At 34.1% G+C, this 57,671-nt stretch carries 48 protein-coding genes and 1 pseudogene (1 of these 49 running past the window's edge); 30 read left to right on the top strand and 19 right to left on the bottom strand.

Annotated elements, in window-relative coordinates; genetic code table 11:
- Positions 1-159: 159 nt before the first annotated feature.
- Positions 160-2,721: a zinc-dependent metalloprotease gene (locus BLS90_RS12275; RefSeq protein WP_175455481.1), complete on the bottom strand. Its 2,562-nt coding sequence runs from the start codon at positions 2,719-2,721 to the stop codon at positions 160-162.
- A gap of 338 nt (positions 2,722-3,059) precedes the next feature.
- On the opposite strand from BLS90_RS12275, the gene corA reads away from it, so the two are divergent.
- From corA to BLS90_RS12335, 12 genes are all read left to right on the top strand, one after another.
- Positions 3,060-4,130, top strand: coding sequence for a magnesium/cobalt transporter CorA (corA, locus tag BLS90_RS12280; RefSeq protein WP_091258133.1), 1,071 nt, complete (start codon positions 3,060-3,062; stop codon positions 4,128-4,130).
- Positions 4,131-4,181: 51 nt separating this feature from the next.
- Positions 4,182-6,275 carry a phosphate acetyltransferase gene (gene pta, locus BLS90_RS12285; RefSeq protein ID WP_091258135.1) on the top strand — a complete coding sequence of 698 codons (2,094 nt, stop codon included), beginning with the start codon at positions 4,182-4,184 and terminating at the stop codon, positions 6,273-6,275.
- 85 nt (positions 6,276-6,360) lie between these two features.
- Complete coding sequence (locus BLS90_RS12290; protein ID WP_091258137.1) at positions 6,361-7,560, top strand: acetate/propionate family kinase; 1,200 nt, start codon at positions 6,361-6,363, stop codon at positions 7,558-7,560.
- Positions 7,561-7,657: 97 nt separating this feature from the next.
- Complete coding sequence (locus BLS90_RS12295) at positions 7,658-10,402, top strand: helix-turn-helix and ligand-binding sensor domain-containing protein (protein WP_091258139.1); 2,745 nt, start codon at positions 7,658-7,660, stop codon at positions 10,400-10,402.
- A gap of 242 nt (positions 10,403-10,644) precedes the next feature.
- Positions 10,645-13,626 carry a SusC/RagA family TonB-linked outer membrane protein gene (locus BLS90_RS12300; RefSeq protein ID WP_091258141.1) on the top strand — a complete coding sequence of 994 codons (2,982 nt, stop codon included), beginning with the start codon at positions 10,645-10,647 and terminating at the stop codon, positions 13,624-13,626.
- 4 nt (positions 13,627-13,630) lie between these two features.
- Positions 13,631-15,100, top strand: coding sequence for a RagB/SusD family nutrient uptake outer membrane protein (locus BLS90_RS12305; RefSeq protein ID WP_091258143.1), 1,470 nt, complete (start codon positions 13,631-13,633; stop codon positions 15,098-15,100).
- An 85-nt stretch (positions 15,101-15,185) separates the two neighbouring features.
- Positions 15,186-16,568, top strand: coding sequence for a glucoamylase family protein (locus BLS90_RS12310; protein WP_091258145.1), 1,383 nt, complete (start codon positions 15,186-15,188; stop codon positions 16,566-16,568).
- Positions 16,569-16,623: 55 nt separating this feature from the next.
- Positions 16,624-17,610: a LamG domain-containing protein gene (locus BLS90_RS12315; RefSeq protein ID WP_139171420.1), complete on the top strand. Its 987-nt coding sequence runs from the start codon at positions 16,624-16,626 to the stop codon at positions 17,608-17,610.
- A 64-nt stretch (positions 17,611-17,674) separates the two neighbouring features.
- Positions 17,675-18,388: a carboxylesterase family protein gene (locus BLS90_RS12320; RefSeq protein WP_091258148.1), complete on the top strand. Its 714-nt coding sequence runs from the start codon at positions 17,675-17,677 to the stop codon at positions 18,386-18,388.
- Positions 18,378-20,678, top strand: coding sequence for a beta-glucosidase BglX (gene bglX, locus BLS90_RS12325; protein WP_091258150.1), 2,301 nt, complete (start codon positions 18,378-18,380; stop codon positions 20,676-20,678). The genes BLS90_RS12320 and bglX overlap by 11 nt, the downstream gene beginning before the upstream one ends.
- A gap of 144 nt (positions 20,679-20,822) precedes the next feature.
- The gene (locus tag BLS90_RS12330; protein WP_091258152.1) at positions 20,823-22,919 is read left to right on the top strand and encodes a glycoside hydrolase family 97 protein; all 2,097 of its coding nucleotides are present in this window, start codon (positions 20,823-20,825) and stop codon (positions 22,917-22,919) included.
- Between the two features lie 141 nt (positions 22,920-23,060).
- On the top strand, positions 23,061-24,440 hold the full coding sequence (locus tag BLS90_RS12335; protein ID WP_091258154.1) for a M28 family peptidase: 1,380 nt from the start codon (positions 23,061-23,063) through the stop codon (positions 24,438-24,440).
- 31 nt (positions 24,441-24,471) lie between these two features.
- Here the strand turns inward: BLS90_RS12335 and BLS90_RS12340 are convergent, their stop codons facing one another.
- The 4 genes from BLS90_RS12340 to BLS90_RS12355 form a co-directional block, all read right to left on the bottom strand.
- Positions 24,472-25,566, bottom strand: coding sequence for a PAS domain-containing sensor histidine kinase (locus BLS90_RS12340; RefSeq protein WP_091258155.1), 1,095 nt, complete (start codon positions 25,564-25,566; stop codon positions 24,472-24,474).
- Between the two features lie 213 nt (positions 25,567-25,779).
- Entirely contained in the window at positions 25,780-26,622 is an 843-nt protein-coding gene (locus BLS90_RS12345; protein ID WP_091258157.1) for a hypothetical protein, read from the bottom strand.
- Between the two features lie 18 nt (positions 26,623-26,640).
- The gene (kdsA, locus tag BLS90_RS12350; RefSeq protein WP_091258158.1) at positions 26,641-27,459 is read right to left on the bottom strand and encodes a 3-deoxy-8-phosphooctulonate synthase; all 819 of its coding nucleotides are present in this window, start codon (positions 27,457-27,459) and stop codon (positions 26,641-26,643) included.
- A gap of 199 nt (positions 27,460-27,658) precedes the next feature.
- Complete coding sequence (locus tag BLS90_RS12355; protein WP_091258160.1) at positions 27,659-28,108, bottom strand: 2-dehydro-3-deoxyphosphooctonate aldolase; 450 nt, start codon at positions 28,106-28,108, stop codon at positions 27,659-27,661.
- A gap of 445 nt (positions 28,109-28,553) precedes the next feature.
- Here BLS90_RS12355 and BLS90_RS12360 point away from each other — a divergent pair, with 445 nt between their 5' ends.
- Positions 28,554-29,114, top strand: a complete 561-nt coding sequence (locus tag BLS90_RS12360; RefSeq protein ID WP_091258259.1) for a YeeE/YedE family protein — start codon at positions 28,554-28,556, stop codon at positions 29,112-29,114.
- Positions 29,115-29,150: 36 nt separating this feature from the next.
- Positions 29,151-29,567, top strand: a complete 417-nt coding sequence (locus BLS90_RS12365) for a DUF6691 family protein (protein ID WP_091258162.1) — start codon at positions 29,151-29,153, stop codon at positions 29,565-29,567.
- Positions 29,568-29,611: 44 nt separating this feature from the next.
- On the opposite strand, the gene BLS90_RS12370 is transcribed toward BLS90_RS12365, so the two are convergent.
- The 4 genes from BLS90_RS12370 to prmA form a co-directional block, all read right to left on the bottom strand.
- Positions 29,612-30,283, bottom strand: coding sequence for a lysoplasmalogenase (locus BLS90_RS12370; protein ID WP_091258164.1), 672 nt, complete (start codon positions 30,281-30,283; stop codon positions 29,612-29,614).
- Positions 30,284-30,292: 9 nt separating this feature from the next.
- Positions 30,293-31,564 carry a sterol desaturase family protein gene (locus BLS90_RS12375; RefSeq protein ID WP_091258167.1) on the bottom strand — a complete coding sequence of 424 codons (1,272 nt, stop codon included), beginning with the start codon at positions 31,562-31,564 and terminating at the stop codon, positions 30,293-30,295.
- Between the two features lie 95 nt (positions 31,565-31,659).
- Positions 31,660-31,935, bottom strand: a complete 276-nt coding sequence (locus BLS90_RS12380) for an ATP-dependent Clp protease adaptor ClpS (protein WP_066077086.1) — start codon at positions 31,933-31,935, stop codon at positions 31,660-31,662.
- Between the two features lie 46 nt (positions 31,936-31,981).
- Positions 31,982-32,842, bottom strand: coding sequence for a 50S ribosomal protein L11 methyltransferase (gene prmA, locus BLS90_RS12385; RefSeq protein WP_091258169.1), 861 nt, complete (start codon positions 32,840-32,842; stop codon positions 31,982-31,984).
- A gap of 94 nt (positions 32,843-32,936) precedes the next feature.
- Here prmA and BLS90_RS12390 point away from each other — a divergent pair, with 94 nt between their 5' ends.
- Positions 32,937-34,160: a porin gene (locus BLS90_RS12390; RefSeq protein ID WP_091258171.1), complete on the top strand. Its 1,224-nt coding sequence runs from the start codon at positions 32,937-32,939 to the stop codon at positions 34,158-34,160.
- A gap of 50 nt (positions 34,161-34,210) precedes the next feature.
- Here BLS90_RS12390 and tpiA read toward each other — a convergent pair whose 3' ends face one another.
- The 4 genes from tpiA to BLS90_RS12410 all read right to left on the bottom strand — a co-directional run bounded on the left by tpiA (position 34,211) and on the right by BLS90_RS12410 (position 37,565).
- Positions 34,211-34,963 (bottom strand): triose-phosphate isomerase, encoded by a 753-nt coding sequence (gene tpiA / locus BLS90_RS12395; RefSeq protein WP_091258173.1) that lies wholly within the window; start codon positions 34,961-34,963, stop codon positions 34,211-34,213.
- 83 nt (positions 34,964-35,046) lie between these two features.
- The gene (locus BLS90_RS12400; protein ID WP_091258261.1) at positions 35,047-35,541 is read right to left on the bottom strand and encodes a TlpA family protein disulfide reductase; all 495 of its coding nucleotides are present in this window, start codon (positions 35,539-35,541) and stop codon (positions 35,047-35,049) included.
- Between the two features lie 358 nt (positions 35,542-35,899).
- Positions 35,900-37,000 carry a BT_3928 family protein gene (locus BLS90_RS12405; protein WP_091258263.1) on the bottom strand — a complete coding sequence of 367 codons (1,101 nt, stop codon included), beginning with the start codon at positions 36,998-37,000 and terminating at the stop codon, positions 35,900-35,902.
- A 19-nt stretch (positions 37,001-37,019) separates the two neighbouring features.
- Positions 37,020-37,565, bottom strand: coding sequence for a DUF1599 domain-containing protein (locus BLS90_RS12410; protein WP_091258175.1), 546 nt, complete (start codon positions 37,563-37,565; stop codon positions 37,020-37,022).
- A gap of 88 nt (positions 37,566-37,653) precedes the next feature.
- Between BLS90_RS12410 and folP the strand changes: the two genes are divergently transcribed.
- Both folP and BLS90_RS12420 read left to right on the top strand, forming a co-directional pair.
- A complete protein-coding gene (gene folP, locus BLS90_RS12415; RefSeq protein ID WP_091258177.1) occupies positions 37,654-38,478 on the top strand; it encodes a dihydropteroate synthase in 825 nt (274 codons plus the stop codon).
- A gap of 2 nt (positions 38,479-38,480) precedes the next feature.
- Positions 38,481-39,101, top strand: a complete 621-nt coding sequence (locus BLS90_RS12420; protein ID WP_091258179.1) for a hypothetical protein — start codon at positions 38,481-38,483, stop codon at positions 39,099-39,101.
- Between the two features lie 46 nt (positions 39,102-39,147).
- Here the strand turns inward: BLS90_RS12420 and rlmH are convergent, their stop codons facing one another.
- From rlmH to BLS90_RS12435, 3 genes are all read right to left on the bottom strand, one after another.
- Positions 39,148-39,621, bottom strand: a complete 474-nt coding sequence (gene rlmH, locus BLS90_RS12425; RefSeq protein WP_073353020.1) for a 23S rRNA (pseudouridine(1915)-N(3))-methyltransferase RlmH — start codon at positions 39,619-39,621, stop codon at positions 39,148-39,150.
- A gap of 83 nt (positions 39,622-39,704) precedes the next feature.
- A complete protein-coding gene (locus tag BLS90_RS12430) occupies positions 39,705-40,196 on the bottom strand; it encodes a CIA30 family protein (RefSeq protein ID WP_091258181.1) in 492 nt (163 codons plus the stop codon).
- A gap of 32 nt (positions 40,197-40,228) precedes the next feature.
- Entirely contained in the window at positions 40,229-40,666 is a 438-nt protein-coding gene (locus tag BLS90_RS12435) for a hypothetical protein (RefSeq protein WP_091258183.1), read from the bottom strand.
- A gap of 287 nt (positions 40,667-40,953) precedes the next feature.
- Here BLS90_RS12435 and nadC point away from each other — a divergent pair, with 287 nt between their 5' ends.
- The 4 genes from nadC to priA all read left to right on the top strand — a co-directional run bounded on the left by nadC (position 40,954) and on the right by priA (position 45,843).
- Complete coding sequence (gene nadC / locus BLS90_RS12440; protein ID WP_091258185.1) at positions 40,954-41,811, top strand: carboxylating nicotinate-nucleotide diphosphorylase; 858 nt, start codon at positions 40,954-40,956, stop codon at positions 41,809-41,811.
- On the top strand, positions 41,808-42,716 hold the full coding sequence (locus BLS90_RS12445) for a YihY/virulence factor BrkB family protein (protein ID WP_091258187.1): 909 nt from the start codon (positions 41,808-41,810) through the stop codon (positions 42,714-42,716). The genes nadC and BLS90_RS12445 overlap by 4 nt, the downstream gene beginning before the upstream one ends.
- A gap of 123 nt (positions 42,717-42,839) precedes the next feature.
- Positions 42,840-43,268, top strand: coding sequence for a DUF2147 domain-containing protein (locus BLS90_RS12450; protein ID WP_091258189.1), 429 nt, complete (start codon positions 42,840-42,842; stop codon positions 43,266-43,268).
- Between the two features lie 124 nt (positions 43,269-43,392).
- Positions 43,393-45,843: a replication restart helicase PriA gene (gene priA / locus BLS90_RS12455; RefSeq protein WP_091258191.1), complete on the top strand. Its 2,451-nt coding sequence runs from the start codon at positions 43,393-43,395 to the stop codon at positions 45,841-45,843.
- A 9-nt stretch (positions 45,844-45,852) separates the two neighbouring features.
- On the opposite strand, the pseudogene BLS90_RS12460 reads toward priA, so the two are convergent.
- Positions 45,853-46,549 (bottom strand): annotated as a pseudogene (locus BLS90_RS12460) (LytR/AlgR family response regulator transcription factor).
- 165 nt (positions 46,550-46,714) lie between these two features.
- On the opposite strand from BLS90_RS12460, the gene rpsF reads away from it, so the two are divergent.
- From rpsF to BLS90_RS12500, 7 genes are all read left to right on the top strand, one after another.
- Positions 46,715-47,056: a 30S ribosomal protein S6 gene (gene rpsF / locus BLS90_RS12465; RefSeq protein ID WP_066077033.1), complete on the top strand. Its 342-nt coding sequence runs from the start codon at positions 46,715-46,717 to the stop codon at positions 47,054-47,056.
- 2 nt (positions 47,057-47,058) lie between these two features.
- A complete protein-coding gene (rpsR, locus tag BLS90_RS12470) occupies positions 47,059-47,355 on the top strand; it encodes a 30S ribosomal protein S18 (protein WP_066077030.1) in 297 nt (98 codons plus the stop codon).
- A gap of 65 nt (positions 47,356-47,420) precedes the next feature.
- Positions 47,421-47,861, top strand: a complete 441-nt coding sequence (rplI, locus tag BLS90_RS12475) for a 50S ribosomal protein L9 (RefSeq protein ID WP_091258193.1) — start codon at positions 47,421-47,423, stop codon at positions 47,859-47,861.
- A 100-nt stretch (positions 47,862-47,961) separates the two neighbouring features.
- On the top strand, positions 47,962-51,114 hold the full coding sequence (locus BLS90_RS12480; RefSeq protein ID WP_091258195.1) for a TonB-dependent receptor: 3,153 nt from the start codon (positions 47,962-47,964) through the stop codon (positions 51,112-51,114).
- 108 nt (positions 51,115-51,222) lie between these two features.
- Complete coding sequence (locus BLS90_RS12485; RefSeq protein ID WP_066077023.1) at positions 51,223-51,696, top strand: DUF6495 family protein; 474 nt, start codon at positions 51,223-51,225, stop codon at positions 51,694-51,696.
- A 75-nt stretch (positions 51,697-51,771) separates the two neighbouring features.
- Positions 51,772-53,790, top strand: a complete 2,019-nt coding sequence (gene ligA, locus BLS90_RS12490) for an NAD-dependent DNA ligase LigA (RefSeq protein WP_091258198.1) — start codon at positions 51,772-51,774, stop codon at positions 53,788-53,790.
- 240 nt (positions 53,791-54,030) lie between these two features.
- Entirely contained in the window at positions 54,031-54,489 is a 459-nt protein-coding gene (locus BLS90_RS12500) for a hypothetical protein (protein WP_139171421.1), read from the top strand.
- 262 nt (positions 54,490-54,751) lie between these two features.
- Here the strand turns inward: BLS90_RS12500 and BLS90_RS12505 are convergent, their stop codons facing one another.
- Together BLS90_RS12505 and BLS90_RS12510 are read right to left on the bottom strand one after the other, a co-directional pair.
- Positions 54,752-55,663: a bifunctional metallophosphatase/5'-nucleotidase gene (locus BLS90_RS12505; RefSeq protein WP_091258204.1), complete on the bottom strand. Its 912-nt coding sequence runs from the start codon at positions 55,661-55,663 to the stop codon at positions 54,752-54,754.
- A 141-nt stretch (positions 55,664-55,804) separates the two neighbouring features.
- The gene (locus BLS90_RS12510) at positions 55,805-56,581 is read right to left on the bottom strand and encodes a 5'-nucleotidase C-terminal domain-containing protein (RefSeq protein WP_091258206.1); all 777 of its coding nucleotides are present in this window, start codon (positions 56,579-56,581) and stop codon (positions 55,805-55,807) included.
- 47 nt (positions 56,582-56,628) lie between these two features.
- Between BLS90_RS12510 and BLS90_RS12515 the strand changes: the two genes are divergently transcribed.
- The gene (locus BLS90_RS12515) at positions 56,629-57,147 is read left to right on the top strand and encodes a DUF6913 domain-containing protein (RefSeq protein ID WP_091258207.1); all 519 of its coding nucleotides are present in this window, start codon (positions 56,629-56,631) and stop codon (positions 57,145-57,147) included.
- A gap of 9 nt (positions 57,148-57,156) precedes the next feature.
- Positions 57,157-57,671, top strand: partial view of a 4-hydroxy-tetrahydrodipicolinate synthase gene (dapA, locus tag BLS90_RS12520; protein ID WP_091258210.1) — the 5' portion only. Its footprint extends 373 nt past the window's final position; the window shows 515 of its 888 coding nt (coding positions 1-515); it begins with the start codon at positions 57,157-57,159; its stop codon lies off the right edge, out of view.

A 57,671-nucleotide genomic window follows, 5' to 3' on the forward strand; every position in this document is an offset into this window, starting at 1 on the left:
CACAGATTAACAAAAAATTTAAATCTGCGAATCTGCGGTAACTAAATAGAGGCTTTAAAAGAAGTATTCTAAAAGAATTATAATTCAGTTCATAGTACAGAAACTGATTTTTTATAAAAAAAGGGAAAATGGTATCAAACATTTCCCCTTTTAATTTTATTATTTAGGATCTAAAGCTTCACTAATTCTGGATATTAAATCGAGTACGTGATATTTACTCATTCGATCAGTCATTCGAGAAGAAGACATTTTTAAATCATTTTTTAAGGCATTCAATTGACCTCGTGCAATAGAGGGTAAGTCTGTTTGTGCTAAGTTAACTCTTCTGGTATTGAAACCATACGTTACGCCCACAGGTACTGATCTCACTGTGGTAGAACCTGGTTTTAGTAGTTCGATCATTTTATCTACATACAATTTTTGCACGTTTCTGCGATAAATATCGATAGAACTGTTTCCTTTCAACTCTGAGAAAATTCCTTTATTCAAATCAGTAATCAATTCGTCAACAGAATAATTGTCCTTACTGGCTGTGGAAGTTTCTAAAAGGCGCACCATTCGATCACCAGCCATAAGACTTGATAATGTTGCATCCTGCATTCCTTTGATCGCTTCAACACCACTTTCCGGATTTATTTTCGAAAGTACATTTGGATCCAACAACCATTTTGGGGTAGTGAATAATTGTGTATTCAAGAACGCTACCGCATCTTTTTGGATGCTTTTTGGTACTACTTGAAATTGATTTCCAGACATATCATAGGTTTTAGGAGAATCGTAAATTCCACCTACGTTTTTAGTAACGTGGCCCATATATCTTCTGAATTGTCCTGTAAGTGCGCCATACAGTTCCTCTAATTCTGAATAACTTTCGCCATCTTCTTTAGACCATTGCAATAAATTAGGAAGGATTCTTTTCAAGTTTTTAATTCCGTATTCAGAAGCGCGCATTGCATTATCACCTATATCTTCCGTTTGATATCTTGGATCGTAAGGGCTAGATTCAGAACCAAACCACAAGCGATTATTTTGATACGCTTCCTTAGTCATTTCGTTTAAGAATGCTTTTTCTTGCGCTTCATTTTTAGTGTCTTCAAAATAGGAGTAGCCCCATTTGATAGCCCACTTATCATAATCTCCAATTCTTGGAAACAAGGCAGTAACGCCATCTTCTGGTTGTGCTACGTAATTAAAACGGGCATAATCCATAATCGACGAAGTGTGACCGTTTTTGTCTTGGTAGTCTTTGTCTCTTAGTTTTTCAACTGGAGTGGCTGAACTGGCTCCCATATTGTGACGCAATCCTAAAGTGTGTCCAACTTCATGCGAGGAAACAAAACGGATTAATTCTCCCATTAATTTATCATCAAACTTCTTAGCTCTTGCCGCAGGGTCAACAGCAGCAGTTTGAATCAAATACCAGTTTCTTAAAAGACTCATGATATTGTGGTACCAACCAATGTGGCTTTCTAAAATTTCACCTGTTCTTGGGTCATGTACGTTAGGACCATATGCATTTTGAATTTCAGCGGCAAAATACCGTAATACAGAGAAACGGGCATCTTCCAAGCTCATCGTTGGATCATTTTCTGGCCAATATTCACCGCGGATCGCATTTTTCCAACCGGCATTTTCGAAAGCAACCTGCCAATCGTCAATACCTTGTTTGATGTATTTCTTCCATTTTTCTGGAGTAGCCGGATCTATGTAGTACACAATAGGTTTCAAAGGCTCAATCAATTCCCCCATTTTTTGTTTTTGGGCATCTTCAGGAGATTTTGGTTCTAAGCGCCATCTTACCGCAAAGACTTTGGTATCTGATTTTTGAGATTCTTCTTCAAACACACCATATTGATTGGCAAAATAACCTACACGCGCATCAAACTCTCTTTTACGCATCGGATTTTTTGGCAACAAAATCATGGAAGTATTCATTTCCACAGTAAGTACACCTGCGTCTAAAGCAGAAGGCAAATCAACTCCAATTTTTGGTGTTGGTGTGGTATTGATTTTTGGTGGCGTTGTAGTAAAAGTTTTTACACTTCTAATTTCAGTATTGATTGGGAAACTACTTACTTTTGAAATAAACGATCTGTCTTTTTGAAACGTCTGAATGTTTAATAGTTGTTTCTTTATTGGATCCAAAGAAAAAGTTTGAACATCAGCATCAAAAGTGCTAGCTAAGTCAACCACATAACCAGTAATTTTTCCAGCTTCATCTTTTTTATAGGCCAGCACGTCATAATTACCAATGATTGGATCCGAAGTGGAATTCTTAACCGCTTGAGCCATTGGTTTATCTGCATCTGGAGACATAATCACGTAGGTGATAGAGCGCAGCAGGATATTGTTATTTAATCCTTTTTCCCAGCGAACCACTTGTCTGTTGATTTCTTCTCCACCAAATATTCCTCCGCCGGCAGGAGTTTTAGAATAACGGGTAATGGTCATCATTTCACTTCCTAAAATGGAATCTGGAATTTCAAAAAGGTATTTGTTGTCAATTTTATGAACATCAATCAAACCTTTTTGGGTAACAGCACTCGAATCAATTACTTTCTTATACGGTTTAGGTTCTTTTTTGGCATCACTTGCCTTAGTATCTACTTTGGCAACGGCATTTTTATCTGCTTTTCTCTTTTTTCGACTTTGAGCAAAGGTCTCTGGAGCGGAAAAAATCAACAGAAATACAATAATTAGGGTTAGTTTTTTTTTAAGCATGTAGTTCTACATAAAATAGTTAATAATTAGTTTTTAGCATATAAAAAAAAGAATCTTCTATTTATATACCATCAATCCTCAAATCTATTGATATATTTTTAAAAATATACAGTTTGAAAATTCAATTTCAAAAAATTAACATAAATTAACATTCCTTGAAAAGGATTGTTTGGCTTATTTATATGATTTTTATCAGCACGAAGCGACTTATTTCTGCTTATTTTTGTCGCTACAACAGCAAATCAAAAACGTGTTCGTGGCCGTAGGCGCTTCATAGTGGACCAGCTGCGGTACATTTGAAAAATATTTTTGTAATATTACTTCATAAATAAGTTGGAATGAGAAAAATTAAGTACAAAAAAGGAAAGAGATTACAACCCTATAATCTGGAGTATACTGGAATTCATAAAACTAAGGATTCAGAGATGCAATTGTTCGTTTATGATGATTTTGACTTATCAGAGTATGAAGATTTTAGAGTGGCTAATCTAGATAAGTATATAGACGGTCAAAAAACAAATTGGATTAATATTCATGGATTAAATAATGTAGAGTGGTTAAAATCGATAAGCGCTTATTTTAAAATCGATAACTTCATGTTGGCCGATATTATGAATACGGTGCGAAGAACTAAACTGGAAGAGTCACATGAATTTTTATTTTTCAATATAAAATCAATTTTGCCTACAGAAAACTCAGATAATATTAATGTGGAGCAAATCAGTTTTCTGTTAAAAGAGGGGGTTTTAATTTCTTTTCAGGAAAAAAGAAGTGATTTTTTCACCCACATTCGGGAGAGAATTCGTACCCATTCTGGATTAGTGAGAGAAAAGAAATCAGATTATTTATTGTACGTTCTGCTAGATGCTATCATGGAAAATTTTTACATTACTTTAGAAAATGAAGAGGATAAACTGGAAGAGCTAATCAATCTAAGCAAGCAGAGCCCAGATCCCGTAATTCTCGAACGGATTGAGAAGCACAGGGATAATTTTAATTTTTTGAAGCGGTCAATTATTCCACTTCGGGATTCCTTGTATGACATTAAAAGCATAAAGGATGACAATGTTTTTAATGCGATGGAAAGTGATACTTTTAGCTTTTTTGCCCGCTTGCATCAAAAGAGTTTAGAACTTTTAGAGCAAATAGAATCAGATATGGGTTCCTTGGAGAGTGCTTCTAATTTCTTTTTCTCGGCACAAACGCATAAGATGAATGAGATTATGAAAACGTTGACCATTGTTTCTGCTATCTTTATTCCGCTTACTTTTATAGTGGGAGTTTACGGAATGAATTTTGAGTATATGCCAGAACTCAGCCGTCATTACGGGTATCATACGGTCATGGGTGCTATGTTTTTGATAGTAGTTGGAATGATTATTTACTTTAAAAAACGCCGTTGGTTTTAATAGCGATTATTCAAAACATTCAATTTTTGGAATTAAAAAAAAAATAAAAAAATGAACAAGGCCATTTATATAGCGACAAGCGAGCAAAATAGCGGTAAGTCGATCATCACACTAGGACTAATGAGCATGCTAATTGGTAAAACTGCCAAAGTGGGTTATTTTAGACCAATTATTGAAGATATTGAAGAAGGAGGATTTGACAATCACATTGAGACTGTGATTGGCCATTTTGGTTTAGATATCGCATTTGAAGATGCTTTTGCTATTACGAAAAGTAAGTTAATCAAGAAAAAAAATAAAGGAAAAATAGGGGAGGTTCTTGATTTGATTATTGAAAAATATAAAAAACTAGAGGAACGATTTGACTTTGTTTTGGTCGAAGGAACTGGCTTCAGCGGAGAAGGAACCGTGATCGAATTAGATATGAATGTGCTGATTGCAAAAAACTTGGGAATCCCAACCATTATTGTTGGATCTGGAGTAGGTAAAACCTTAGAGGAACTATTGGACAGTTTGTATCTCGCCTATGATTCTTTTAAAGTTAAAGACGTAGAGGTTTTGGCCGTAATTGCCAATAAAGTGCAGCATGAAAATATAGACATAGTCACTACTGGCCTACGAAAAAGTTTGCCTGAAAGCGTGTTGGTAAATGCGATTCCTTTGATCCACAATTTGAATAATCCAACAGTTCAAGAAATTGTTAAGGAGCTGGATGCAAAAGTACTTTTTGGCGAAGCCCACCTTAACAATCAAACAGGAAATTTTAGTGTAGGCGCTATGCAGTTGCGAAATTATTTACTGCACTTAAAAGAAAACAGTCTGGTAATTACTCCGGGCGATAGAGCCGATATAATTTTGGGAGCTTTACAAGCAAATGAGTCGGTTAATTATCCTACTATTTCTGGGATCGTTTTAACAGGGAATATTGTGCCTGAAGTCAGTATTCTCAAGCTTATTGAAGGTCTTTCGACCATTGTACCTATTATTGCAGTCGAAGAAGGAACGTATTATATTACCAATAAAATAGGTTCTATCAAATCTAAAATTTACGCAGACAACAAGCAGAAGATTGAAATTTCTATTACTACTTTCGAAAAATATGTGGATCTAGATAACTTAGCTGAGAAATTAATCACTTTTGAAGCAGAAGGAATGACACCAAAAATGTTTCAATATAATTTGGTAAAAAGAGCGAGACAGCATAGAAAACATATTGTGCTGCCAGAAGGAAATGACGATAGAATCATAATGGCGGCTTCCCGTTTATTAGAGATGGATGTAGTCGATATTTCTATCATTGGAAATAAAAAACAAATAGAAAGTAAGGTAGCAGAGTTAGGATTATTTTTTGACTTTTCCAAAGTAGAAATCATCAATCCCATAGCATCTGAGCATTATGACGATTATGTAAATACGTATTATGAATTGCGAAAAGCCAAGAATGTAACCTTGGGAATGGCGAAAGATTTAATGGAAGATGTTTCGTATTTTGGAACCATGATGGTGTACAAAGGGCATGCAGACGGAATGGTTTCAGGTGCTGCACATACTACACAGCACACCATTTTGCCTGCGCTGCAGTTTATTAAAACTAAACCCAATTCCTCTGTAGTTTCGTCTATATTTTTCATGTGTTTAGAGGATCGAGTTTCTGTTTTTGGCGATTGTGCCATTAATCCAAATCCTACTGCGGAGCAATTAGCTGAAATCGCTATTTTCTCTGCAGATTCTAGTTTGGCTTTTGGAATTGAACCAAAAATCGCCATGCTTTCGTATTCTTCGGGTTCTTCAGGAAAAGGAGATGAAGTAGATAAAGTGCGAACAGCTACTGAAATCGTTAGAAAAAAACGTCCCGATTTAAAAATTGAAGGTCCTATTCAGTATGATGCGGCAGTTGATATGGCCGTTGGAAAAAGTAAATTACCCAATTCAGAAGTGGCGGGACAAGCGAGTGTTTTAATTTTCCCGGATTTAAATACAGGAAATAATACGTATAAGGCAGTACAAAGAGAGACTGGCGCGTTAGCAATTGGTCCGATGTTACAAGGATTAAACAAACCGGTAAACGATTTAAGCCGCGGTTGTACGGTTGATGATATTATAAACACAGTCGTGATTACGGCTATTCAAGCACAAGGATTGTAACATTTAATTTGAAGATTGAAATATTTAATTGATTTAAAAATTAATATTTTAATACTTCAATTTTTAATCTTTTAATGAAAATTTAATGAAAATAGTAATTTTAAACTCAGGCAGTTCTTCTATAAAATACCAGTTAATCAATATGCCGTCAAACGATGTGCTTTGTTCTGGGATGATTGACAGAATAGGATTGGAAACTTCGAATTTAACGTATGTAACGGATACGACTAAAATTGAAGAAAACATGCCTATTGCAAACCATAAAATTGGATTAGAAAAAATTGCCCAACTCTTACTGGATGAAACCGTTGGAGTGATTAAAAGCACTGCAGAAATTGATGCCGTTGGACATCGTGTCGTCCATGGAGGAAGTGCGTTTTCTAATACGGTAATTATTACTGCTGCAGTCAAGGATAAAATTAGACAGCTTTTTGAATTAGCTCCTTTGCATAATCCAGCCAATTTAGAGGGAATAATTGTGGCGGAAGCAATTTTTAGTGGAGCCAAACAAGTGGCTGTTTTTGATACGGCCTTCCACCAAACTATTCCAGTTGTGGCCCACAAATATGCAATACCCAATTACCTTTTGACAGAAAATAAAATACGCTTATATGGTTTTCATGGAACAAGTCACAAATATGTTTCGGAAAATGCGATGCAGTATCTAAAGCAAAATGTGAATAATGAGGGTTCTAATATTATTACGATACATTTAGGAAATGGTTGCAGCATGACTGCAATAAAAGAAGGGAAAAGTATTGATCATACGTTGGGTTTTGGTCCAATGAACGGATTGATTATGGGAACCCGAAGCGGAGATGTAGATCAATCCGTGATTTTTTACTTGGTCAATACATTAGGGTACTCGCTTGAAGCCGTGAATACGATGTTGCAAAAACAAAGCGGAATGCTGGGACTTACTGGCTACAGCGATTTAAGAGACATAGAAGCCAATGCGGAGAATGGAAATGCCGATTGTCAATTGGCTTTGGCCATGAATGCGTACCGAATAAAGAAATATATTGGTTCCTATACCGCAGTTTTAAATGGATTAGATGCTATTATTTTTACGGCTGGTATTGGAGAAAATTCGTCTTATATCCGAAAATTAGTGTGTACGGACATGGAGTATTTCGGAATTAGATTGGATGAGTCCAAAAATGAAATTCGGTCCAAGGCTATTCGAGAAATCAATACCGAGGATTCTAAAACTAAAATATTAGTTATTCCGACCAATGAAGAAATTGAAATTGCCAATCAGGTTTTTGAATTGCTAACGACTTAATAAATACTATAGTACTAAAAAAGCTTCTCTAACCAGAAGCTTTTTTTGGCTCAATATTTAATAAATCTGATTATATTTGGACATAAAACACCCTATTTTGAAAGTAAAAATTGTCCTCTTCTTCCTCTTATATTTTAGCTCCTTGCCCTTTTATTCGCAAGAGTTGCTTCCGTTTGTTGAAAATTACAACAAATCAAATTATCAAGGTGATAATCAAATCTGGAGTGTAGCACAAGGCAATGATAGTGCCATATATTTTGCTAATAATTATTACTTACTGCGGTATGATGGCGTAAAATGGGAGAAATATAGTTTGCCAAACAAAACGATAATTCGCTCCGTAATGGTCGATAGTGATCGTATTTATACAGGTTCGTATAAAGAATTTGGCTATTGGACCCGAAAAAAAGGAAAGATGCTCTATGTTTCTATTTCTGATAAAACAAAGGTTTTTGACGATAGTGATAATGAAGAAATTTGGAAGATATTTAAATTCAAGGGTAAAATTTACTTTCAATCGTTTAACGGACTTTTTTTGTATGATGGAAAAGTAATACAGAAAAATAAATTCCCCTTTCTGGTTTCTTATTGTTTTGTAGTAAACAATCAATTATTAGTAGCTTCAGTAGAAAAAGGAATTCATAGAATGAATGGTACCGCATTTGAAAAAATTCAAGGATGGTCCATCTTAGAAAATAACGTAATTCATGCTATTGAAAAATTCCAAAATAAAATCTATTTTTTCACCAAAAAAAATGGTGTTTATGTAGCAGAAAATGGAGTTCTCAAACCTTGGAACAGTACTCTAAATCCAATTTTGAAAGCAGCTAACATCAATGTTGCGGCGTTTATTAAAAATAATAAATTAGTTATAGGAACGGCTAATAAAGGGGTTTATATTTTTGATTTAAACACTAATTCGTATCAAAATATCAATCGGAATAATGTCTTGATGAACAACTCCATTTTGAGTATAGTTCTAGACAAAGAGAATGACTTATGGTTGGGATTAGACAATGGAATTGCTCATATTGAGGTCAATTCTCCTATTTCTATCTTTTACGATAATTCAGGTATTTTAGGATCGGTTTATTCTGTTGCAAGTACGTCAAAAGGCTATTTGATGGCTTCTAACCATGGGATTTTTAAATATGAAGACAAGCAACTTGCCTTAATTCCGGACACGCAGGGACAAGCTTGGAATATCAGTAAATTAAATAACAAATACTTGATAGGTCATAATGAAGGGACTTTCCTCTATGATAATGGCGAGCTTTCTAAACTAAGTACTATAAATGGAGGGTGGAATGTAACAAAAAGCAGCATTAATAATTCGTATTTGCAAGCAACTTACAGCGGCGTATTTATTTATAATGATGTGAATAATTTGAATCAAAATATACCAATAAAGGGAATTTTAAAACCGATAAAATATGTTGCTCAAAACCGAAAAAATGAAATATGGGCTGCGGATAATAATAGAGGTTTGTATCGAATTCTTTATAATGATGCGTACGAAACAACTGCTATTAAGAATGTAACGCTAAGCAGCAAAATTAAAAATGATTTTGGGGTAAAAATATTTGAGTTTAGAAATGAGATTCTTTTTTTAATCAATAAGTTATGGTACACTTATAATTCCATCACTAATCAATTAGAAGAAAATGAATTGTTTAATGCAAACTTTAAAAATGTATCCAACATTGTATCCATTGATGAAAATCACTTTCTACTACTTCAAGAAGGACTATTATATACTATTTATGCTAATGGGAATAAATTTGTTCGCAACATTATCCAAGAGAAATATTATAGAGGTAAAATTATCAATGACAATTTAAAAGTATTCAAATACAACAACAATTATTTGTTAAATCTTGATGATGGTTTTATTTCGCTGCAATTAAAAGAGGTAAATAAGAGTGATTCTAAAATTCGGATTGAAGCTTTTGTAAATGATGTTTTGGTTCCAAACAAATCTAAAATCCCTTATAATTCTGAATTACGGTTGCATGTTTTGTCTGGTGTTTTTGGAGCAGCAAGACCTAATTTATTTTATAAAATAAGCGGAACAAAAGAATTTATTCCTGTAAGCGAAGGATTGATTGTTTTAAATAATTTAAATAGTGGCTCTGCAGAGATTAGCGTTTATCTTCATGATGGACTTAATTATGACTTGCTTTCTAGTTTCCAGTTTATTGTGGCCAAGGCTTGGTATTTTTCGCTTTGGATGATTGCAATGTATCTAATCATTATCGGTTTGATATTGTACCTGTATTACAAATGGAATAAAATGCGATACGTCCAAAAGTTAGCATTGCGAGATGAAGAATTAAAGCATCAAAAGAAAATTCTCGAAATGGAATTAAAGGCTGATAACGAATTAAATGTTCAGGAATATGAGAAACATATTTTAGAATTGGAATTACAATCCAAATCCTCAGAAGTAGCAGGAAAATCACTGTCAATTGCAAAGCAAAGTGAAATGATAGAGAATATTCAAGGAATTTTAGATTCTGATATGGATTTCAATAAATTGAAAAGTGAAATTAAAAAAGTTATTAAAATTAATGCTGTAAATAAACATGAATGGGAAACATTTGAAACAAATTTGAACCAAATTCATAATGAATTCATCATTAATCTTTCTAAAAAATATCCATCTCTCACCTCAAAGGATATTAAGCTTTGTATTTACTTAAAGATGAATCTTTCCTCTAAAGAAATTGCACCTATGATGAATATATCTTTCAGAGGAGTGGAGTTGCATCGCTATCGTTTGCGAAAGAAATTGAACCTTACTCAAGAAGAAAACCTTTCTAAATTTTTATTAACGATATAAAAGACGCGTTATTTTTATTGATACGTTATTAAATAACCTCTTTTGTTGTGAAATCCTAGTACATCATTACTACATCATTTAGTCATGATACAGCACGCTTATAGGATCGTTAGCTCCCATAAAACATTGATTTATTGTCTTATTTTATAATTTTGATGTAATTATGTAGTATTTTCATTTGACTAACTATAACGTTGTAATTATCTACTTTGGCTGTAATTAATTTAACAAATTATTAATATATGAGAAATATTATTTTTAGCTTTTTAGCACTTCTGTTGCTTCCAGCCTATATGTCTGGTCAAGTAATTAAGGGAAAAGTAGTGGATAAGGAAGGGTTAGGAATTCCTGGAGCAATTATTATTGCAACTGAATCTAAAACTTCTGCTGATACTGATTTTGACGGTAATTTTAATATCAATGCCAAAATCGGTGAGGTATTAAAAATAAGTATGCTCGGTTTCGAAGCTATTTCTGTTACAGCAACAGATGGGGTAATGAATATAATTTTAAGCGATTCAAAGGATACTGAACTGAAAGAAGTCGTTATTATTGGGTATGGAACTCGAAAAAAATCAGATAATACAGGTTCAATTTCACAACTTTCCGCAACGGATATCACCAAAACGAAAGTACTGAATGCCACGCAAGCTATTCAAGGAAAAGCAGCAGGTGTTCAAGTTATTGGAACAGATGTGCCAGGAAGTTCTCCATCATTAATTATTAGAGGTATTGGTACTTATGGTGCTGATAGAACGCCATTGTACGTAGTGGATGGTATTCCTACCAAAAATATTAATAATTTGAATTCCAATGATATTGCATCATTTGATATTTTAAAAGATGCATCATCATTAGCTATTTACGGTAATCAAGCGGCTAATGGAGTTGTAATTATTACTACTAAAAAAGGAAAAGGCGACAAAACTACTGTTGAATATGATGGTTTTTATGGAGTGCGTACTCCACTAAAAACGGTTAAGATGGCTGGTTCTAACCGTTTTGCCTATTACTCTGATGTGGCAGAACAAAACACTAGGTTTTCAACAGATCAACGCTACAATACGAATTGGTTTGATGAAATTACTAGATTAGGAATGTATTCGTCTAATAATTTATCCATTTCTGGTGCATCTGATAAAATTAGTTATTTGTTTAGTTTGAATTATTATGACGAAAAAGGTGTTTTAGACGGATTAGATTTTAATCGTTTTACTTTTAGAAATAATAACGATTACAAGATTTCGGATAAACTAAAAATCACACAAACTTTAAGTGGTTCGATTTCTAAGTCTACGCCAAAACCATTATCTGCTTTTACTTCGGCTTACAAACAATCACCATTGGTACCAGTGCGATATGACAATGGAAGATGGGGAATGCCAATTATTGGGGCTGATGGACAAGCATCAACTACTGGATCTTTGTTTAATAACGTTGGAAATCCTGTAGCTCAATTAAACTATTTTACCGAGGAACAAAAAAATCTATTGCTACAGGGAAGTATTGGACTGGAATACAAAATTTTTGAAGAATTGAAATTCACATCAAGAGTTGGAGTGGAGTACAATACTTTTAAAAGATTTTCTTACACGCCTACACGTGAATTGTGGTTGGCAGCAGATCCTTCAAGAGATGTGGCTAATTACTCGGCTTCAGAGCCAATAAATGAATTGGTTACCGGAAGAAGCGATTACTTTAACTGGAACTTTGATAATTTCTTGACGTACAATAAAAAGTTTGCCGATATCCATGATGTTGAAGTAACATTAGGTATGTCAGCTCAAGAATTTGGAAGCCGTGAAGAATTAGAAGTAAGAGGTAGAAACGTACCTGAAAACTCTAACTATTGGAGTTTAAATCAGTCAACTGCTCCTTCTAATAATCTTGTTACACGACACGTTATTGGAAATCAAAGAAATTTAATTGGGTATTTTGCTCGATTCCAATATACATTAATGGAAAAATACCTTTTCACGGGTACGGTTCGTAGGGATGGTTCTTCACAATTTGGTTCCGATAATAAATGGGGTAATTTCCCGTCATTTGGTTTAGGATGGGTACTTTCTAAAGAAAATTTCTTAGCAGAAAGTGAAACAATCAATTTCTTAAAACTACGTGGTGGTTGGGGAAGATTAGGTAATCAAAATGTTCCTATTAACCAACAAACATTCAGCTCAGGAGCAGGTTTAGGATATGATTTTGGAGGCTCACTTTATTCAGGAACTACTATCGGTGCATTTATTGACCCTACTTTGGGTTGGGAAATTACGGATGAGACTTCTATTGGTTTAGATTTTAAAGCTTTAGAAAACAAATTATCAGGATCATTTGATTGGTATGATAAAAATACATCCAATGTAATTCTTAATGTTACTCCACCGCTTACTGTGGGTACAGGAGCTACTCCAGCTCACGCAGGTGAAATCTCTAATACTGGATATGAAGTTTCGTTGCGTTGGGATGATAACATCAATGATGATTTAAAATATTGGATTGGTGCCAATTATTCGAATAATAAAAATGAAGTTTCAAAAGTATATAATCCATTAGCAATTAGACAAAATGGAGGTTCGATTAACAACGGACAGTTTACAAAAAGATTGGAAGTAGGAGAACCTTTGGGAAGTTTCTATTTGTTTGAAGTAGCAGGTTATGATGCAAATGGTAATTTCACTTATTTTGATAAAGATGGGGGAATTACTTCTAATCCAGTGGAAACAGACAGAAAATTCTTTGGATCTTCATTACCAACATATTATTATGGTATGAACTTAGGTTTTGAATACAAAAACATTGATTTTTCAGTAGATGGTTACGGAGTAGGTGGAAACAAAGTGTATAACGGTAAAAAAGCACAACGTTTTGGTAACGAAAATATTGAAGCCAGTATAGCTACTGATTTTTGGACATCATCAAATACTATTGCTGGAAATCCGGCACCGTTTAATTCAGTTCCATTGTCTTCGGATTACTATTTAGAATCAGGAGCTTTCCTTAGAGTAAACAACATTACTTTAGGATATACATTACCTAAAATAACAAATTCTGTTTCTGCGGTTCGTATTTATGCAAGTGCTATAAATCCATTTATTTCTCAAAAATTCACCGGATATTCTCCAGAATTGAATAATGATGGTGATCCAATGGGACTGCAAGGAATTGAGTTAGATGCTTATCCGACATTGAGTTCTTTCATTATTGGTGCTAACGTAAAATTTTAATAAGATGAAAAAAATATTTATACCCATAACTTTAGTGGCTGTAGCGCTACTTTCTAGTAATTGTTCCAATGATTTTATAGAAGTCGCTCCCACAGAAAACATTGCCGAAGCCGATTTATTAACAATCTATAATAATAATGAAGGAGCAAAAAGTTTTGTAACGGCTATTTATAGCAACGCTTTAAGCTTTAGTGCGAGTTCATTTTCATGGAACGGATTAACCAGTATGACTTCAGATGATGCTGATAAAGGATCAGATCCAGGAGATTCAGGAACCGATAAAGACAAGTGTGATGCATTGACCTTAGATGCTACTTCATTATCTGTTCAAGAAGTTTTTGAAACTAATTATCAAGGGATAAGTAAGGCTAATATTGCCCTAAACTATCTTCCGAGATTAGACAAAGCGGATGCCGCTGTTGTGGCTCGATTAACAGGTGAAGCTAAATTTCTTCGTGCTCTAATGTATTTTAATTTGGTAAGATGTTATGGTGGTGTACCAATTGTGGATCACGTTCCAGTACCATCATCAGCCGAAGATACCGATATGACATTAATTCGCAAATCGAAAGATGAAGTTTATAAATTCATCGAAACAGATTTATTAGCAGCTATTGCTGCACTTCCTGAAAAATCAGGCTACGCAATTTCTGATTTGGGAAGAGCAACAAAAGGTGCTGCTCATGCTTTATTAGCTAAGGTATATCTGTACCAAGGAAATTGGCAAGGTGTCAAAGACCAAAGTACTGCTGTAACCGGATATAATTTAGTTACTGATTATGCCTCTATTTGGAGAGAAGTTGGTGAAGATAGTGTAGAATCTATTTTTGAAATCCGTGGTTACGGAGGGAATCCATCGCAAGGGATTGAAGGGTATATGGTTTCTCAAGGAGCCAGAGGAACAAGCGGTTGGGGCTGGGGTTTCAATACTCCTTCTGCAAGTTTAGCTAATTCTTATGAAGCTGGCGATGTAAGAAGAGACGCTACAATTATTTTTGCAGGCGAAACTATGTGGGACGGCAGAGTGGTTTCTCCGCTTGTTGCTAATCCGAGATATAATGAAAAAGCGTATGTAAGCAATACCAAAGAAACATTCAATGGTGATTGGGAAACTACAAAAAACATTCGTGTATTGCGTTATGCAGAAGTATTGTTAATGCAAGCTGAAGCGGCAAACGAAAGCGGTACTGGTGATGTTACAGGACCTTTAAACAGAGTCAGAAACAGAGCAGGTTTAGCCAATACAACCGCTACAGGACAAGTGGCTTTGAGAGTAGCTATCAGAGCAGAAAGAAGACATGAATTGGCTTTTGAGCATGACAGATGGTTTGATATCGTTAGAACAGGTCAAGCGAAATCAGTTATGGCGGCTGATGGAAAAACTTTTGTAGAAGGTAAACATGAATTGTTTCCTATTCCTCAAAAATTCATCACGCAAGCTAATGGAAAAGCAACACAAAATCCAGGATATTAATTAAAAAAATCCAGCACCTTTTCTCTTTCCTGATCTATTTCAGGAAGGAGTCAGAGGTAAGGACAAACACATAAAAAATCTAAAAATGATTAAATTTTCAGCTTTATTTATGCTCTTTACGTTTCTTGGTTGTGATTCTTCCTCACAAAGTACTGACAACGGTCCCGTAGTTACGCCGCCAGTTACCGTTCCTCCAGTTGTAAAATTAACAGATGACGAATTGTTAGATGTAGTTCAAAAACAAACTTTCGCTTATTTTTGGGATTATGCGGAGTCAAATTCAGGTATGGCCAGAGAACGTTATATTCCGCAGGATCCTTCATTTGATCAAAATATTGTTACCACAGGTGGTTCTGGTTTTGGACTTATGGCGATTGTTTCAGGAATGTCACGTGGTTATATTTCAAAATCACAAGGAGCAGACCGTTTGAACAAGATAGCTAATTTTTTGAACACTGCCGAGCGTTTTCACGGTGCATGGCCACATTGGATTAATGGTACCACAGGTCGAGTAATTCCTTTTGGAACTAAAGATAATGGTGGTGATTTAGTAGAAACGTCTTTTTTAGTAGCCGGAATGATAACCGTTCGCGAATACTTTAAAAACGGAACAACTGAAGAAAAAGCAGTCGCCCAAAAATTCGATGCGTTATGGAAGGGAGTGGACTGGCAATGGTACACTAATAATCAAAATAAGTTGTTCTGGCATTGGTCTCCTAATTATAATTGGGAAATGAATTTTCCATTGGAAGGCTACAATGAATGTTTGATTACGTATGTCATGGCAGCAGCTTCGCCAACACATGCAATTGCTCCAGCAGCGTATCACGAAGGTTGGGCAAGAAGTGGCGGCATCGTTTCAGCTAAAACGAAATACAATCTTCCTTTGATTTTAAAACACAATGGTGCCGAAGAATTTGGAGGACCTTTATTTTGGGCTCATTATTCTTATTTAGGTTTAGATCCAAATCAATTGACGGATAAATATGCCAATTATTGGGAGTTGAATTCCAATCATACTAAAATCAATTATTTATATGCTGTGGCTAATCCAAAAAGTTTCAAAGGATATGGCGCTAATTATTGGGGATTGACAGCTTCGTATTCTCGTAATGGCGATGGTTCTATTGGCTATGATGCGCACATGCCAAGCAATGACAAAGGTGTTATTTCACCAACGGCTGCTATAAGCTCGATAGTGTATACTCCGCTGGAATCTAAAGCATTCATCCGTAATTTGTATGAAAATTATAAAACAGAAACTTGGGGAGTGGCAGGATTTTATGACGCACACAGTCAGCATTATCAATGGACAGCGCAACGTTATTTGGCGATAGACCAAGGACCAGAAATGGTTATGTTGGAGAATTATCGTACGGGTTTATTGTGGCAGTTGTTCATGAATGCTCCGGAGGTAAAACAAGGTTTGATTAATCTTGGTTTTCATTCTGGTAAATATGGATTTTAAGCAAATTCATCCAAAGAAATACTAATAATTATTTGTAATTAATAAAATATAAAACATGAAAAATAGTATAAAAATATTTTGTCTGACTACTGTGTTTTCGATGCAGTTATTGACAAGTTGCTCGGATAATGTAGACAGTAATGAGCCATTAGAATATCCTCCAATAGGTTCTTACAATACATCTGATGATGTAAATGCAGAAAATTTAGTTGCAAAATGGAGTTTCGATAATAGCATTGCCGATACAAAAGGTGGACTGACAGGAACCGGAAAAAATGTAGCTTACACTGAAGGTATTAAAGGACAGGCTTTCCAAGGTTCTAAAGCGCAGGAGCGTTACGCAGTTTATAATAATGCAACAGCTGTAGGTGCGTTAAGTAGTTTCAGTTTCAGTTTTTGGATGAAATCCGGACAAACTGTTCCAGATGGTGGTGCCCCGGGACAAGGAAAAGGGATTCAGGGAATATTTTCTTTAGTAAACCCAGCGGGTTTTTGGGGAGGATTAAACTTGTTTCTTGAAAATCCTGATAATGCAAGACCTAATACCCTTCGTTTGAAAATGGGAATTGAAAATAAAAGAGTGGCATGGGGCGGACAAGGTCCAATTTTTAATATTGATGGAGCAATTGATACTTGGATTCAAGTGGTTTTAACCTACGATGCTGTAACTTCGAGATACACTGTTTATAAAAACGGAGAAAAAGGAACAAGCAGTATTTACGGAACACCTTATGGTCCTTTTACTGATGTAACTGGTTCTTGTGTTCTCTATGGCGATAATCCTGGTGGTCCTGACGGAAGCAATGGAAATCCTAACAACGCTCCATTGTACGGTGCATTGGTTTTTGCAACGCCAAATTTATCACAAGTAGTGATTGGTTCTAATCAATTTAGTACTTCACCATCGTTAACAACTACACACGGAGACGAAGGTTGGGCTACTGATTATGCCGGATTGCTGGACGAAATGAGAATTTATAAATCAGCTTTAAACGCAAGTGAAGTAGTAGCGCTTTATAAATTGGAAAAAACAAACAGATAGTAATTTTACATTAAAAACAGATTGCTCGATCTTAAAAGCAATCTGTTTTTTTAATTCTTTTCTAATGAATAAAAAGCTTCTTTTTCTTTTCCTGATGGTAACCCAATTTTCGTTATCACAAAGTGATGTAATTGGTACCCTAAAAACCGAAATCGTACAAAAACTTGAATTAGCGTACGCTTTACACATTCCTAAAAATACAAAAGATAAAAAGTCGCTCATTGTTTTTCTTCATGGTTCTGGTGAAAAAGGAACCGATATCGAAAAAGTAAAAGCACATGGACCCTTCAAGTATTTGAAAAATCACGAATTAGATGCTTATGTTTTGGCACCGCAATGTCCTGAAAATGAATATTGGAATGAGGAAGTATTGTATCGTTTGATTCTTAAAATCCAGAAAGAAAATAACATCGACAGCAACAGAATTTATCTCACAGGTCTTAGTATGGGAGCTTGGGGCGCTTGGAATTTGGTTCTTGCACATCCTGAAACCTTTGCCGCTTTGGTGCCTATTGCAGGATATGTAGATCGAATTCCTATGATTGAAAACTGTAAAATAAAAGATATTCCTACACGAATTTTTCATGGTTTGCTGGATGATGTCGTGAATGTGGAGTATTCGATTGCGATGTATAAAAAATTAAAAACCTGTAATACTAATGTGACGCTGACAATTTTTGATGATGCCAATCACGACAGTTGGTCGCGAGTATATGACAACCAAGAAATTTATGATTGGATGTTCAAACAAATAAAAAACAGACAAAATGAAAATTAAATTGATCATACTACTTTTTGGAATTTCTCTTTTTGGCTACAGCCAAAAAAAGACATCTAAAAAGGAGGTTAAAATTAAACCGAAAACAGAATTCGTAGCCGAGTTACTTTCGAAAATGACTCTGGAAGAGAAAATTGGGCAATTGAATTTACCAACTTCAGGTGATATTACTACCGGTGCGGCCAGTAGTTCTAATGTGGCTAAAAATATCGAAGACGGAAAAGTAGGTGGTTTATTCAACATCAAATCAGTTCAAAAAATAAAAGAAGTACAGAAAATTGCAGTTGAAAAAAGCCGATTGAAAATTCCGTTGCTTTTTGGGATGGACGTTATTCACGGCTACGAAACGACTTTTCCTATTCCGCTTGGATTGTCCGCTACTTGGGACATGAAGTTAATTGAAAGAAGTGCCCAAATTGCTGCAAAAGAAGCGAGTGCCGATGGGATCAACTGGACGTTTTCGCCGATGGTGGACATTTCTCGTGATCCACGTTGGGGAAGAGTTTCTGAAGGTTCTGGTGAAGATCCGTTTTTGGGAAGCGAAATTGCAAAAGCAATGGTGAATGGGTATCAACAAAATGATTTGTCAAAAAACAACACCATCTTATCGTGTGTCAAACATTTTGCTTTGTACGGCGCGCCAGAAGCTGGACGTGATTACAATACGGTTGATATGAGCCGAATTAAAATGTACAACGATTATTTTCCTCCATACAAAGCTGCTATCGATGCTGGAGTGGGTTCAGTAATGGCTTCATTCAATGAAATTGATGGAATTCCTGCTACTGGAAATAAGTGGTTAATGACAGATGTATTGCGCAAGCAGTGGGGATTTGATGGTTTTGTCGTAACTGATTTTACTGGAATTCCGGAAATGATTGAACACGGAATGGGCGATTTGCAAACTGTATCTGCATTGGCTTTGAATGCCGGAATTGAAATGGACATGGTGGGCGAAGGTTTCCTGACGACTTTAAAAAAATCATTGGAGGAAGGAAAAGTAACGATCGAACAAATCGATACTGCAACGCGTCTTATTTTGAATGCGAAATATGATTTGGGATTGTTCCATGATCCGTACAAATATTGTGATGAAAATAGAGCGAAAACAGAAATTTTCACAAAAAACCACAGAGCCGAAGCACGAGCTATTTCATCACAGTCTTTGGTTTTATTGAAAAATAGCAATCAGTTGCTTCCTTTGAAAAAATCAGGTACGATTGCTTTAATCGGACCATTGGCTGATGCCAAAGAAAATATGGCAGGAACTTGGAGTGTGGCTACTAATATGGATAAATCCATTTCATTAGTGGCAGGAATCAAAGAAGTGGCAGGGAAGGATACTAAAGTGCTTTACGCCAAAGGGAGTAATCTGGATTATGATGCAGCTTTGGAAGAAAAAGCAACCATGTTTGGGAAAACGTTACACCGTGATAGCAGAACTTCCGAAGAATTATTAGCAGAAGCCTTGAAAATTGCGAATCAATCCGACGTGATTGTAGCCGCTTTGGGTGAATCAGCAGAAATGTCTGGAGAAAGCAGCAGCAGAACGAACTTAGAGATTCCACAAGCGCAAAAAGACCTATTACAAGCCTTATTGAAAACAGGAAAACCGGTTGTGTTAGTTTTATTTACAGGCCGTCCATTGGTTTTGGTGCAGGAAAATGAAACAGTTCCAGCTATTTTGAATACTTGGTTTGCAGGAAGTGAAGCCGGAAGTGCTATTGCTGATGTTTTGTTTGGAAATGAAAACCCTTCTGGAAAATTAACGGCTACTTTTCCAAGAAGTGTTGGTCAAGTCCCTATTTATTACAATCATAAAAACACGGGAAGACCGTTAGGCAATAAAGAAGGAAAATTCGAAAAATTCAGATCAAATTATATCGACGAAAGAAACGAACCTTTATATCCGTTTGGTTTTGGATTGAGTTATACGACTTTTGGATATTCAAACTTGAAAATTTCATCGGATAAAATGAACTTCAATGAGAAAGTAAAAGTGACAGTTGATGTAACCAATACTGGGAATTATGAAGGTAAAGAAGTAGTTCAGTTGTACATAAGAGATTTAATAGGTTCCGTTACAAGACCGCTAAAAGAGTTGAAAGGTTTCCAGAAAATTGCCCTTAAAAAGGGAGAAAAACAAACGGTTACTTTTGAAATTTCTGTTGAAGAATTAAAATTTTATAATTCAGAGCTGCAGTTTATCGCTGAGCCTGGTAGTTTTGATGTATTTGTAGGTACGAATTCCAGTACTGATAACAAGGTTAGTTTTAAGTTGATTAAATAAATTTGGTTTGTTTATTTAAGATCAGCCCTTTGGTATTTATACCGGAGGGTTTTTTTTGTAACAAAAAAAATGGATTTGTTAAAACGGATACTTTGATACAACTCTATTTTATTTACTTTTATCAATTCAAAAAAATCAATCAAAATGAAATATTTATTTTCTCTTTGCCTGCTCTTTATATTGAGTTTTGCACAGGCACAAAACGCCGCATCGCCATCGGGTAAAATTGCCTTAAATTTCAAATTAGGGACAAATGGTCAACCTTATTATTCCGTAAATTACAAAAACAAAGCGGTCGTTTTAGAAAGTGCTTTAGGTATAAGATTAAAGGAAAAACCAGCTTTAGACGCAAATTTTGAAATATTGACTTCAAAAACTTCAAGCTTCAAGGAATCTTGGAAACCAGTTTTAGGAGAACAATCCAGTATTAAAAATCACTATAATGAACTTAATATTTCGCTTATCAACAAGGAAACGAAGGTGAAAATGAATATCATTTTTAGAGTTTTTGATGAAGGAGTGGCTTTTAGATACGATTTTCCTAAACAAGCGGAGTTGAATTATTTCATCATTTCGGATGAGGTTACCCAATTCAATTTAACCGAAAACAATAAAGTATTCTGGATTCCAGGAGATTTCGACAGCAATGAATACGAATACAACGAAACTAAGTTTTCTGATATTGATAATTCCAAAATCAATATGAATAACGGAATTGGAGTAAAATCTATTCCAGGAAAATATATGGTTCAAACGCCGTTAATGATGAAAGCGCCTTCAGGTTTGTATCTCAATATTTTTGAAGCTGCTGTTGTTAATTATCCGGTGATGCATTTGAATGCAGATGTGACAAATTATAAATTAAAAGCTGAATTAGTTCCTAATGCTATTGGCGACAAAGCCTATTTGCAAACGCCATGTGTGTCGCCTTGGAGAACGATTATGATTAGTGATGATGCCCGGGATATTGTAAGTTCTAAGATGATTTTGAACCTAAATGAACCTTCAAAATTAGAAGATACTTCTTGGATCAAGCCTATGAAATATGTCGGGATATGGTGGGAAATGCACGTAGGGAAATCTACTTGGGATTATGCCGGTTCTCAAAATGCCACTAATTTTGCAGATGCGCCAAAAGCGTCAGGAAAGCACGGTGCTACTACCGAAAATACGAAACGATACATTGATTTTGCTGCAAAAAACGGTTTTGACGGGGTTCTTGTCGAAGGTTGGAATGTAGGTTGGGAAGATTGGAATGGAAACTGGAAAGAGGAAGTTTTTGATTTTACTACGCCGTATCCGGATTTCGATATTGCAGCTCTTTCGGCTTATGCCAAAGAAAAAAATGTCAAAATGATCATGCATCATGAAACATCGGGTTCTGTCAGTAATTACGAAAGACACTTGGATCGTGCTTTTGATTTGATGAAAAAATACGAGTATCCAGCAGTAAAATCGGGTTATGTGGGTAAAATTATTCCGCGTGGCGAGTTTCATGATGGACAATCCATGGTGAATCATTTCAATTTTGTGGTAAAACGCGCTGCGGATTATAAGATCATGATTAACTCGCATGAATCGTCAAGACCAACCGGTTACGGAAGAACGTATCCTAATTATATCGCTGCTGAAGCGGCTCGTGGTAATGAATTCAATGCTTGGAGCGTTGGGAATCCACCAATGCATGAAACCATTTTGCCTTTTACCAGACAATTGGGCGGACCTATGGATTATACACCAGGAATATTTGAAATTAAAATGAGTTATTATGATAAAAATAAAACAGAGCAGGTTCATACTACTTTAGCCAAGCAACTCGCTTTGTACGTAACGATGTATTCCCCGTTGCAAATGGCGGCCGATTTATTAGAGAATTACGAGAAATATCCGGATGCTTTTCAGTTTATCAAAGATGTAGAAACAGATTGGGATGAAAGCAAATATTTAGAATCTGAACCCGGTGATTATGTTACAGTTGCCCGAAAAACTAAAGGAAAAGAAACTTGGTTTTTGGGAGCAATCACAGATGAGAATGCCAGGACATCAGAAATAAGATTAGACTTCCTGACCAAAGGAAAAAAATACAAAGCCATCATTTATGAAGATGCTAAAAATGCTGATTGGAAGAACAATCCAATTGCATATCAAATCAAGACTATTCTGGTGACCAGCAAATCAAAAATCAAATTAAATTTGGCTCCGGGTGGAGGAACAGCAATCAGTTTCGAACCGATCCAATAATTGTTAAATCCTGCATGAGCTTTCAAACTTGCAGGATTTTTTTTGAATCTAACATAAATTATTCGTAAAGAATTACGAAATTGCGACAGCAACCAGAACCAAAATTATAAAGAAGAATACAAAAAAAGACCTCAATTTATTATGAAAAAATCAATTGTTTTAGCAGCACTTTTATTTGGTGGAATCACCGTATTTGCGCAAACTAAAGACGAACAAACGTTAAAAGATATTTATAAATCTTCCCTGACTAATGCCAAATGTTATCCTTGGCTGGGACATTTATCTAACACCATCGGATCCAGATTATCAGGTTCCACAGGAGCTGAAAAAGCCGTTTTGTATGCCAAAGCACAATTAGAAACACTGGGTTTAGACAAAGTGTACCTTCAGGAAGTAATGGTGCCAAAATGGGTTCGGGGCGAAAAAGAAATCGCGTATTTACAAGTGGGGAAACAAAAGATCACTTTCCCAATATGTGCGCTAGGCGGTTCTGTAGCAACACCAAAAGCTGGATTGAATGCCAATGTGATAGAAGTAAAAAGTTTAGAAGAATTAGCCGCTCTTGGCGAAGCAAAAGTAAAAGGAAAAATTATTTTCTTTAATAGACCCATGAATCCTGAGTTTGTAGAAACATTTAAGGCTTACAGTGGTTGCGTGGACCAGAGATCATCAGGTGCGAGAGAGGCAGGGAAATTAGGTGCTTTGGCAGTGATTGTTCGTTCAATGAACTTAAGATTAGATGATTTCCCGCATACAGGTGCAACTAATTATGGAGATATTGTCAAAGAACAACGCATTCCAGCAACTGCTATTAGTACGAACGGAGCTGAACTTTTAAGCAAAAGTTTGAAAGCCAATCAAAATGCAACTTTTTATTTGAAACAATCTTGTGAAACATTTGCTGATGTTTTGTCCTACAATGTAGTCGGTGAAATAACGGGTTCTGAACATCCTGAAAGAATAATGGTTGTTGGTGGTCACCTTGATTCTTGGGATCTTGGAGATGGTTCTCATGACGATGGCGCAGGATGTGTCCAAAGTATGGAAGTGTTGAATATCTTCAAAAATATTGGATACAAGCCTAAAAACACGTTACGTGTGGTATTGTTTATGAACGAAGAAAACGGCGTTCGAGGTGGGAAAGAATATGAAACACAGTCCAATAAAAAGAATGAAAATCACATTTTTGCTTTAGAAAGTGATTCGGGTGGGTTTTCACCAAGAGGATTTTCAATTGAAGCTGATGAAGCTAATTTCAATAAAATCAGTAGTTGGGCTACGTTATTCGAACCCTATTTAATCCATAAATTGGTAAAAGGGCATTCTGGTGTTGATATTGGTCCATTGCAATCCAATCACATTGTAAAGGTAGGATTACAACCGGATTCTCAGCGTTATTTTGATTATCATCACGCTGCCAATGATACTTTTGATGCTGTCAATAAAAGAGAGTTAGAATTAGGAGCGGCAGCAATGGCTTCTTTAGTTTATTTAATGGATCAAAACGGTATTGCAAAATAGAAACATACTTATTCTTGAAGGTGCTACATTCTCAATATTTGAAAGAAATAATGAATGTAGTACCTTCATTTATTTTACTCTCCACGGCAATTCTTCCGCCTAAACTGGTGATGTGATTGTAGACCAAATAGAGACCAATACCATTGCTGTCAATGTTACTGTGGAATTTTTGATACAATCCAAAAATCTTATCTTTTACTTTATCCATATCAAAACCGAGTCCTTCATCCGAAAATACTAATTGGTTTACTCCATTGACTTTTCTGGATTCGATGGTAATAAGTGGTACTTGATGTGGTTTTGCGTATTTAATGGAATTAGTAAGTAAATTCAAAAATATACTTTTGATGTATGCTTTGTTAAAAGTAATATTCTCAAAAGCTGAAAAGTCAATATTAATAACTGCTTTTGAATCGCGGACTAAAGAATTTATGGAAGTAAGCACTTTATTAAGGGATTCATTTAAATTTATTTCTTCAATTTGAGTATTAATACTCTGGTTTTCTACTAATTGATCAATGGAATCATTTAAAGTTTGTTTTAAATTTTCACTAGTTAATTTAAGAATTTCTACTAACTCCAATGTCTCTGGATCATTGATTTTTGAAACATCAATGAGACTAAAAACCGAAAGCATATTATTGATAGGTGACTTTAAATCATGGGATGTTTTGTGTGATAAAACGGTAAGTTCCTTATTGATTTTTGTAAGATTTGCAAGAAGTAAATTACGCTCTTCTTCAATTCTTTTTTTATGTGTAATGTTTTTGGCAATTGCATACACTAATTTCTCCGACTCAACAGGCATTGATGTCCATGATAACCAGACAATTTCTCCACTTTTAGTTAGATAGCGGTTTTCAAAATTCAAAAGTGGTTTGTTTTTATAAACTTGTTCTCTGGTTTCTATTGTAATTTGGAGGTCTGCTGTATAAACAAAACTGCTGATTGGTCGAGAATATAATTCCTCTTCCGTAAAACCTAATAATTTTGAAACAGCCGGATTTATTCTTCTAAAATAGCCATCAAATCCTGCTATACATATAAAATCAGCTGAGATATTGAAAAAATTATCAAAGTGATAGTCTGTTTTTAAAGTAGATGAGGTGGTGTTATTTTTGGTCATTTATAATTTTATGGAATTACATTTATTAAAATTACTCAACTTGAAACAAGCAAATCCGATGATAAATTTAACTATTTAAAATTTTAAAAAAAAGAAAAAAAATCAATTAATCAAACAGTTGTTAATTTTATATATTTTTGTTTTTTTTTAAATTAAATTCATAAAAAAAGCCATCATATATGACAGCTTATTTAATTTTTGATAATGGATGAATTAAATTCTAAAAATTCCTCCCACAGCAATGATTCTCTGAAAAAAGAAAAAATCTTGAGAAGCACTATCCGCTGAGCTTTTTGTAGTTCGTATATCTTGCATGTTGATATAACCGCCTTTTAGTTCTCCTTGTAAATAAAAGTGCTTGAAAAAAGTAAGATTCAATCCTGCTTTCAAAGAAGTACCATAGCCTGAAACATGAAAATCATCATGACGATCTTTTCCTAACAAGGTTGTATTTGTTTTTGGATACAATAAACCAAAACCTACGCCTTCCGTTAAATTGACTTGAATTTTATCAGTATTACCAATTTTGAAAATAGACGAAATATCATCATGTCTGGATACTTCAGAATTGATATAATTTAAACCATCAGTGTGCTCGTACTTTAGAAATTCTTCTGTCAATAACACTTGATTGTTAGGCAATATTTCATCATACGAACCTGGGTTTTGATAATACCCATCAATAGTAACGGCCTGATCTTGCGTCATGACATATTTCATGTGATCTACTCCTATAGCCACGCTATAATGATCACTTATGAAATAGCCCATTCTAAAATTAGTTTGGGGAATCGTCATTCTTGAAGGATTAATATAATCCACATGCCAACCTTTTGGTTTGTCATGCGCTTCCACATTTTCTAATGAAAAACTATAATCTTTACCTCTAAAAGTGATTTCTGATTTGGAGTAGGTGTCTCTGTTTCCTCCCCATGAAATAAAAAATTTCCCTTTGTTATGAGTTGTATATTTAGTTTGGATTTCTGTAACTTCTTGTGCAATTGTGTTATTAGTAAATAAAATAATAAGGAATGCGTAATAAAATAGATATTTCAATGAATTTGGGGCCTAAATTTAAAATGTATTAATTGTTTTTCTGATGGCAACTAGCTTCGTCATTAAGGATTCAAAATAATCTAAATGCAACATGTTTGCACCATCGCTTTTTGCATTGGCAGGATCAAAATGGGTTTCAATAAAAATTCCGTCTACGCCTACAGCGATACCAGCTTTGGCAATAGTTTCAATCATATCAGGTCTTCCGCCAGTTACGCCAGCTGTTTGGTTGGGTTGTTGTAGTGAGTGTGTAACGTCAAGAACAGTAGTAGCATATTGTTGCATCGTAGGAATTCCTCTAAAATCAACAATCATGTCTTGGTAGCCAAACATGGTTCCTCTATCCGTAACCATCACGTTTTCATTGTGACAATCCAATACTTTTTGAACCGCGTGTTTCATACTTTCCGGACTCATGAATTGTCCTTTTTTCAAATTGACCACTTTTCCGGTATTGGCAGCAGCCATTACTAAATCTGTTTGACGCACTAAAAAAGCGGGAATTTGCAGCACATCAACATATTGAGCAGCCATATCAGCATCTTCATTTGTATGAATATCGGTAACGGTAGGAACTTTAAACGTTTCCGAGACTTTTCTGAGGATTTTCAGTGCTTTCTCGTCTCCAATTCCTGAAAAACTGTCAATTCTAGAACGGTTTGCTTTCTTGAAAGAACCTTTAAAAACGAAAGGAATTTGTAATGTATCAGTAATACCAACTAGTTTTTCGGCAATTCGCATCGCCATTTCTTCTCCTTCAATAGCACAAGGACCCGCTAGAAGAAAGAAATTGCCACTCTCAGTATATTTGATTTGTGGAATATGTTGTAGGTTCATAGTATGATTTTTTAAAGGTGCAAAGGTAGTTATGATTTACGATTTACGATTTACGATTTCCAAATAATTTGGGGCATTAACTTTTTTTTAGGAGCTGTTTCCTGCTGTTCGCTTCAATCTCCCTGAAAAACGGGAGGATTTACACTTCCATCAGGGCTAGGGAATTGGTAAGCATAGATATTATGGGATTTTAAAGTGGTTATTTTTTCAATGTAAGTCCCACTGGAATCATCAAAATTCCTTTTTCATAGATGTTTAAGTAAAGCAGAATTGGTTTTTTTTGCCCAGCCCACTTTATTGCAAATACCTCTAAAAATCCAGCGCCAAGTTCACTTCTTTTTGTTGGAAACGGACAACAGCTTTCTAATTTGTTAAACGTGATTTTTTCACCATTAGGTCCTGCTAATGCATTCAAAAATCGTTGTTGATTTACGGTTTCATTTTTAGTGTTATTAAAGAAAATATTGATGGGATAATCTTTATCGTAACCATATTTTTTGTCTTTGCTGTATGCAGTAATCACAAAAGTGTTGTCTTTATTTAGCACTAGGTTTGGGGCATTATCATCCGTATTTTTCAAAGTAGATTGCGTACTGGAGCAAGAAGCTAAACTAATAAGTAAAGCAATAAGAAGGATTGATTTGTTCATATTTTAAAATAAAATTATTGTGTAAATTCGCTTAAGTCTTGAAATAACAGCATTGTGTTTAGTAAATATTTTTAAACATATAAGACAAATAAGTTTTTTAATTTGAATAAAATCGAGTAAAGTTTGTAGTTCATTTAAGAAAAGTCTCTTTACCTGATAAAGAATATTTTTAACTTATATTTACTTTTTAACCCTAATTTTACAAATAATCTTTTTTAGCTTACATGACTCATATGTTTAAAATTTAATGCTTTTAATTTTAGGACATGGTAGTAAAATTTAAATAGCAATTATAATACCATGCAATTTAAATATACAAATATAAACAGAACTTTAGACCTTAGTGCGTGTTCCCTTAATAATTTAGATTCCCACTTTTTTAGCGAAAGTAGCATTTCTTCCAAAATCTCGTAAAATGCTTCTTATCTTTGTACAAAAAAACAATATGGATATTATTTTTCAAACATGGTCCTGGTACGTTTCCGGTTTTTTAATCGGCTTGATTATGTTAGCTCTTATTTATTTTGGAAAGTCTTTCGGGATGTCTTCTAATTTACGCTCGCTTTGTTCTATGGCTGGTTTAGGAAAACGAGTAGCCTTTTTTGATTTCGATTGGAAAGCACAAAGATGGAATTTAGTTGTGGTTCTTGGTGCGATGTTAGGTGGTTTTGTTGCCGTTCATTTTATGAGTGATGCTTCAAATGTAAACATTAATCCTGACACAATTGAGCAATTAGCGACGCTGGGAATAGATGCTCCAAACGGAAAATTAGTGCCAGATGCCCTTTTTGGAATGTCCATTCTAGAATCTCCAAAAAGTATTTTCATACTGCTTATTGGTGGTGTCCTGATTGGTTTTGGCTCTCGTTATGCTGGTGGTTGTACTTCTGGGCATGCTATTTCAGGATTAAGTAATTTGCAAATTCCTTCTTTGAAAGCCGTTATTGGATTTTTTATAGGTGGTTTGATTATGGCTCATTTTTTATTGCCTTTAATTCTAAACTAGCAAAGTAATCATCATTTAAAATTTTAAATACAAAGTATGAAAAATATATTAAAATATCTTTTGGTTGGATTTGTTTTCGGAATTGTATTGACCAAATCAGAAGCGGTTTCTTGGTATCGAATTTATGAAATGTTTCAATTTCAGTCTTTTCACATGTACGGAATTATTTCGGTTGCGATCTTGACAGGAATAATTGGAATCCAAATCATAAAACGAAATAACATAAAAGACATTAAAGGAGAATCCATTGAAATCCCTGACAAAGAAAAAGGATCAGCACGGTATGTGATTGGAGGATTATTTTTTGGATTGGGTTGGGCTCTAGTGGGTTCCTGTCCAGGGCCTATATTCATTTTGCTTGGTGCTGGTTTTTGGACGGTATTAATTGTGCTTTTTGGAGCACTTGTAGGAACCTATCTCTATGGATTACTAAAGAGTAAATTGCCTCATTAATTAAAATAAATCTATCGATGAAGTAGTGTTTTCAATGGAAAACACTACTTTTTTTGGTTTAATTTTAAAATGCCAACAACAATCAAGTACTGCGCACTGAGGTAAGTTGTCATAATTAAAAAGGAACTGTATTGCAATGGAGTATAAAATTTATCCAATGCCAAAATACTATCCGATGTTACAAAAACAATAGCTCCAATTAGAATATAGATGTTAGCTGGTTTTTGCCAGTTCAAAAAGCCTTTCAAGGCAAATAATAGCATAATTGAAATTGTCAGTGCATAAATAATAACTGGAATTTTTAAGTCTCCTAAAGTAGGTAATAAAAGCAACAGCAGCACAATTAAATAAAAGGCTATAGCAGTAACTCCAACCCAATAAATGGTTTTACTTTTCTTTAAATATATTTTTAATTGTTTGCTAAAAAGCACGATGTAGAAAATATGCGAAAGTAGAAAAGCAATTAATCCTGCGATAAAATAAAACTGTCCTCGATCCGCAAACATTAAGATCATATCACCTATCCAAGACAGTGTCAATGCGGTTAATAGAATTTTTTTGGTAACGAATCTTTCATGTGCATAAACTGCCAGAATTAAAAACGACAATAAAAATGGTTTTAAAAACCATGCAATATCTTCTCTTCCCAATAGAATTAGCAAAAGATAAACCAGACTAAAACCAATAAAACTTTTTACTATTATATTGCTTTTCATAAGGTGATTTTAGGATTGAAGTACCATTAATGTTTGTTTTTCAAAATTACTTTTTATAAAATAGAGCGTTACTACTAGAGATAAAAGAAGGTAAGCCGCAATAATGTAACTAGCAAAAGGAAAAAGTTGGTTCATTCCGAACCAATCTCCAAAATAGAAAATTAATCCAATACCAACCACAAAACGGATACTTTCCCATACTATAGAAATTTTGCGCGTATCCATTAATTCCGTGTAACTATAAACGGTCAAAAAAATAAAAGCACCGTAAATAAATACATTTGGTAAGCCTATTAATGCAATGGAGTTGTACAGATAGCTAATTAATAATAAAGTAACAATTGCCTGAAAAATGGACCAATACATCAGTTTTTTAGAATGTTGAGTTCCATATTTTTCAAAGTTATATACATTGGTGATTTTAGTTACTGGATATTTTTCTTCAAAATTTTCTGGACGCCAACCTGTAGGTTTGAACCAAATTGTAAACTTATCTTTCCAGTTTTCGGCGCGCCAAGCATCTGTAATTAGCAATGACAAATGTTGGAAATTAATGCGGATTGGATTCCATGTTCTAGCAGGTCTTGTGATTCCAAAAACGGGCGGAACCGCTGCTAATTCTACTTGAAAAGTGCCAAACAATTTGTCCCAAATTATAAATATTTGGGAATGATTTTTATCCATATATTCGGGATTTATGGCGTGATGAACCCTGTGATGGGAGGGAGAAACCAGTATGTGTTCCAGAAAACCAATTTTCTTAATGTGCTTGGTATGGTACCAGAATTGAAGGAATAAATGAATAGGAAGTGTTATTGCAATCACTTTGGAGGGAACTCCTAATAGGGCTGCCGGAATCAATAAAAAGGTAAACAGATTTACAAAACTGGAAATGGGCTGGCGAAGGGCACAAGCCAAATTGAATTCCTCACTGCTGTGATGAATAGCGTGTTTGTTCCATAAAAAATTAATTTGATGTGACAGTCGATGACTCCAATAGCCATAAAAATCAATGGCAATGAATCCAATAACATAAGTTAAAACAGTTGCATCTAAATCAAATAAAGCTATTTTAGAGGCAATCCAATCGTAAGAAACTAGCGTGATACTGAGTCCCAATACATCTTTTAAGGAATTAACCATTCCAGAGCTTACGCTCGAAACGGAGTCCATATTTGGGGATGTATCTTCTCCTTTGTAATGCCCATATATTTTTTCAAGGATAATTAAAATTAAAAAAATGGGCATTACAAAAACTAAAATTTTACCATATTCTTCCATAAAAACTATTTTTAATATTCAAATATAGAATAAAAGAAAATGTTTTTAAATGAAGCACAGTGTTTTATTTCTCTCTGGGAAGTTTCTACTATTTTTTAAATGATCTCTGCATTTAAACCTGCTTCCAATAATTGGGTGCATTGTGGTTTCAATTTTTCGTAAGAACCTGTTTTTACGGTACACTTTCCGTTATAATGCACAATCAAGGAGCATTGTTCTGCTTGTTCAGGCGTGTGATCACAAACGCGAATTAAAGTTTCAATAACATGGTCAAAAGTATTTACATCATCGTTGTAAACTACAATTTCATGGTCTAATTGTATTGCTTCTTTGACACTTACTCTTTCTCTTACTTTTTCTTTAGTACTCATTTTTGTAGGTTGTTGTACTTTCGTAATTAATAAAAAAACATCACTACTAATTTACATATTTTAAAGATACCCAATTGTTTCTTTCTAGTTTTTTAACATAAGTTAATCCTTTCTCCGTGCAAGAAGCGTCTATGAATGGAATATCCTCTTGGTAGAAACCGCTTAAAAGCAATGTTCCATCTGGATTTAAGCTGTCAACATAACTTTGCATATCGTTCAACAAAATGTTTCTGTTGATGTTGGCAATAATCAAATCGTATTTTTTGCCTGCCAATAAAGCAGCTTCTCCTTCATAAACGGTAATGTGTTTGCAGTTATTGCGTTCTGCATTTTCGATAGAGTTTAGGTAACACCAGTTGTCAATATCAATTGCATCAATAGGTTGTGCTCCTTTCATCTCAGCAAGGATTGCTAAAATTGCAGTTCCACAGCCCATGTCGAGCGTTTTTTGTCCGGTAACATCCATTTCTAATAAATGTTGAATCATCATATGCGTTGTTTCATGGTGACCCGTTCCAAAACTCATTTTTGGCTCAATTACAATATCAAATTCGGCATTGGTTTTTGGGTGAAAAGGCGCTCGGACATGGCAATTTCCATCGACATCTATAGCATCAAAATTCTTTTCCCATTCTTCATTCCAATTGACTTGTGCTATCTCTTCAAAAGTATACGTGATTGTAAACTCTTCCGACTGTAAAATATGAATGTCTTCTAAAATAGTTTCGTCCCATAAATCCTTTTGAACAAAAGCTGAAATTCCCGTTTGCGTTTCGGTAAAACTCTCAAACGCCTTTTCTCCTAACTCGGCGATTAATATTTCAGAACCTAATTGTTTCGCTTGTTCGCTATCGCTTTGGCCTTTTGATTCAATAGTAAAATGATATCCAATGTATATGTTTGACATGCTTCTTTTTTTTGCAAAGGTAACAATCACTATTTAAATCGCATTTGGAAATCAATTTTTATTTTACATTTGCAAAAGGAACACACTACTAACAATGAAAAAAGCGACACTTTTTTTGGTGTTTTTGCACAGTTTTTCAGGAACTGCGCAAGAAAACATCAAACAAACGAAACAGGATAACGATTTAAAATTATCGGCACTTCCGTACTACAGTTTTGGAAAAGGAATTGGAATTACTTCTCCGGACAGTTTATACCAATTGAATATTCGGTTTCGGATGCAAAACAGAGTAACTTATCTAGAGAATGATAGAGAAGTTGGAGCTTATGATGGACAAATTAGACGCTTGCGTTTGCGATTGGATGGATATGTGGGTTCACCAAAATTTTTATATGCAGTCCAATTATCATTTGCTCCAGGTGATGTGGGAGAAATTAAAGATGGGGAAAATTTAAATATTATTCGGGATGCAGTTGTTTTTTACAGACCCAACAAACACTGGAATATTAGTTTTGGACAAACTAAATTACCTGGAAATCGTCAGCGTGTTAATTCGTCCGGGGGGTTGCAATTAACGGATCGCTCTATTAATAATGCCCGCTTTACGATTGATAGGGATTTTGGTTTTCAAATCCATAATATGAATGAATTTAAAGATAAATTTTCATATAATTTTAAAACGGCTATTTCTAGTGGTGAAGGACGCAACATCACCGGAAATGCGGATGCCGGAGTCGCAGTGACTGGTAAAGTGGAACTTTTGCCTTTTGGATCTTTTACTAAAGACGGAACTTATTTTGAAGGAGATATCATTAGAGAAAAAAGACCTAAATTATTACTTTCTGGAGCTTTTCAACAAAATAATCACGCCAAAAGAACACAAGGGCAATTAGGAAATGATTTGTTTGAAGCCCGCACGATGAAAGCTGTAATGTTAGATGTCATGTTAAAATACAATGGATGGGCTGCAATGTCAAGTTACATGTCTAGAGCTACGTCAAGAAATGCTGTGACAGTAAATCCAGAGGATAGTTCAAAATCAAATTTCGCTTATGTTGGTAGTGGATTTGATTATCAGTTGAGTTATAATTTTCCTTCAAATTACGAGGTCATTGGGCGATATTCAACACAAAAACTAGGGAAAGATATTCAGGCTTTAGCCCCAGATTCCAAACAATACACGGTGGGCTTAACTAAATACATTTGGGAGCACAGTTTCAAACTTCAAAGTGAATTAACTTTTGATACTTTAAATTATTTTGATGGGAGTATAAAAAATAATTGGTATGTGCGTTTTCAGGTGGAGATAGGCATATAAAAAAAAGCGGTAATAGAAATCACCGCTTTTTTACGTTTTTTAATAAACTTTTATAATGCGTTTACAATGGCAACAAAATCGTCTGCTTTGAGTGCGGCACCACCAATAAGACCTCCGTCAACATCTGGTTTAGAGAAAATTTCTTTTGCATTGTCCGGTTTTACGCTTCCACCATAAAGGATAGATACGTTTTCAGCAACATCACTACCAAAAGCTTTGCGAACGGTTTCTCTGATAAACTCATGCATTTCTTGTGCTTGTTCTGGAGACGCTGTCTCTCCAGTTCCTATTGCCCAAACAGGCTCGTAGGCCAAAACAATACTTTCCCAGTCCTTAGTTTCAATGTGAAATATACCATCTCTTAATTGATTTTCAACGACATTAAAATGATTTTTAGATTGACGGTCCTTTAATTCTTCTCCAAAGCAAAAGATAACTCTCATGTCATGTTCCAATGCGGTATTTACTTTATTCGCTATTAATGCGTCAGTTTCATGGAAAATAGCTCTGCGTTCTGAATGTCCCAGAATTACAGTATCCACACCTACACTTTTCAACATATCAGCGGAGATTTCGCCAGTAAAAGCACCACTTTCTGCTTGATGAACATTTTGCGCAGCAACCTCAATATTAGTAAATTCCAAATGATCAACAGCAGAAGCCAAGTTTACAAAAGTAGGAGCTACAATAACTTGCACTATAGTCTCAGTTGGGATTTTTGCTATTAATTCATTCAATAAATCTTCTGTTTGTTCTGCATTTTTATGCATTTTCCAGTTTCCTGCAACAATCTTTTTTCTCATCTTAGTTGTGTTATTTTTAGTTTTGGTTTTAAATTTTTGAAAGTTCTTTCAATAGAATTCTCTTTCTCTTTGTTTTAGAAATTTTATCTTAAACTTTCTAAGGTATCGTTGATTTGATCAAAATCAGTTTCAATAGCACGGTACAAAGCGATTTTTCCGTTTTTGTCAACCACGATGTATCTCGGAATCCAATCTACATCCACAGCTGTTGCAAAAACGCCCTTCATCTGGTCATTTGCCATGAAATGATCTCCTTTTAAATCGTGTTTTTCAATTCCAATTTTCCATTTATCAGCAGTTTTGTCCATTGAAATAAACAGGTACGAAACATCAGGATTTTTAGCTTGTAGTTCTTTTAGTTTTGGCATTGCTTTTACGCAATCGCCGCACCAAGAGGCCCAGACTTCAATCACTACAGTTTTTCCTTTGTATTTTTCTAAGATGTCTTTAAAAGCGACTTGACTTCCATCCGTGGCTAAAAGGGTTTCTGATAAAGCAGCTTTGGAGAATTCTGTTTTTTGAGGTTTAGAACACGAAAATGTTACAGCTGTAATTAGAAGTAGTATTATTTTTTTCATTATCAAATTGTTTTCTAACAAAGTTAATAAAACAATTTGAACCATTCCCATAGAATGCTCTTTTTTGGAAGTTGAACTTTAATAATACGCAATGATATCGTTGTAGTTGATAAATAATTAGGACAAATAAAAAATTTCAAATTAGTAACATGCCTTTTGTTTTTTAGACTAAATAATAGTGCTTTTTATCCTACTATTTCTTGTCTTACAGTTCACTGATAGGTCCTAAATAAAAAGGATGGGAACCTGCCACTACTCCTAAAAAGTGCTTGAAGTTCCCATCCTAATTTTATAAAAAATAATAGTTACATAAAAGTGTTCTTAGTTTCTCTTACTTGATTACTAACTTAAATTTCGCCTATAATTTCAAGTCTGCGAGATCATTGTGATGCACTTTTTGCAGTATTGTTCCTTTATCTAGAATGACGATACTAGGATTAGCTCTTTCGATGGTTTTTAAGGTGATAGCGTCACAGAAATAGAAATCAAAGGTCATTCCGAATTTCTTTTTTGCGGTAGCTATTTCTTCTGGTGAGGAAGCGGTCATACCAATTACTTGGTATCCTTTTGCTTTAGCATCTGCATTTAGCTTTTCCATTTTGGCCAAGCCATCTTCATCTGCATGCACTAAATCGTAGGCCACTATCAGCATCACTTTTGGTGATTCTAAAAATTCTTCTTTATAGTCCGAACCCTCTTTTTCCATAGTAAAATCATGAATAGGCGGTACATAACCTTCCGTAATTACTTTGTCTTTTCGGTCTACAAATACGGCTCCTTCTGGAATATTCATTAAGTCTTTTTCAGTAAATTCTTTATCAACACCGCCCACTTTGTACATAAAAACCATTTCAACCACTGATTTTTCAGCACCATCAGGAATGCGCATGCCTTTTTGGATATTATTTCCCACTTTGAACGGTCTAAAATCAATTAATGGTAGGTGATTCAAAACCAATACTCCCAGTAAGGAAGATAAAACGATACTGGCATAAATAACAATATTTTGAACATTATTGTTAAACAATGGCTGGATCAATTTTCTATTAAAATACAATATAAGGATAAAAAATAACAGGACAATATCCTTTGTGAAGGATTGCCAAGGCGTCAGTTTCAAAGCATCACCAAAACAACCACAATCTTTCACCACATTAAAATAAGCAGAATAAAAAGTTAGGAAAGTGAACATCACGATCAAGAGTAATAAACTCCAAACAGTAAATTTAGTTTTATATCCAATAAGTAGCATAATTCCTAAAACTACTTCTAAAATTACTAAAAATAAGGCTATTGCTAACGCAAACGGTATGAAAAAAGGCATGTTGAAAACAGGTTCACTGAAATATTCTGCCAGTTTGTAAGAGAAACCAATAGGGTCATTTAATTTAATTAATCCTGAAATTATGAACAGTATTCCAACGAAAATTCTAGAAAATTGAGTAATTATATTTTTCATTTTTTTTTGATTGCTTATATTATTTATTTCCAAAACCTATTAAAATCAACGCGAAAACCGAATAATTAATCATATCCTGATAATTAGCATCGATTCCTTCAGAAACTATAGTTTTTCCTTTATTGTCTTCAATTTGTTTGACGCGAAGCAATTTTTGTAAAATCAAATCGGTTAGCGAGCTCACACGCATTTCACGCCAAGCTTCCCCATAATCATGATTTTTATTTTCCATTAAATCTTTGGTCAGTTTTACCTTGGAATCGTATAATTCAGTCGCCTTTCCAACAGTTAAGTCAGGTTGGTCAGCAACGCCTAATTCCAGTTGAATCAACGCCATAATGGAATAATTGATGATTCCTATAAATTCACCTGTTTCATCTTCTTCAATTTTACGAACCTCGTTTTCTTGCAAGCTTCTAATTCTTTGGGCTTTAATGTAGATTTGGTCGGTAAGCGAGGGCAATCTTAAAATGCGCCAAGCACAGCCATAATCTTTCATTTTGTTGACAAACAGCGCGCGACAAGTTGCAATAACTGTGTCATATTCCTTTGAAGTATTCTTCATTATTGGTGTATATTTGTATTCAAATTTTTTCAAAAATAAGATATTTTTTTTGAATGCAGAATTTTGAAGTCTTTAAAACCATAAACGCATGACCATTAACTGTAAAGGAATACTCATTGACTTAGCAACGCCCAAAGTAATGGGAATTTTGAATGTGACGCCAAACTCCTTTTTTGATGGAGGAAAGTATAAAAATGAAACTGAAATCCTTTCCCAAGTCGAAAAAATGCTACTTGATGGCGCTGCTTTTATAGATATTGGTGCTTATTCAAGTAAACCCAATGCAGAATTTGTATCTGAAAAAGAAGAAATTTCAAGAATTGTTCCAGTGGTCGATTTAATTCTAAAACAGTTTCCAGAAACACTGCTGTCCATTGACACCTTTAGAAGTGAAGTTGCTAAAGCTACTATTGGCATTGGTGCCGCAATCATAAATGATATTTCTGCAGGAAAACTAGACGATAACATGTTTGAAGTAGTAGGAAAATACAATGTACCTTATATTATGATGCACCTGCGAGGCAATCCGAAAACCATGCAAAGTCTTACAAATTACGATGATATTGTTAAAGAAATACTGTTTTATTTTTCAGAACGAGTAGCAGAAGCGAGACGTTTTGGAATCAATGATTTAATCTTAGATCCAGGCTTTGGCTTTGCTAAAACGACCGATCAAAATTTTGAGGTTTTTCAAAAAATGGAATTGTTTAAAATGCCAGAATTACCATTGCTTATTGGAATTTCTAGAAAATCGATGATCTATAAAACGCTGGATACCAAAATAGAAAAGGCTTTAAACGGAACAACTATTTTAAATACTTTGGCATTGACCAAAGGAGCTAAAATTCTTCGGGTGCATGATGTCAAAGAAGCTATGGAATGCGTTACCTTGTTTAATAAAATTAATTTATAAAGATGAAATATTTTACCCTAATTGTTCTTTTTGTACTTTTTTCTTGTGGAAACAAAGAAGATATCTTGTTGCCAAAATCAGCTGTTACGGTTGTCTCTGATGTACAAGATCATTCGCCTATTTATATTTTTTTTAGATCAAAAGATAAAGATACAATGGCAGAAGTAAACCGAAAAAACAGCATTATTTCTACGAATTGGATTTTAAATATTGACAAACGGTTGCCACTGCGACTAGTTATTCCTGAAGTGATTAAGTTGCAACAAAAGAAGCGTGAAGAAAAAGCGCACAAGAATGAAAAGGCCGAAAATTATTATTCTTACGCAGATACGATTGGGAAAAATTTAGCTTTTATACGTTTTACAAATGTGTATTACAAAATGGAGAAGCCTATGGGGACCATTATATTTTTCGATAAGAATAATGAGATTTTAATTGAAAATACGATTGTCAAAAAAGAAAAAGTCAAAGAAGTATTGATCCAAATTTTATCAAAAGAACAATCCAATAATTTTACTTTGAGCTTTAACAAAGATCTTAGCTTTGGGAGTTATATACAAAATAAAATTTTTATTGAAAGTTTAAAACTAGAAATGAAAAGTAATCAGGAATTTATTTACTAAACTTTAAACTTTAAACTTCAAACAAAGAAAACTTTAAACAAAATAATTACTGGTGATGATACGGTTCGTTTTTTAAGATAGTGAAGCCACGATACACTTGTTCGATAAAAAATAAGCGGACCATTTGATGCGAAAATGTCATTAACGAAAGTGAAATTTTGCCTTGTGCTTTGGCATAAACCGTATCCGAAAAACCATACGGACCACCAATTACAAATACCAAAGTTTTTATTCCGGAGTTCATTTTCTTTTGTAATTCCTCTGAAAAACCTACGCTGGAAAAATTTTTCCCGTTTTCATCTAATAAAATCAATTGATCGGTAGGCGTAATTTTCGATAAAATCAATTCGCCTTCTTTCTCTTTTTGTTGACTTTCAGATAAGTTTTTTACATTTTTTATATCTGGGATAATATCCAAATCAAATTTGATATAAAAAGACAAACGCTTTGTATAATCGTCTATTAAAGTTTGTAGTGCTTTATTATCGGTTTTACCAATAGCAATCAGTTTGATGTTCATTTTTATTACATTTCAGGACCGCAAAGATATAGAAATTGAAACTTTTGTATCAATTATTATGGTTTGAATATGTCAAAAAGTAGCTACTTAGCCTCAATTCGATCCAAAACCAATTGAAATTGTTCCTCTTTTTTATTCCCAATCAAGAAAGCTATTTCTTCTAAATTAGATCCATTATAATTGGGCATATTTAATTTTTGTCCTCTAAAGGCAGGATACAATTCGCTGATAGGAATTTCTATAGTTTGCCATTCAGCGTTAGTTTGAAAGTGATAAACATAAGAATGGGAATCACTGGTGTTAGATTTTACTCTAAATTGATATTTTTTGCCATCTCCTTTTAAACGGATGGAAATGAACGTGCTTTTTTCTAAAGTAATGGGTTCAAAGACATATTTAACGGAACAAAATCCCCCATTATTTTCTAAAGAAACAGCACCTTCAAATGTGCCGTTTCCTTCAGTATTAAGGTGGAATTGACTTTTTGATTTTCCGCCCATCACCGCATCATTGACTACTTTCCAATGACTTAAATCACTATCGGCATTAAATTCAAAAATTAGTTTTCGATTCATTTTTCTTAGTTTAAAAATAAATTTTCACAGTCTTATTTTGGCAATGGTGCCCCTACAGCTATGTCACATCGATGGTTGGTTTGCCCGTGTGGCGGATTCATTCCTTCTGGTGTTGGAGTTGTTTCTACTGGAACTGCAGTGGTAGTTACTGTTGGTGCAGGAGCGTTTGCAGTTTGCTGAGGGTTTGTTTGTGTTGTTGTTGCAACTGGAGCATTTAAAGGAGCTCCTACTGCAATATCACAGCGGTGACCCGGCTGGCCATGAGCAGGATTTGTACCAGCGGAGGCGGTTGTTGGTTGCGCAGTTGTATTTTGTTGTTGGCTTGCTGTAGCAGTTTCAGTTTTCATTTGTCTGCCAACTTCCGTAAACGGAACAACGTTTATTGGAGTTGTATTTTGGGTTTCTACATCCTTTTTACAAGAAGTAAAAACTAGAGAGGCTGCGAAAAGTAAGCTTAAAAAAGATTTCATAAATAGTGTTTTTAATTACTAAATTCAAATATAAGATTTTAAATAGGATTGCACTACATAAAATAGTAGGATTCTAAAGGTTGAGTTTTATACATTAATTGTAGTCAGTCATTTAATAGGATTATTATAAGATTCACCGCTGTAATTTTATATAATTTTTTACTAATTGGGGTACTGTTTCTAAATAAAGTACATTCATTTTTATCTTTTTTCCAAAGAACGCAACCTACAAATTTTCAAATCCACAAAATATATCTTACTTTAGCATTCAATAAATTTCCTATAAAATGATTAGTGACATACAGTTTAAAAACGAGTTAGACATACTCATTCAAAACGCCATTCGGGAAGATGTCGGTCCTGGCGATTACAGTTCATTGGCCTGTATTCCGGCTTCTGCAACTGGAAAAGCAAAATTATTGGTGAAGGAAGACGGTATTATTGCAGGTGTAGCTTTTGCTAAAATGGTTTTTGAATATGTAGATCCTACTTTGCAAATTGAAACTTTTATTCAGGATGGAACTCCAGTACAAAAAGGCGATATCGTTTTTCATGTTTTCGGAAGTTCACAATCTATTTTGAAATCAGAACGGGTAGTTTTGAATTCAATGCAAAGAATGTCAGCAATTGCTACTAAAACCAAAGAATACGTTCGTTTATTAGAAGGAACATCAACTAAAATTCTAGACACACGTAAAACTACTCCGGGTTTTAGAGCTTGTGAGAAATGGGCAGTAAAAATTGGCGGAGGTGAAAATCATCGGTTTGCATTGTACGACATGATAATGCTAAAGGATAACCATAATGATTTTGCCGGCGGAATCACTTTGGCTATAGCCAAAACAAAAGCATATCTCAAGGAAAAAAATCTGGATCTTAAAATCATTGTTGAAGCCAGAAATTTAGATGAAATCAATGAAATTTTGAAAAGCGAAGGTGTTTACAGAATTTTGATAGACAATTTCAATTTTGAGGATACTAAAAAAGCGGTAACTTTGATCGGTAATAAATCCTTGACGGAATCCTCTGGGAACATTAATGAAAATACGATTCGCAGTTATGCGGATTGCGGAGTAGATTTTATTTCCTCAGGTGCCTTAACACATTCTGTTTATAACATGGATTTGAGCTTAAAAGCAATATGAGTAGAGAAATTGAAGCAAAACTGCAAAGAATTCCAGTTGTACGGAATCTCGTCTATGGTCTAAAAAAGATAAAGCTTCCGTGGTTAAAAGGGTTGTCTCTATATGATTTATTAGAATTGTATGGCTTAGGAATTGTAGAAAGCGCTTTGACCTATCATGCGAGCGCCATTGCATTTAGTTTCTTTATGGCGTTGTTTCCCTTTGCTCTTTTTATTTTAAATCTAATCCCATTTATACCTATTGTGGGTTTTCAGGAAGATTTTTTGATGTTTGTCAAGGATGGAGTTCCTCCTAATACGTATGATGCTATTTATAAAATCATTACTGATATTCTTAATAATAGTGATTCAGGTTTACTGTCTTCTGGATTTATATTGTCCATCTTTTTGATGGCCAATGGATTGAATGGAATCTTAGGAGGGTTTGAAACCTCTAGACATGTGCTTATAAAAAGAGGTTTTATACGCCAGTATTTGGTGGCATTAGGCATGTCCTTATTATTATCGCTTTTACTAATTGTAACCGTATCGATAATCGTTGTTTTTGAGGTCATTATACAAAAAACAGTATTTAGTGACCAAGTTCAACTGGTCGTTCTAGGGCGTTATGCATTCGTTATTGCAATGATTTTAATCACAACCTCTATACTTTTTAAATTTGGTACCAAACACGACAAAAATAGAGCTTTCATTTCCATAGGGTCAGTATTTACAACCATTTTGATTGTTTTGGATTCGTATTTTTTTGGGATTTGGGTCACAAAGTTTTCACAATACAATGAATTATATGGTTCAATTGGGACATTATTGGTATTGATGTTTTATATTTGGATCAACTGCATGATATTACTGTTGGGTTTTGAACTGAATGCCGCAGTAAACAAGTTAAAAGCAAAAAATGAATAATTAATTAAATCAAAATAGTTTTACTTTTTGGAGCTATTTCCTGCTATTCGTTACAATCTTTTTTCTCGTTAAAGAAACGAGAAAAAAGGATTTTCACTGCTATCAGGGCTAAAAAATAAAAAAATGAAAAACACTATTACAATGCTTGCCTTATTTATTTCAATGGCTTTTTATGGTCAAAGTCACAGCGTAATCGGAAAATGGAAAACTATTGATGACGAAACAGGTAAAGCCAAATCAATTGTCGAAATCTACGAACGCTCAGGTAAAATCTATGGAAAAATAGTTGATATCATTGATGCGGAAAAGAAAAAAAGTTTGTGTACCGCATGTTCTGGTGAGGAAAAAAACAAACCTGTTATGGGACTTGTTATCATCAAAGGACTAAAAAAAGAGGGTAAGGAGTACAACTCAGGAAAAATTCTTGATCCAACTACAGGCAAACAATACAAATGTTTTTTGGCTTTGGACGGAAATGACAAATTGAAAGTACGCGGGTACATTGGCGTTGCTTTATTTGGAAGAACACAAACCTGGAATAGAGTAAAATAATTTTATTTGTTTACGATCCTTATTCCTTTGTCCGCTATTCAAAATTGATACTGGGTAGCGGACAATTGATAATGGATAACCGTTACCTAACAACGGACGACAGACAACCGATAACCGAAAATCAATGCATTTCGTAGAAGTAATTTTACCACTTTCCTTAGCTAAAACATTTACCTACAGTATTTCTGAGGCAGAGTTTCATTACATTCAAATAGGGATGAGAGTGGCAGTTCCTTTTGGAAAAAGTAAAATTTATACGGCTTTAGTCATAGAAATTCATCAAAACAAACCCGCGCTATATGAAGCTAAGGAGATTCATCAAATTCTCGATGAACTGCCTATTGTAACCAAAATCCAAATTGCACATTGGCAATGGATAGCTTCCTATTACATGTGTGCGATAGGGGATGTGTATCGAGGTGCTATGCCTAGTGCCCTTTTGCTGGAAAGCGAAACTCTGATTTCTCAAAAAACCAATGCGATTATCGATACTAGCCTTCTCACAGATGATGAGTTTTTGGTTTACGAAGCTTTACAACAACAAAATAGTTTAAAAGTTCAGGATATTATTGCAATCTTAAACAAGAAAAATATTTTTCCTGTCATCCAAAAGTTAATTGATAAAAACATCTTAGTACTTCAAGAAGAAATTCAAGAAAGTTATAAACCGAAGTTAGTGCGTTATGTGCGTTTGCATTCTAAATACGACAGCAATCAAGGATTAAGCGAATTATTGGAAATTTTGAAAAGTGCTCATAAACAAAAGGAAATCGTAATGCGTTATTTCCAGTTGAGCGCTATGGAAAAGAAACCAATTACTGTAAAAAAACTCGTTGAAGAAGCTAATTCTTCTTCGGCGATTGTAAAAGCCTTAGTCGAAAAAGATATTTTACAAGATTATTTTTTGCAGGAAGACAGAGTGCTATTCAATGGAGAAATAAAAGAACAAGAATTGATATTGAGTGCTGCTCAGCAGGACGCTTTTGTAGCCATAAAAGCTAGTTTTGTTCAAAAAGAGGTCTGTTTGCTACATGGTGTAACGTCTAGCGGAAAAACAGAAATATATATCAAACTGATTGAAGAATATCTGGAAGCTGGAAAACAAATTTTGTATTTACTTCCTGAAATTGCTTTAACCACGCAATTAGTAGGCCGATTAAGAACTTATTTTGGCAACAAAGTGGCTGTTTTTCATTCGAAATACAATAATAATGAACGAATTGAAGTTTGGAATCAAGTACTACAAAACTCCCAGAAAGCTCAAGTAATAATAGGAGCTAGGTCCGCTTTGTTTTTGCCCTTTGATAATTTGGGATTTATAATCGTTGATGAGGAACATGAACAAACATTTAAGCAAGTAGATCCCGCTCCGCGTTATCATGCGCGAGACGCAGCAATTGTTTTTGCTCATTCCCATAAGGCTAAAGTGCTCTTAGGTTCGGCAACACCTAGTATTGAAACCTATTATAATGCTACATCAGATAAATTTGGTTTGGTCGAGATTTCAAAACGGTATGGAAATGTAATGATGCCAAATATCGAATTGGTGGATTTGAAAGATAAATACTTTCGCAAGAAAATGACAGGACATTTCAGCGATGTTTTGATTGCAGAAATAACAAGTGCATTGTCTTTAGGGGAACAAGTAATTTTATTTCAAAACAGACGAGGATATTCTCCTGTAGTAGAGTGTATTACTTGTGGTCACGTACCACAATGCCAACAATGTGATGTGAGCTTGACTTATCACAAACATAAAAACCAATTGCGATGCCATTATTGTGGTTATACCATGGCTAAGCCAACTCATTGTCATGCCTGCTCTAGTATTGATTTGACTACAAAAGGCTTTGGAACCGAACAAATTGAACAAGAACTACTTTCGATTTTTCCAAATTCAAAAATAGGACGAATGGACCAAGATACGACCCGAGGAAAATTTGGTTTCGAGAAAATTATTGATGGTTTTAAAAATCGAGAAATGGATATCCTAGTTGGAACTCAAATGTTAGCCAAAGGCTTGGATTTCGATAATGTAAGTTTAGTGGGGATTATGAATGCAGATAATATGTTATACCATCCTGATTTTAGGGCTTTCGAAAGAAGTTTTCAAATGATGACTCAGGTGGCCGGAAGAGCTGGACGTTCTGAAAAGCAAGGAAAAGTAATCATACAGACGTATAATCCCAATCACAATACGATACAACAAGTCACTACTAATAATTATCTTGGAATGTATAAAGAACAGTTGTATGATCGACAAATTTACAAATACCCTCCTTATTTCAGAATTATAAAAATTACTTTGAAACAGCGTGATTTTGATAAATTGAAGGAAGGATCGATGTGGTTGTACCAAGTCATGAGTCAAAACCTGAATGTGCCGGTTTTAGGGCCTGAGGAGCCTGCTATTAGTCGCATTAGAAATGAATACATTCGTACAATTATTATTAAAATACCGCACAATGTGTCTATTGGAAACACAAAGAAAAACATTCAAAAAATACTGAATAGTTTTGAAGCTGTTGCTCAGTTTAGAGCCATAAAAGTTTCGTTAAATGTAGACTTCTATTAATGAAATAGTTTAAGAGAAAGAAAGTGCCCGCACTAGATCTTCTTTTTTGTGTCGGCTTAAAGGAATTTTTGTCATTCCAATTTCAGCGTATTTACTATTGAATCGCTCTACTTTGTCAATGTTGATAATATATGATTTATGTACTCTGACAAATTTTTCTTTGGATAAATCATTCTCAAAAGATTTCATTGTAGAAAGCACTAAATTACTATCTTCCTCCGTCACCACTCTAACATAATCACCAAATGCTTCAATCCATTTTATTTTGGAAGTGAAAATTTTGAGTTTTTTCAAATTGCTTTTAATGAAAATATGTTCGCCTTCTTCTTCTTTATTATCTTTTTTTTAATAAATGAAAATCAATAGCTCTTTTAACTGACGCATTAAATCGATCAATTGCAATTGGTTTTTGTAAATAGTCCGTTGCATCGTAATCAAAAGCTTTCATTGCATATTCAGACTTAGAAGTAATAAAAATAATTTGGGGTTTAATTTTTAAGCCATCAAGAAAATCAAAACCACTAATCACTGGCATCTCGATATCAAGAAAAATGAGATCCACATTGTGAATAGACATACAACTTTTTGCTTCGATTGCATTAGAAAAATCGCCTATTAGATGTAAATTTTGATGATTATTAACTAATTTAGCGATAATCATTCTCTGGATAGAACTATCATCCACCACGACACAGTTTAGTTTCATAGTAATGTATTTAAAGATTTGGCTACGTAAACTTACTAATTTTTTATTAAAAAAAAATAATTGAACAATTTTTTTTTGTCATACGTCGAATAAAATAGAATAACACTTGTTTGCTAAGAATTATTGCTTACTTTTGCACCCAAAATAACAAATAAATATATATTTATGAATCATTATGAAACTGTTTTCATTTTAAATCCCGTTTTATCTGAAGTTCAGGTAAAGGAAACAGTAAGCAAATTTGAAGATTTTCTTACTAGTAGAGGAGCAGAAATGGTGTCGAAAGAAGACTGGGGCCTTAAAAAAATGGCTTACGAAATTCAAAACAAAAAATCTGGTTTTTACCATTTATTCGAATTCAAAGTAGCTGGAGAAGTTCTTATTGCTTTTGAAACTGAATTTAGACGTGACGAAAGAGTAATGCGTTTCTTGACTGTAAGTCTTGACAAACACGCTATTTCTTGGGCTGAAAGAAGAAGAACTAAATTAAAAGCAACAAAAGCGTAATCATGGCTACACTACAACAATCGGCTTCAGGAAAAAAAGACGGAGATATCAGATATCTAACGCCTTTGAATATAGAAACAAACAAACAAAAAAAGTATTGTCGTTTCAAAAAATCAGGTATCAAATATATTGATTATAAAGATGCTGATTTCTTATTAAAATTCGTAAACGAACAAGGTAAAATTCTTCCTCGTCGTTTAACAGGAACTTCGTTAAAGTATCAAAGAAAAGTGTCAGTTGCTGTGAAAAGAGCGCGTCACTTAGCTTTAATGCCTTATGTAGCGGATTTACTAAAATAATAATTTAACTCAGTTGTTGGTTTTCTGAAACATGAAACCTAACTTCTATAACAAAGGACAACAACATGGAACTTATTTTAAGACAAGACGTTCAAAATTTAGGATTTAAAGACGATATCGTTACAGTAAAAAACGGTTTTGGTCGTAACTTTTTGATCCCAACAGGTCAAGCACATTTAGCTACTTCTTCTGCAAAGAAAGTATTAGCTGAAAACCTAAAACAAAGAGCGCACAAAGAAGCTAAAGTAGTAGCAGATGCAAAAGCATTGGCAGAAGCTTTGAAAGCTATTGAAATTAAAATCTTTGCAAAAGCAGGTGGTGAAAAATTATTCGGTTCAATCACGAATATTGACATCGCTGAATCTTTAGCTAAAGGTGGTCAACAAATCGAAAGAAAATTCATCACAAGCGGAATTGTTAAACGTACTGGTAAATATACTGCTAGTGTTCGTCTACACAGAGATGTTATCGTTGAATTGGATTATGAAATTGTTGCAGAAAAATAATATTTTTTGTTAATATTTTGTTAATAAAATAATTAAATCACTCTTCGGAGTGATTTTTTTTTGTTTAATTTTGCGCCATAAATAACACAAATTCAAACAAATGAGAAAATTTATTACATTATTACTTGTTTTAAGTAGTTTTTACTCTTTGATAGGGCAAACAACTACTTCAAGTATTAAAGGGCTTGTTAAAAGTTCCAACAACGAGACGCTGCCAGGAGCTACAGTGCAGGCAATTCATACTCCTACTGGATCTAAGTATTCTGCTTTATCAAATGAAGACGGAAGGTTTAGTATGTTGAATATGAGAATTGGTGGTCCTTACAAAATTGTAGTAACTTTTGTAGGTTATCAAAGCGAAGTATTCAATGATGTTTATCTTGATTTAGGGAAGGTTTTTAGTCTGGATGTTCTTTTGAAAGATGACAGTCAGAAATTAGATGAAGTGAAAGTTACTGGTGCCAAGAATAAAGTTTTTTCCAGTGGTCGAACTGGTGCTGAAACAACTGTTGGCCGCAGAGAATTAACTACATTACCGTCAATATCAAGATCAGCTTCAGATTTCACTAGACTAGAACCTTCTGCAAGTGGTGGTTCTTTTGGTGGTAGAAATGACAAGTTCAATAATTTCTCTTTAAACGGAGCTGTATTTAATAATCCTTTTGGGTTAGATGCTGCAACTCCTGGAGGACAAACCGGAGCTCAGCCAATCTCTTTAGACGCAATTGAGCAAATCCAAGTGGCTACGGCTCCTTATGATGTGACTTTATCAGGTTTTACAGGAGCGTCGGTGAATGCAGTTACGAAGTCAGGAACAAACGAATTTCATGGTACAGCCTACGGTTTTTTTAGAAACCAAGATATGACCGGAAATAAAATAAAAGGAGAAAAGATCTTTGTTCCTTCGCTAGAGCAAAATCAAGCTGGTTTTAGTATTGGTGGACCAATTGTTAAAAATAAATTATTCTTTTTTACAAATTTTGAAATCGATAAACGTAGTGATTCAGGATCAAATGTTGTTGCAAATGATGGTAATAGCACCATAGGAGTAAATGAATCTAGAGTATTAGCAACAGATTTAATGTACGTGTCTACTGAATTGGGTAAATTGGGTTATAATTCGGGTTCTTATCAAGGTTTCACTCATTACTCCAATTCTAATAAAGGAATTGTAAAGCTTGATTGGAATATTAATGACGATCATAAATTAGCTGTTATTTATAATTTCCTTGATGCGTCCAAAGACAAACCTGCACATCCTACTGCTATTCGTCGTAGAGGACCAGATAATAATACAATGCAATTTGAAAATTCTGGATATCAAATAAACAACCAAATTAGTTCATTTTTAGTTGAATTGAATTCTAAATTTACGGAAACAATTTCTAATAAATTGCAAGTGGGTTATACTCATTTTAATGATTTTAGAAATCCTTTTTCTGCTCCTGCTCCAGTCATTAGCATAACAAAAGACGGTTCACCATATATTATTGCAGGACATGAACCATTTTCTATCAATAACAGATTGGATCAAAAAGTATTGCAAATTACTGACAATATGAACATTGTAAGAGGAAATCATACCTTTACTGTTGGTTTTTCTTTTGAAAAATTCATTTTCAAAAATTCATTCAATTTAAAAGGGTATGGTTTTGATGTTTTTGGAAGTGTTGATATGGCTGGATTTACCACCAATATAAATAATGGATATTATGCAACAGCTTTTGCAAATGCTCAAACCACTTTTGATGCAAAAAACAAATTAGAAGCTGGAACTGATGGAGGTTGGAATTTATCAGAAACTACTGTAGGTCAATTGGCATTTTACGTACAAGATGAATGGAATATCAATGATGATTTTAAATTAATTTACGGATTAAGAGCTGATAAGCCATTGTATTTTAACACTGCAGAAAATATTCAAAAATTTATTGACACAGATAACTCAGAAGGATATTTACCAGGAATCAATTATTATGATCCTAAAGACGGAAGTACTGTAAATCTAAATTCGACTGTATTACCAGGAAATGCTTTATTGTGGTCTCCAAGAGTTGGTTTTAACTGGGATATTAATGGTGAAAAAACAACTCAATTACGCGGTGGAACTGGAATTTTTACAGGAAGACTTCCATTTGTATGGATAGGAAATCAAGTAAGTGGAATTGATCCATTCTTCTATCAAGTTGTTGATACTGATTTTAAATTTCCTCAAGTTTGGAGAACAAGTCTAGGCTTAGATCATAAATTTAAAGGGAATTATATATTAACGGTTGATATGTCCTACAATAAAGATCTAAACGCAGTGCATGTTCAGGATTGGGGATTGAAAACACCAACTACCAATTTAGTAGGTGCAGATAATAGACCCATTTATGCCGCAGCTGATAAAGGTGTTTGGACTGATTTTGGTTTTCCAGCAGATTCTCACGCTTATGTATTAACTAATTCTAATAAAGGAAGTGCATTTAATACTTCGGTAAAACTTCAAAAAACGTTTGATAATGGATTGTTTGCAAGTGTTGCTTATAACTATTTGAAATCAATGGATGTTAATTCAATAGAAGCTGAGATTACTGGAGATGCTTTCAATTTTAATCCGGCATTAGGAAATGTAAATAATGATCAACTTTCTAATTCTAAATATGGAGATACGCACCGTTTTATTGGTGTTGGGTCTAAAAAATGGAAATATGGAACTGATGATAAGTGGGCCACAACAGTGTCAACTTTCTTTGAGTATGCTCAAGGAGGACGTTTTAATTATACATATGGTGGAGATATTAATAATGATGGTGCATTTGGAAATGACTTAATTTATATTCCTACAACAGCTGACATTGCTACTATGACTTTTTCTGGTGCTGGTCAAGGTGCGGCATTGGATAGATATATTAATCAAGACAATTATTTAAGTGGAAGAAGAGGTCAATATGCAGAACGTTACGGAGCTTTAGCACCGTGGAGAGGAAAATGGGATTTTAAAGTGTTACAAGATTATAACTTTAAAGTTGGTGCTTCTAATAAAGTGAATACGATTCAATTGAGTCTTGATGTTTTAAATCTTGGAAATTTACTGAATTCTGATTGGGGTTTAATTCAACAACCTAACAGCGTTCAACCAATTGGTGTAAACGTTGTGAATAAAGTTCCAACGTATACTTTTAACGGTAATCAGACTAAAACTTTTAGTTATGACGCTAGTTTAGCTTCAAGATGGCAAGCTCAGTTTGGAGTGAGATATATTTTTTAAAAGAAACATATAAATAGATTAAATTTGCCCTCTCAATTGAGAGGGCTTTTTTTTGATTTAATAATTTTAAAAAAGAGTTAAGGTAAAAGTTAAATATTAAATACAATAATGAAATACTCAAGATTAACAAAAGAGCAATTTGAAGAATTGAATCAAGAATTCAGTACTTTTTTAGCAACTCAAACTATTGACAAAGCAGAGTGGGATAAAATTAAAGCAGAAAGACCAGAAGTTGCTGAACAAGAATTAGATGTTTTCTCTGATTTGGTTTGGGAAGGCGTTCTTACAAAGGCAGTTTTTTTAGAACATTTTTCTAAAAATCATATTTTCCTTTTTCAGTGCTTTGATACCTATGTTCATTCCATTGTTTTAAAATCAGTAGTTCCAGAAACTGATTTTTTGACACGCGAAGGTTTGCAATGGCTTAGCGATAATATGTTTACCGATACTATAGAAATGAAAATTGGTAAAAAAGAATTCACCGAAGACCGCAATGCTTCTATCTTTGCCCTAATACAGCAAGGTGCTTTTTTGAGCGATGGTCTCTTATACAAACAAATTAATTCGATTATCGAGTCGTAATATTGTTGTTTTCTCTTTTAAATTGGTTATTTTAGTACGCTTTTACAAAAACTAAAATAGCCAATTTTATTTTATATGGATATTCAAAATACGATTCAAACTTTGAGAGCCGAATTAGATCAGCACAATTATAATTATTATGTGTTGGATAAGCCAATAATTTCCGACTATGATTTTGATTCGAAATTAAAACAGCTTCAAGACCTTGAAAATGAGCATCCGGAATTTTTTGATGAAAATTCTCCTACGCAACGAGTAGGTGGTGCCATTACAAAAAATTTCCAAACCGTACCACATCAACACCGAATGTATTCGCTAGATAATTCCTATTCTAAAGAGGAGCTTATCGATTGGGAAAAACGAATTCAAAAAGTTCTAGGCGATGTTCCATTAGAATATACTTGTGAACTTAAATATGATGGCGCATCCATCAGCATTACCTATGAAAACGGAAAGTTAAAACGTGCTGTTACTCGTGGCGATGGTTTTCAGGGTGACGATGTGACTAATAATATTAAAACTATAAAATCCATTCCATTACAATTAAAAGGAAATTTCCCTGCTACATTTGATGTCCGTGGTGAGATTATTTTACCTTTTGCTGGTTTCGAAAAAATGAATCAGGATTTAATAGAAATTGGAGAAGTGCCCTATTCAAACCCCAGAAATACCGCATCGGGTAGTTTGAAATTGCAGGATAGTGCCGAAGTAGCCAAGCGACCACTAGATTGTTTATTGTATTTTCTAATAGGAAACAATCTTCCATTTCAGTCTCAATTTGAAGGATTAGAAACGGCCAGAAATTGGGGATTTAAAGCACCTAAGGAAGCCAAATTAGCGCGCAGTTTAAAAGAAGTTTTTGAATTTATCGATTATTGGGACATTCATAGACATAATCTTCCTTATGAAACGGATGGCGTGGTGGTAAAAGTAAATTCGTTTCATTATCAGGATGAGTTAGGGTTTACTGCAAAATCACCTCGATGGGCAATCGCCTATAAATTCAAATCCGAACAAGTTGCAACTAAATTAAATTCTATTTCATATCAAGTAGGACGAACAGGTTCAATAACTCCAGTGGCTAATTTAGAACCGGTACAATTGGCAGGAACTATTGTAAAACGTGCTTCTTTGCATAATGCGGATCAAATAGAAAAATTAGATATTCGGGTAGGTGACACTGTTTTTGTAGAAAAAGGAGGGGAGATTATTCCTAAGATTATAGCCGTTGATTTAACTAAACGTCCAGAAAACTCAGAACCTACAAAATACATCACACATTGTCCGGAATGCAATACACAATTAGTCAGATCTGAAGGTGAAGCCAACCATTATTGCCCTAATTTTTACGGTTGTCCACCGCAAATTATAGGCAGAATCCAGCATTTTATTTCAAGGAAAGCAATGGATATCGAAGGTCTTGGAGGTGAAACGGTCACGTTACTGTTCAATAATGGATTAGTGCATAATTATGCTGATTTGTATGAATTAACAGTGGAACAGATTCTTCCTTTGGAAAGAATGGCTCAAAAATCAGCTGAAAATTTAGTTAAAGGTGTAGAAAATTCAAAGAATATTCCTTTTGAACGCGTTTTATTTGCCCTTGGAATTCGTTATGTGGGGGAAACAGTGGCTAAAAAATTGGCTAAACATTATAAAAGTATTGATGCATTGAGTCAAGCTACATTGATGGATTTGATTCTTGTGGATGAAATAGGCGAACGAATTGCGAAAAGTGTAATTGATTTCTTTGAAAATCAGGAAAATGTAATTATAATTGATAGATTAAAAGTGTACGGGATACAGTTTGAAATAACGGAAAAAATTAATCTCAATGCAACTAATAAACTTGCTGGTAAAACATTTGTAGTTTCAGGTGTTTTTGCTAAATTCTCTAGAGATGACTTAAAAAAAGCAATCGAAGATAATGGCGGAAAAGTAGGGAGTTCTATTTCTGCCAAAACGGATTACGTTGTCGCAGGGGATAATATGGGACCTGCAAAATTAGATAAAGCGAATAAACTTAAGATTTTAATAATTTCCGAAGATGATTTTATGAATTTAATAAATCTAACGGATGCATCTACTGACTAAAAAGTATAATTTCATACAGGAAAATACAATTGTATGTTTTTTGTTTTCTTTTGCAATTGTGGAAGTTCTAGCAGAATTGTTTTCATTCAAAATGATTCTGTTTGCATTTAGGCCATTGGTTGCTTTGTTGTTAATCTATCTTTATTGGATTACCTCTAAGGAAAGAAATGGTTTTTTTTTATAACTACCTTTTTTTTGTTGCTTACCAGTATTTTTATTATTCCGGAATCACCTTTTTTTTTGAGATTAGGAATAGCCGGAATTGTAATCCATCGACTTTTACTTATAATTTATATTATAAAGCTAAATAAGGTTAAAGATTTTATACCAGTACTTATAGCAGTAATTCCTTTTGTATTTGTTTTTTCTTATTTACTTTCTATTTCAGATGGAATTCCAGAGGGAAGTTATTACCCTTTGTTAGTCCAAAATATATTAGTATCCATTCTTGGCGGAGTTATTTTATCAAATTATTTTATGAATGAAACTACAAACACTCCGTGGCTATCAATCTTTGGAGTACTATCCATAGGATTGTATTTTACCGTTTTTATAGAGAAATTTTTTTTAAATAACCTGCCGCCAACCTATTTTAGACCATTAGGAATGGTTTTGTTTGTAACAAGTTATTACGCTTTTTACAAATTTGTTATTGATGTCGAAAGATTGAATGCCGTGGTAAAAGAAAATAACGAATAGAGTAAAAGACTTTTTTACTCCGTTCAAAAAATTATCAATGCGAAAAGATATTTTTATTTTATAAAAAAATTCGATTATAAGCAATAAGAATAAAACAATGGTACATTTTTTTTACCATATAAGTCATTTAAGTTTCATTTGTTAGGCTTATATAACTTAAACAACAATAAGGTCATTTAAGGTTTAATGCTTATATGACTCCTATGTTAAATATTATTTCAGTCATTTTATAGTACGACATTAAATAGGTCCAACTGCTTAGCTAGACTATAATCGATTTTCCTTCAAAAGCTTTGGCTTTATTATTGTCTAAATAAAAGTCTATTCTTCCTAAATTAATACCGTAGCAACCTACTTGATTTACTAAAACTTCTTTGCCTACAAGGTTCTTAGCAACTGTAGGTTTGTCCAGAAAAGTATGAGTGTGACCACCAATAATTAAGTCAATATCCTGAGTCAGTTCGGCTAATTTTAAATCACAAATTTTAGCAGGCTCGTCTCTGTATTTGTACCCTAAATGCGACAGACAAATAACTATATCACATTGCTGTTCTTTCTTTAAAATCCGAACCATATCTTGAGCCGTTTCAACAGCGTCATTGTACACGGTTTCCTTGTACATTCCTTTGTCAACCAATCCTGCAAGCTCTATTCCAAGCCCAAAAACACCAACTTTTATTCCGTTTTTATGAAATATTTTATACGGTTTTACAAAACCATCCATCACGGTGTTTTTAAAATCGTAATTGGCAGAAATGAACTCAAATTTAGCGTGTGGCATTTGTGCATGCAAACCTTCAACACCGTTATCAAAATCGTGATTTCCTATCGTAGAAGCATCATATTGCATCATGCTCATCAATTTGAATTCTAATTCACCTCCGTAATAATTAAAATAAGGCGTTCCTTGGAAAATATCGCCTGCATCTAAAAGTAATACGTTTGGATTTTCTTTCCGAATTGTTTCAATCAATGCCGCTCTTCTTGCAACGCCACCCATATTTGCATTTCTGGGATGATCCGCTGGAAAAGGATCAATATAACTATGTACATCATTAGTGTGTAAAACAGTAAGTTGTCTGGTTTTTGCCGACTCAAAACTACTCAATGATACACCTAAACCTATTAATGCTGAACCGGCAGCTGTTTTCTCTATAAATTCTCTTCTTTTCATTTTATATTTTTTTGGAGCTATTTCCCGCTTTACGTTGCAATCTTTTTTATCGTTAAAAAACGATAAAAAAGGATTTTCACTTCAATCGGGGCTAGGGCTTTCTGTTTTGTAAAACTATTTTGTTCTTTAAATTCGAATTACTTATTCAACCGTAATTCTAACATCTTTTATTACAGGAATAGTATCCACTTCTTTAAAATAATCAATAAGGATATTTCGAAGTTTGTATTCTAAATCAAATTTCTGAACTCCTTTTTTGAAGAAATTCATATTATCTCCACCATTAGATAAATAGTCATTGGTTCCTACATAATAAATGGTCTCTTTTTGAACAAGTTTCCCTTGAACTAAAATATTTTTCGCAACATTATTTTTATCAATTGTAAATGTTATTCCGGCTAATGGATGTGGTTTCTTTTCACCAATAAAAAAGTCGACCATTTCAAAAATTTGTTCTCCTTTTAAGGCAATAACGACCAAACTGTTTTCAAAAGGCATGATTTCAAAAGCGGCTCTGGCTGTTACATTCCCTTTTGGAAGTATGGAACGAATTCCCCCGCTGTTGAGCAAACAAATATCAATATTCTTTTTTTCTCTAGCTTGAAATACTAAGTTACCTCTCGTTAAAGTAACATCAGCCATCAAATTACCAATTGTAGTTTGCCATTTACCCGTGCTTTTATCCAATGTTTCAGGACAATAGGCTAAAATGCTATCTAAATCCTTGTTGATGTGTTCCCGATACGGTCTTATGAAATTTTCAATTGCCGGAACTTGATTTTCCTTTTCAGTAATAGGAATTCGTTTTCCTTCTATTTTAGTGACGTAATTTTGTTTGCTGCAAGAGGCAACAAATAAAAATGTTAAGAATATAACAAAAAGTTTAGAAACGTCATTATACTTTTTTAGATTTACCATTTTAAATGCGACTTAATTAATTAATTTTGTAACTAAGTAAAAGTAATATGTTTTTAAATTATATAAAGAATTTTTTTGTAAAAAAATCACTTAAAAATACCTTGAAAAATTTAAAAAATATAAATACTGTTGGTACAATACAAAGTGTTGGTTTATTGATTGATGCAACTGATTTTGAACAAACGGATCTGTTAATTGAAGCTTTAACGGCTAACGGAATAGCAGCGGATAATTTGAAAGTGTTGGTATTTCAAAATAAATTTAACATTAACCAAAAGAACCTTTATACCACATTTGATGCTGGGGATCTTAATTGGAACGGCCAAATTTCAAATGTTGATATTGTTGCGTTCTGTGCTGAAAAGTTTGATCTTTTAATTAGTTATTATGAAAAAGAGAACGCTATTTTAATGCAAATTACGCACCATTCAAAAGCCGAATTTAAAGTGGGTTTCTCGTCAGTAGATAAAAGATTAAATCATTTTATGATTAAAACGACAAGTACAGCTTACACCATTTTTGTAAGTGAATTATTTAAATATTTAAAATTATTAAACAAAATATAAATCTAAGTTATGCAATCATTAATAGGAACAGGTGTTGCTCTTGTAACTCCATTTAAACAAGATTTTTCAATTGATACTGAAGCATTAAAAAGAATTGTTAATTTTTCTATTGATGGAGGAATTGAATATTTGGTAGTATTGGGAACAACAGCCGAAAATGCTACTTTATCATCAGAGGAAAAAGAAATAGTTATTCAAACTGTAATCGAAGCTAATAATGGAGTGCTGCCTCTAGTGTTGGGAGTGGGAGGTAACAACACAGCGAAAGTTGTCGAAGAGTTAAAAACAAGAGATTTATCTGCATTTACAGCTATACTGTCTGTTTCTCCATATTATAATAAACCTACACAGGAAGGGATTTACCAACATTTCAAAGCGGTTGCGGAAGCTGCTCCAATTCCTGTCATTTTATATAATGTTCCAGGAAGGACAGCGAGTAATATGTTGCCTTCAACTGTTGTGCGTTTGGCTAATGAATTCAAAAATGTTGTTGCTATAAAGGAAGCAGCAGGTGATCTTGTTCA

Source organism: Flavobacterium omnivorum (assembly GCF_900099915.1).
Classification (GTDB): Bacteria; Bacteroidota; Bacteroidia; order Flavobacteriales; family Flavobacteriaceae; genus Flavobacterium; species Flavobacterium omnivorum.

Excerpts from the sequence above, each read along its gene's own strand:
- BLS90_RS12275 (WP_175455481.1), bottom strand. The coding sequence starts at position 2,721 with ATGCTTAAAAAAAAACTAACCCTAATTATTGTATTTCTGTTGATTTTT.
- corA (WP_091258133.1), top strand. The coding sequence starts at position 3,060 with ATGAGAAAAATTAAGTACAAAAAAGGAAAGAGATTACAACCCTATAAT.
- pta (WP_091258135.1), top strand. The coding sequence starts at position 4,182 with ATGAACAAGGCCATTTATATAGCGACAAGCGAGCAAAATAGCGGTAAG.
- BLS90_RS12290 (WP_091258137.1), top strand. The coding sequence starts at position 6,361 with ATGAAAATAGTAATTTTAAACTCAGGCAGTTCTTCTATAAAATACCAG.
- BLS90_RS12300 (WP_091258141.1), top strand. The coding sequence starts at position 10,645 with ATGAGAAATATTATTTTTAGCTTTTTAGCACTTCTGTTGCTTCCAGCC.
- BLS90_RS12305 (WP_091258143.1), top strand. The coding sequence starts at position 13,631 with ATGAAAAAAATATTTATACCCATAACTTTAGTGGCTGTAGCGCTACTT.
- BLS90_RS12310 (WP_091258145.1), top strand. The coding sequence starts at position 15,186 with ATGATTAAATTTTCAGCTTTATTTATGCTCTTTACGTTTCTTGGTTGT.
- BLS90_RS12315 (WP_139171420.1), top strand. The coding sequence starts at position 16,624 with ATGAAAAATAGTATAAAAATATTTTGTCTGACTACTGTGTTTTCGATG.
- BLS90_RS12320 (WP_091258148.1), top strand. The coding sequence starts at position 17,675 with ATGAATAAAAAGCTTCTTTTTCTTTTCCTGATGGTAACCCAATTTTCG.
- bglX (WP_091258150.1), top strand. The coding sequence starts at position 18,378 with ATGAAAATTAAATTGATCATACTACTTTTTGGAATTTCTCTTTTTGGC.
- BLS90_RS12330 (WP_091258152.1), top strand. The coding sequence starts at position 20,823 with ATGAAATATTTATTTTCTCTTTGCCTGCTCTTTATATTGAGTTTTGCA.
- BLS90_RS12335 (WP_091258154.1), top strand. The coding sequence starts at position 23,061 with ATGAAAAAATCAATTGTTTTAGCAGCACTTTTATTTGGTGGAATCACC.
- BLS90_RS12340 (WP_091258155.1), bottom strand. The coding sequence starts at position 25,566 with ATGACCAAAAATAACACCACCTCATCTACTTTAAAAACAGACTATCAC.
- kdsA (WP_091258158.1), bottom strand. The coding sequence starts at position 27,459 with ATGAACCTACAACATATTCCACAAATCAAATATACTGAGAGTGGCAAT.
- BLS90_RS12355 (WP_091258160.1), bottom strand. The coding sequence starts at position 28,108 with ATGAACAAATCAATCCTTCTTATTGCTTTACTTATTAGTTTAGCTTCT.
- BLS90_RS12360 (WP_091258259.1), top strand. The coding sequence starts at position 28,554 with ATGGATATTATTTTTCAAACATGGTCCTGGTACGTTTCCGGTTTTTTA.
- BLS90_RS12365 (WP_091258162.1), top strand. The coding sequence starts at position 29,151 with ATGAAAAATATATTAAAATATCTTTTGGTTGGATTTGTTTTCGGAATT.
- BLS90_RS12370 (WP_091258164.1), bottom strand. The coding sequence starts at position 30,283 with ATGAAAAGCAATATAATAGTAAAAAGTTTTATTGGTTTTAGTCTGGTT.
- BLS90_RS12375 (WP_091258167.1), bottom strand. The coding sequence starts at position 31,564 with ATGGAAGAATATGGTAAAATTTTAGTTTTTGTAATGCCCATTTTTTTA.
- BLS90_RS12380 (WP_066077086.1), bottom strand. The coding sequence starts at position 31,935 with ATGAGTACTAAAGAAAAAGTAAGAGAAAGAGTAAGTGTCAAAGAAGCA.
- prmA (WP_091258169.1), bottom strand. The coding sequence starts at position 32,842 with ATGTCAAACATATACATTGGATATCATTTTACTATTGAATCAAAAGGC.
- BLS90_RS12390 (WP_091258171.1), top strand. The coding sequence starts at position 32,937 with ATGAAAAAAGCGACACTTTTTTTGGTGTTTTTGCACAGTTTTTCAGGA.
- tpiA (WP_091258173.1), bottom strand. The coding sequence starts at position 34,963 with ATGAGAAAAAAGATTGTTGCAGGAAACTGGAAAATGCATAAAAATGCA.
- BLS90_RS12400 (WP_091258261.1), bottom strand. The coding sequence starts at position 35,541 with ATGAAAAAAATAATACTACTTCTAATTACAGCTGTAACATTTTCGTGT.
- BLS90_RS12405 (WP_091258263.1), bottom strand. The coding sequence starts at position 37,000 with ATGAAAAATATAATTACTCAATTTTCTAGAATTTTCGTTGGAATACTG.
- BLS90_RS12410 (WP_091258175.1), bottom strand. The coding sequence starts at position 37,565 with ATGAAGAATACTTCAAAGGAATATGACACAGTTATTGCAACTTGTCGC.
- folP (WP_091258177.1), top strand. The coding sequence starts at position 37,654 with ATGACCATTAACTGTAAAGGAATACTCATTGACTTAGCAACGCCCAAA.
- BLS90_RS12420 (WP_091258179.1), top strand. The coding sequence starts at position 38,481 with ATGAAATATTTTACCCTAATTGTTCTTTTTGTACTTTTTTCTTGTGGA.
- rlmH (WP_073353020.1), bottom strand. The coding sequence starts at position 39,621 with ATGAACATCAAACTGATTGCTATTGGTAAAACCGATAATAAAGCACTA.
- BLS90_RS12430 (WP_091258181.1), bottom strand. The coding sequence starts at position 40,196 with ATGAATCGAAAACTAATTTTTGAATTTAATGCCGATAGTGATTTAAGT.
- BLS90_RS12435 (WP_091258183.1), bottom strand. The coding sequence starts at position 40,666 with ATGAAATCTTTTTTAAGCTTACTTTTCGCAGCCTCTCTAGTTTTTACT.
- nadC (WP_091258185.1), top strand. The coding sequence starts at position 40,954 with ATGATTAGTGACATACAGTTTAAAAACGAGTTAGACATACTCATTCAA.
- BLS90_RS12445 (WP_091258187.1), top strand. The coding sequence starts at position 41,808 with ATGAGTAGAGAAATTGAAGCAAAACTGCAAAGAATTCCAGTTGTACGG.
- BLS90_RS12450 (WP_091258189.1), top strand. The coding sequence starts at position 42,840 with ATGAAAAACACTATTACAATGCTTGCCTTATTTATTTCAATGGCTTTT.
- priA (WP_091258191.1), top strand. The coding sequence starts at position 43,393 with ATGCATTTCGTAGAAGTAATTTTACCACTTTCCTTAGCTAAAACATTT.
- rpsF (WP_066077033.1), top strand. The coding sequence starts at position 46,715 with ATGAATCATTATGAAACTGTTTTCATTTTAAATCCCGTTTTATCTGAA.
- rpsR (WP_066077030.1), top strand. The coding sequence starts at position 47,059 with ATGGCTACACTACAACAATCGGCTTCAGGAAAAAAAGACGGAGATATC.
- rplI (WP_091258193.1), top strand. The coding sequence starts at position 47,421 with ATGGAACTTATTTTAAGACAAGACGTTCAAAATTTAGGATTTAAAGAC.
- BLS90_RS12480 (WP_091258195.1), top strand. The coding sequence starts at position 47,962 with ATGAGAAAATTTATTACATTATTACTTGTTTTAAGTAGTTTTTACTCT.
- BLS90_RS12485 (WP_066077023.1), top strand. The coding sequence starts at position 51,223 with ATGAAATACTCAAGATTAACAAAAGAGCAATTTGAAGAATTGAATCAA.
- ligA (WP_091258198.1), top strand. The coding sequence starts at position 51,772 with ATGGATATTCAAAATACGATTCAAACTTTGAGAGCCGAATTAGATCAG.
- BLS90_RS12505 (WP_091258204.1), bottom strand. The coding sequence starts at position 55,663 with ATGAAAAGAAGAGAATTTATAGAGAAAACAGCTGCCGGTTCAGCATTA.
- BLS90_RS12510 (WP_091258206.1), bottom strand. The coding sequence starts at position 56,581 with ATGGTAAATCTAAAAAAGTATAATGACGTTTCTAAACTTTTTGTTATA.
- BLS90_RS12515 (WP_091258207.1), top strand. The coding sequence starts at position 56,629 with ATGTTTTTAAATTATATAAAGAATTTTTTTGTAAAAAAATCACTTAAA.